46 protein-coding genes and 1 pseudogene are annotated in these 48,954 nt (G+C 55.8%); 30 read left to right on the top strand and 17 right to left on the bottom strand.

Annotated elements, in window-relative coordinates; all coding sequences use genetic code 11:
- On the top strand, positions 1–1,497 hold a 1,497-nt coding region (gene tnpC, locus HNR62_RS13980), incomplete at its 5' end, for an IS66 family transposase (RefSeq protein ID WP_204796692.1).
- 19 nt (positions 1,498–1,516) lie between these two features.
- On the opposite strand, the gene HNR62_RS16475 is transcribed toward tnpC, so the two are convergent.
- A complete protein-coding gene (locus HNR62_RS16475) occupies positions 1,517–1,840 on the bottom strand; it encodes a transposase (RefSeq protein ID WP_204796691.1) in 324 nt (107 codons plus the stop codon).
- Positions 1,801–2,325 (bottom strand): helix-turn-helix domain-containing protein, encoded by a 525-nt coding sequence (locus tag HNR62_RS13970; protein ID WP_204796690.1) that lies wholly within the window; start codon positions 2,323–2,325, stop codon positions 1,801–1,803. Before HNR62_RS13970 ends, HNR62_RS16475 begins: the two co-directional genes overlap by 40 nt.
- A gap of 436 nt (positions 2,326–2,761) precedes the next feature.
- On the opposite strand from HNR62_RS13970, the gene HNR62_RS13965 reads away from it, so the two are divergent.
- Both HNR62_RS13965 and oxyR read left to right on the top strand, forming a co-directional pair.
- Complete coding sequence (locus HNR62_RS13965) at positions 2,762–3,490, top strand: glutathione peroxidase (RefSeq protein WP_204796689.1); 729 nt, start codon at positions 2,762–2,764, stop codon at positions 3,488–3,490.
- 360 nt (positions 3,491–3,850) lie between these two features.
- The gene (oxyR, locus tag HNR62_RS13960; protein WP_204796688.1) at positions 3,851–4,744 is read left to right on the top strand and encodes a DNA-binding transcriptional regulator OxyR; all 894 of its coding nucleotides are present in this window, start codon (positions 3,851–3,853) and stop codon (positions 4,742–4,744) included.
- 26 nt (positions 4,745–4,770) lie between these two features.
- On the opposite strand, the gene HNR62_RS13955 is transcribed toward oxyR, so the two are convergent.
- Complete coding sequence (locus HNR62_RS13955) at positions 4,771–7,149, bottom strand: penicillin-binding protein 1A (protein ID WP_204796687.1); 2,379 nt, start codon at positions 7,147–7,149, stop codon at positions 4,771–4,773.
- 201 nt (positions 7,150–7,350) lie between these two features.
- Between HNR62_RS13955 and pilM the strand changes: the two genes are divergently transcribed.
- The 9 genes from pilM to HNR62_RS13910 all read left to right on the top strand — a co-directional run bounded on the left by pilM (position 7,351) and on the right by HNR62_RS13910 (position 16,220).
- Positions 7,351–8,373 (top strand): type IV pilus assembly protein PilM, encoded by a 1,023-nt coding sequence (pilM, locus tag HNR62_RS13950; protein ID WP_239552818.1) that lies wholly within the window; start codon positions 7,351–7,353, stop codon positions 8,371–8,373.
- Positions 8,361–8,921, top strand: a complete 561-nt coding sequence (locus HNR62_RS13945; RefSeq protein WP_204796685.1) for a PilN domain-containing protein — start codon at positions 8,361–8,363, stop codon at positions 8,919–8,921. The genes pilM and HNR62_RS13945 overlap by 13 nt, the downstream gene beginning before the upstream one ends.
- Positions 8,918–9,508, top strand: coding sequence for a type IV pilus inner membrane component PilO (locus HNR62_RS13940; protein WP_204796684.1), 591 nt, complete (start codon positions 8,918–8,920; stop codon positions 9,506–9,508). The genes HNR62_RS13945 and HNR62_RS13940 overlap by 4 nt, the downstream gene beginning before the upstream one ends.
- Positions 9,505–10,020 carry a pilus assembly protein PilP gene (locus tag HNR62_RS13935; protein ID WP_204796683.1) on the top strand — a complete coding sequence of 172 codons (516 nt, stop codon included), beginning with the start codon at positions 9,505–9,507 and terminating at the stop codon, positions 10,018–10,020. The genes HNR62_RS13940 and HNR62_RS13935 overlap by 4 nt, the downstream gene beginning before the upstream one ends.
- Before the next feature lie 23 nt (positions 10,021–10,043).
- Positions 10,044–12,074 carry a type IV pilus secretin PilQ gene (locus HNR62_RS13930; RefSeq protein WP_204796682.1) on the top strand — a complete coding sequence of 677 codons (2,031 nt, stop codon included), beginning with the start codon at positions 10,044–10,046 and terminating at the stop codon, positions 12,072–12,074.
- Between the two features lie 259 nt (positions 12,075–12,333).
- Entirely contained in the window at positions 12,334–12,852 is a 519-nt protein-coding gene (gene aroK, locus HNR62_RS13925; RefSeq protein WP_204796681.1) for a shikimate kinase AroK, read from the top strand.
- A gap of 14 nt (positions 12,853–12,866) precedes the next feature.
- Positions 12,867–13,949 (top strand): 3-dehydroquinate synthase, encoded by a 1,083-nt coding sequence (gene aroB, locus HNR62_RS13920; RefSeq protein WP_204796680.1) that lies wholly within the window; start codon positions 12,867–12,869, stop codon positions 13,947–13,949.
- Positions 13,946–15,328, top strand: coding sequence for an AAA family ATPase (locus HNR62_RS13915; protein ID WP_204796679.1), 1,383 nt, complete (start codon positions 13,946–13,948; stop codon positions 15,326–15,328). Before aroB ends, HNR62_RS13915 begins: the two co-directional genes overlap by 4 nt.
- Before the next feature lie 61 nt (positions 15,329–15,389).
- On the top strand, positions 15,390–16,220 hold the full coding sequence (locus HNR62_RS13910; protein WP_204796678.1) for a Dam family site-specific DNA-(adenine-N6)-methyltransferase: 831 nt from the start codon (positions 15,390–15,392) through the stop codon (positions 16,218–16,220).
- Between the two features lie 48 nt (positions 16,221–16,268).
- Here HNR62_RS13910 and HNR62_RS13905 read toward each other — a convergent pair whose 3' ends face one another.
- Positions 16,269–16,448, bottom strand: a complete 180-nt coding sequence (locus tag HNR62_RS13905; protein ID WP_204796677.1) for a DUF2970 domain-containing protein — start codon at positions 16,446–16,448, stop codon at positions 16,269–16,271.
- Between the two features lie 203 nt (positions 16,449–16,651).
- Between HNR62_RS13905 and rpe the strand changes: the two genes are divergently transcribed.
- From rpe to HNR62_RS13880, 5 genes are all read left to right on the top strand, one after another.
- Positions 16,652–17,326, top strand: a complete 675-nt coding sequence (gene rpe, locus HNR62_RS13900; RefSeq protein WP_204796676.1) for a ribulose-phosphate 3-epimerase — start codon at positions 16,652–16,654, stop codon at positions 17,324–17,326.
- Positions 17,319–18,014 carry a phosphoglycolate phosphatase gene (locus tag HNR62_RS13895; RefSeq protein ID WP_204796675.1) on the top strand — a complete coding sequence of 232 codons (696 nt, stop codon included), beginning with the start codon at positions 17,319–17,321 and terminating at the stop codon, positions 18,012–18,014. The genes rpe and HNR62_RS13895 overlap by 8 nt, the downstream gene beginning before the upstream one ends.
- Positions 18,007–19,014: a tryptophan--tRNA ligase gene (trpS, locus tag HNR62_RS13890; RefSeq protein ID WP_204796674.1), complete on the top strand. Its 1,008-nt coding sequence runs from the start codon at positions 18,007–18,009 to the stop codon at positions 19,012–19,014. The genes HNR62_RS13895 and trpS overlap by 8 nt, the downstream gene beginning before the upstream one ends.
- A gap of 119 nt (positions 19,015–19,133) precedes the next feature.
- Positions 19,134–19,346, top strand: a complete 213-nt coding sequence (locus HNR62_RS13885) for a hypothetical protein (protein WP_204796673.1) — start codon at positions 19,134–19,136, stop codon at positions 19,344–19,346.
- Between the two features lie 216 nt (positions 19,347–19,562).
- A complete protein-coding gene (locus HNR62_RS13880) occupies positions 19,563–20,054 on the top strand; it encodes a DUF6515 family protein (RefSeq protein ID WP_204796672.1) in 492 nt (163 codons plus the stop codon).
- Positions 20,055–20,072: 18 nt separating this feature from the next.
- Here HNR62_RS13880 and HNR62_RS13875 read toward each other — a convergent pair whose 3' ends face one another.
- From HNR62_RS13875 to HNR62_RS13855, 5 genes are all read right to left on the bottom strand, one after another.
- Complete coding sequence (locus HNR62_RS13875; RefSeq protein ID WP_204796671.1) at positions 20,073–22,055, bottom strand: acetoacetate--CoA ligase; 1,983 nt, start codon at positions 22,053–22,055, stop codon at positions 20,073–20,075.
- Between the two features lie 121 nt (positions 22,056–22,176).
- The gene (maiA, locus tag HNR62_RS13870) at positions 22,177–22,812 is read right to left on the bottom strand and encodes a maleylacetoacetate isomerase (RefSeq protein WP_204796670.1); all 636 of its coding nucleotides are present in this window, start codon (positions 22,810–22,812) and stop codon (positions 22,177–22,179) included.
- Positions 22,799–23,785: a fumarylacetoacetate hydrolase family protein gene (locus tag HNR62_RS13865; RefSeq protein WP_204796696.1), complete on the bottom strand. Its 987-nt coding sequence runs from the start codon at positions 23,783–23,785 to the stop codon at positions 22,799–22,801. Before HNR62_RS13865 ends, maiA begins: the two co-directional genes overlap by 14 nt.
- 37 nt (positions 23,786–23,822) lie before the next feature.
- Positions 23,823–24,953, bottom strand: coding sequence for a homogentisate 1,2-dioxygenase (locus tag HNR62_RS13860; protein ID WP_204796669.1), 1,131 nt, complete (start codon positions 24,951–24,953; stop codon positions 23,823–23,825).
- A gap of 143 nt (positions 24,954–25,096) precedes the next feature.
- On the bottom strand, positions 25,097–25,666 hold the full coding sequence (locus tag HNR62_RS13855; RefSeq protein ID WP_204796668.1) for a DUF2939 domain-containing protein: 570 nt from the start codon (positions 25,664–25,666) through the stop codon (positions 25,097–25,099).
- 172 nt (positions 25,667–25,838) lie between these two features.
- Here HNR62_RS13855 and HNR62_RS13850 point away from each other — a divergent pair, with 172 nt between their 5' ends.
- The 4 genes from HNR62_RS13850 (at position 25,839) to bfr (HNR62_RS13835) (ending at position 28,831) form a co-directional block, all read left to right on the top strand.
- A complete protein-coding gene (locus HNR62_RS13850; protein WP_204796667.1) occupies positions 25,839–26,234 on the top strand; it encodes a SpoIIAA family protein in 396 nt (131 codons plus the stop codon).
- Positions 26,235–26,415: 181 nt separating this feature from the next.
- Positions 26,416–27,615, top strand: coding sequence for a CehA/McbA family metallohydrolase domain-containing protein (locus tag HNR62_RS13845; protein ID WP_204796666.1), 1,200 nt, complete (start codon positions 26,416–26,418; stop codon positions 27,613–27,615).
- Between the two features lie 271 nt (positions 27,616–27,886).
- On the top strand, positions 27,887–28,351 hold the full coding sequence (gene bfr / locus HNR62_RS13840) for a bacterioferritin (RefSeq protein ID WP_204796665.1): 465 nt from the start codon (positions 27,887–27,889) through the stop codon (positions 28,349–28,351).
- Between the two features lie 12 nt (positions 28,352–28,363).
- Positions 28,364–28,831, top strand: coding sequence for a bacterioferritin (gene bfr, locus HNR62_RS13835; RefSeq protein ID WP_204796664.1), 468 nt, complete (start codon positions 28,364–28,366; stop codon positions 28,829–28,831).
- A 182-nt stretch (positions 28,832–29,013) separates the two neighbouring features.
- Here the strand turns inward: bfr (HNR62_RS13835) and HNR62_RS13830 are convergent, their stop codons facing one another.
- The 3 genes and pseudogenes from HNR62_RS13830 to HNR62_RS13820 form a co-directional block, all read right to left on the bottom strand.
- The gene (locus HNR62_RS13830; protein ID WP_204796663.1) at positions 29,014–30,477 is read right to left on the bottom strand and encodes a helicase HerA-like domain-containing protein; all 1,464 of its coding nucleotides are present in this window, start codon (positions 30,475–30,477) and stop codon (positions 29,014–29,016) included.
- Positions 30,478–30,578: 101 nt separating this feature from the next.
- Positions 30,579–32,072: a sodium/proline symporter PutP gene (putP, locus tag HNR62_RS13825; protein ID WP_239552816.1), complete on the bottom strand. Its 1,494-nt coding sequence runs from the start codon at positions 32,070–32,072 to the stop codon at positions 30,579–30,581.
- Between the two features lie 202 nt (positions 32,073–32,274).
- A pseudogene (locus tag HNR62_RS13820) lies at positions 32,275–33,129 on the bottom strand (ISAs1 family transposase); the annotation flags it as partial.
- Between the two features lie 474 nt (positions 33,130–33,603).
- Here HNR62_RS13820 and HNR62_RS13815 point away from each other — a divergent pair.
- The gene (locus HNR62_RS13815) at positions 33,604–34,104 is read left to right on the top strand and encodes a putative pterin-binding protein (RefSeq protein ID WP_239552815.1); all 501 of its coding nucleotides are present in this window, start codon (positions 33,604–33,606) and stop codon (positions 34,102–34,104) included.
- Positions 34,101–36,035: a GGDEF and EAL domain-containing protein gene (locus tag HNR62_RS13810; protein ID WP_204796661.1), complete on the top strand. Its 1,935-nt coding sequence runs from the start codon at positions 34,101–34,103 to the stop codon at positions 36,033–36,035. The genes HNR62_RS13815 and HNR62_RS13810 overlap by 4 nt, the downstream gene beginning before the upstream one ends.
- 21 nt (positions 36,036–36,056) lie before the next feature.
- On the opposite strand, the gene HNR62_RS13805 is transcribed toward HNR62_RS13810, so the two are convergent.
- Positions 36,057–36,365 carry a hypothetical protein gene (locus HNR62_RS13805; RefSeq protein WP_204796660.1) on the bottom strand — a complete coding sequence of 103 codons (309 nt, stop codon included), beginning with the start codon at positions 36,363–36,365 and terminating at the stop codon, positions 36,057–36,059.
- 14 nt (positions 36,366–36,379) lie between these two features.
- Positions 36,380–37,405 (bottom strand): EF-P beta-lysylation protein EpmB, encoded by a 1,026-nt coding sequence (epmB, locus tag HNR62_RS13800; protein WP_239552814.1) that lies wholly within the window; start codon positions 37,403–37,405, stop codon positions 36,380–36,382.
- A 42-nt stretch (positions 37,406–37,447) separates the two neighbouring features.
- Here epmB and efp point away from each other — a divergent pair, with 42 nt between their 5' ends.
- A complete protein-coding gene (gene efp, locus HNR62_RS13795; RefSeq protein WP_204796658.1) occupies positions 37,448–38,014 on the top strand; it encodes an elongation factor P in 567 nt (188 codons plus the stop codon).
- 129 nt (positions 38,015–38,143) lie between these two features.
- Here efp and HNR62_RS13790 read toward each other — a convergent pair whose 3' ends face one another.
- Positions 38,144–39,187, bottom strand: coding sequence for a GMP reductase (locus tag HNR62_RS13790; RefSeq protein ID WP_204796657.1), 1,044 nt, complete (start codon positions 39,185–39,187; stop codon positions 38,144–38,146).
- Between the two features lie 246 nt (positions 39,188–39,433).
- Between HNR62_RS13790 and HNR62_RS13785 the strand changes: the two genes are divergently transcribed.
- The 3 genes from HNR62_RS13785 (at position 39,434) to HNR62_RS13775 (ending at position 42,582) form a co-directional block, all read left to right on the top strand.
- Positions 39,434–39,832, top strand: a complete 399-nt coding sequence (locus tag HNR62_RS13785; protein WP_239552813.1) for a VOC family protein — start codon at positions 39,434–39,436, stop codon at positions 39,830–39,832.
- A 270-nt stretch (positions 39,833–40,102) separates the two neighbouring features.
- Positions 40,103–41,077 carry an elongation factor P--(R)-beta-lysine ligase gene (epmA, locus tag HNR62_RS13780; protein WP_204796656.1) on the top strand — a complete coding sequence of 325 codons (975 nt, stop codon included), beginning with the start codon at positions 40,103–40,105 and terminating at the stop codon, positions 41,075–41,077.
- Between the two features lie 290 nt (positions 41,078–41,367).
- Positions 41,368–42,582, top strand: a complete 1,215-nt coding sequence (locus HNR62_RS13775) for a tyrosine-type recombinase/integrase (RefSeq protein ID WP_204796655.1) — start codon at positions 41,368–41,370, stop codon at positions 42,580–42,582.
- Between the two features lie 89 nt (positions 42,583–42,671).
- Here the strand turns inward: HNR62_RS13775 and HNR62_RS13770 are convergent, their stop codons facing one another.
- Entirely contained in the window at positions 42,672–43,478 is an 807-nt protein-coding gene (locus HNR62_RS13770; protein WP_204796654.1) for a hypothetical protein, read from the bottom strand.
- A 207-nt stretch (positions 43,479–43,685) separates the two neighbouring features.
- Between HNR62_RS13770 and HNR62_RS13765 the strand changes: the two genes are divergently transcribed.
- The 3 genes from HNR62_RS13765 to HNR62_RS13755 all read left to right on the top strand — a co-directional run bounded on the left by HNR62_RS13765 (position 43,686) and on the right by HNR62_RS13755 (position 47,896).
- Positions 43,686–45,959 carry a helix-turn-helix domain-containing protein gene (locus HNR62_RS13765; protein WP_204796653.1) on the top strand — a complete coding sequence of 758 codons (2,274 nt, stop codon included), beginning with the start codon at positions 43,686–43,688 and terminating at the stop codon, positions 45,957–45,959.
- Between the two features lie 67 nt (positions 45,960–46,026).
- Positions 46,027–47,070, top strand: a complete 1,044-nt coding sequence (locus tag HNR62_RS13760; protein WP_204796652.1) for a dynamin family protein — start codon at positions 46,027–46,029, stop codon at positions 47,068–47,070.
- A gap of 37 nt (positions 47,071–47,107) precedes the next feature.
- Positions 47,108–47,896 carry a hypothetical protein gene (locus HNR62_RS13755; RefSeq protein ID WP_204796651.1) on the top strand — a complete coding sequence of 263 codons (789 nt, stop codon included), beginning with the start codon at positions 47,108–47,110 and terminating at the stop codon, positions 47,894–47,896.
- Between the two features lie 99 nt (positions 47,897–47,995).
- Here HNR62_RS13755 and HNR62_RS16405 read toward each other — a convergent pair whose 3' ends face one another.
- Positions 47,996–48,850 (bottom strand): restriction endonuclease, encoded by an 855-nt coding sequence (locus tag HNR62_RS16405; protein WP_204796650.1) that lies wholly within the window; start codon positions 48,848–48,850, stop codon positions 47,996–47,998.
- Positions 48,851–48,954: the final 104 nt, after the last annotated feature.

Raw genomic sequence — 48,954 nt, 5'->3', positions numbered from 1 at the left:
GAGCTCCCTGACGATATCACCCAACTGAAGCAGATGCTGATGCAGTTACAGCAGCAACATCAGGCACAGGCGGAAGAAATCAGCGAACTCAAGGCGCAGCTTGAGCATGCCCTGGCGCAGCTCAAACTCGGTCGCGCCAAGCGGTTTGGCCGCCAGAGTGAAAAAACGCCTCGGGGGACCTTCAATGAGGCCGAGCAGCAGTCCCAGCTCCCACCGGCGACGAAAAGCAGCCAGAAAACAGGCCGCAAGCCGCTGCCGGCCGGGCTGGAGCGCGAAGAACGGGTCTATACCCTCGACGAGCCCTCTTGCCGCTGCTGCGGCGATACCATGCAGATCTGCGGCAGTGAAGACAGCGAACAGCTGAAGATAGTGCCGGCCAGGATCAGCGTGATCAAACACCGCCGTACCAAGTATGCCTGTCGTCATTGTGAACAGACAGCCACCAGCACTCAGCTCATTACAGCGCCCAAACCGGCGCAGCCCATCCCCCGCAGCATCGCCAGTCCGGAGGCGTTGGCAGCCGTGGTCACCGCCAAGTACTGCGATGCACTGCCACTCTACCGGCAGTGCGATATCCTGGCGCGGATCGGCCTGGAGATAAGCCGCAGCACCCTGGCCAACTGGTGCATCAAGGCGGGGGAGTTGTTGCAGCCGCTGCTGGAGCAGATGCGCCGCGAGCTGCTGAGCCAGGCGGTCGTGTGCGCCGATGAAACCCGAGTACAGGTGCTAAGCGAACCTGAGCGCGAAGCGGAGACACAATCCTATATGTGGGTGTACCGCAGCGGTGAGTTCCACCCACAACCGGTGGTGCTGTATGACTATCAACCGGGGCGTGGGCAGCAGTATCCGCAGACCTTCCTCGAGGGCTATCGCGGTTATCTGTTGTGCGATGGCTATGGGGTCTATGGCACACTCAAGGAAGTGACGCTGTCTGGCTGCTGGGCGCATGCCCGGCGCAAGTTCAGCGATGCCCTCAAGGCGCAGCCGAAAAAAACCGGCAAGGCCACCGTCGCCCTCGGCTATATCCAGAAGCTCTATGCCATTGAACGTTCAGCTAAGGGGCTGCCGCCGGATACGCGGCGGGAAATACGTCGGCAACAGGCGGGGCCACTGCTGGACACCTTCAAGGCTTGGCTCACGGAGAGTGCGGACACGCTGTTGCCGAAGAGCTATATCGGTGAGGCGGTCAACTATACCCTCAAACAATGGGACAAGCTGAGCCGCTATCTGGAAGATGGCGAACTGAGTATCGACAACAACGTGACCGAGCGGGACATCCGACCGTTTACCACCGGTCGCAAGAATTGGTTGTTCTCCCAATCGGTCGGCGGCGCCCATGCCAGCGCGGCGCTGTACAGTATCGTGATGACCTGCCGGGCCAACGATATTAACCCGTACTTCTACTTCCAGCGGCTGTTTACCGAGCTACCGCAGCGGCCCCCCGGCGCCGATCTGACTGATCTGCTGCCATGGAACGTCGCGCTGGATGCCGAGTAGGCACCGGTTTACCGGTTAATTAGCCGCTTACGATGGAGGCATTGTCTACGACCACGATAGTCAATTTATCCTGGCAGGAAGATTGTGCCAACTTATCTAAAAAGGGTACAACGTGCTGCCGTTTCACTGAGTGTTCAAAAAGCTCAAAGTGCAGCTTGCCGGTAGCGTAGTTCAGTGCCCCCATCACATTCACACGCTTACGGCTTACACTGGCATCAGCCAAATGAGTGACACCAAGTGGTGCCCAAGCTCGCTGTACATTCGGTACACAGGAGAAGCCACTTTCATCGCAGTAAAGAAGCTCTATTTTGTCTGCTCTGGCCTTCCCTCGGAGTCTTGCCAAGCGGCCTTTGGCGTCCTGGAAGGCTGTTTCGTCTCTTTTTTTTCGAGACTGAGCCGGGTTCGTTTGAAAGATAGCTTTCTGGTTCTTAGTCCAACAGAAAGGCGATCCAAACTAAATGAAGGGGCATCGGGATATTGCTCGCGAACACGAGCAGCTATCCTGGCCAACGTCAGTGGCTCGGAGCGGGCAATATCTGCGGCCACATCCAACATTTCAGCAGTCAACTTGGGCGGTCGGCCGCCTTTATGCCCAGTCAAAATGCCGACCAACCCCTTAGTTCTCCAGCCTTTTGTCCAGTTATAGATCGGTTGATCGCTTATCCGAAACATCTGGGTAATTTGGACAACAGTAGCGCCATCATTCAGCGCGAGCGGGAGTGCGAGAGCTCTTCGTCTGAAATCTGGGAAAGGATGATGTTTTGACATCTCCTTCAGAGTGATAGCTTCTTCGGTTGTTAGTGGTTGTCCTAACAAGTTTCGCTTCATACCTAGGCCCACAAAATGGCATCGATAATGACAGTATAGATCCACATAAGTTATACGGCATTACTTAAGCAACACCCTATAACTGATATGGATTCTGGCGCTGGCTTGCCTTTCTCGTCACCCTCGCGAAGGCGGGGGGCCAGTGCCTTTGCAGGCAACCAGCAGCCTGACCGTTCTGCGCCACAAGTCCTGGATTCCCGCCTTCGCGGGAATGACGACAGAGCCATAGCTGTTATGCAGCATTACTTACCAGCGTCAGCATAACGGCCATGGGTAATCTGAACGGGAACTGTGGTGAAACGCAGCTCCCGTTTTCAGTGGTCAACATTAATAGCCTTTGGCTATCAATTCCTGTGATTTTAACTATTTCAACAATATAGCGATTCTTGGCATACTGAGTCCACTCAAGCGAAACGCACCGAATAAGGAGCACCCTATGTTGACTGATAAAACCGGCCAGGCCGTTCCCCAGGTTAGCTTCAGAACCCGTCAGGGCGAGCAATGGGTCGATGTGACCACCGACGAACTCTTCAAGGGCAAGACGGTGGTGGTGTTCTCGCTGCCCGGCGCCTTTACCCCGACCTGTTCTTCCACCCACCTGCCGCGTTACAACGAGCTGGCGCCGGTGTTGTTTGAAAACGGGGTGGACGACATCATCTGTATCAGCGTCAACGATACCTTCGTGATGAACGCCTGGCTCAAGGATCAGGAAGCGGAGCACATCCGGGTCATCCCCGATGGCAACGGCGACTTTACCGATGGCATGGGCATGCTGGTGGACAAGCAGGATCTGGGCTTCGGCAAGCGCTCCTGGCGTTATTCCATGCTGGTAAAGGACGGCGTGATAGAGCAGATGTTTATCGAGCCGAACAAGCCGGGCGACCCCTTCGAGGTGTCCGACGCCGATACCATGCTGGCTCACATCAACCCGCAGGCGGCCAAGCCGGCAGCCATTACCCTGTTCAGCAAGCCGGGCTGCTCTTTCTGTGCCCGCGCCAAGCAGATGCTGCTGGAGCAGGGCATGCGCTACGAAGAAGTGATATTGGGTCAGGATGCCACCAGCATTACCCTGAAGGCGGTGTCCGGCCGGACCTCGGTGCCACAGATCTTCATCGATGGCCGTCATATCGGCGGTAGCGATGAGCTGGCCGAATATCTGGCATAGCGGAATGCCAAGTAGTACTGGACAAGTAAGTAATGCAGCATAACAGGTGTGGTTCTGTCGTCATTCCCGCGAAGGCGGGAATCCAGGGCCTGTGGCGCAGATTTGTCAGCCTGCGCTTCTCCTGTAAAGACACTGGACCCCCGCCTTCGCGAGGGTGACGAGTAAGAAAAGCTAGCCCCAGTATCCACATAAGTTATGAGATATTACTTAGTGCAGGGACAAACAGTGCAGAAAAAAGGGGCGAAAGCCCCTTTTTTCGTTCTGTGATGCAGCGCCTGTACTGCCCTGAACACGACTTTTCATTTACGGTTAAATCGGTGATGATGACCGTAGAAGCGGCATGAAAACAACGGGGAAGACGTGAATCTAAGGGATCTGGAATACCTGGTGGCACTGGCCGAAGAGCGCCACTTTCGCAAGGCGGCGGAAAAATGCTTCGTCAGTCAGCCCACCCTGAGTGGCCAGCTGCGCAAGCTGGAAGACGAGTTGGGGGTGGTGCTGATGGAGCGCACTTCCCGCAAGGTGCTGTTTACCCCGGCGGGAGACGCCATTACCGCTCAGGCCCGGCGGGTATTGGCGGAAACCAAGGAGCTGCGCGATATTGCCCGTACCTTCACCGAGCCGATGTCGGGCGAGCTGCACATCGGCCTGATCCCGACGGTCGGCCCTTACCTGCTGCCCCATATCATACCGGTACTGAAACGGCACTTTCCCGAGCTGCACATCTATCTGTACGAAGCCCAGACCCACACCTTGCTCAAGCAGCTGGCCGACGGCGATCTGGACTGCCTGATCCTGGCCCAGCTCGAGAGCATGGATAACTTCGGCTCCTTGCCCTTGTATGACGAGCCAATGAGGCTGGCGTTGCCGAGCGAGCATGCCTGGGCCGGCCGTGAACAGATAGCACTGAGCGAGCTGCAGGGAGAAAAATTGCTGATGCTGGAAGACGGCCATTGCCTGCGGGATCAGGCCATGGGCTTCTGTTTCGCCGCCGGCATCGGTGAAGACAACCATTTTCAGGCCACCAGCCTCGAAACCCTGCGCAACATGGTGGCGGCAGGATCGGGGCTGACCCTGATACCGCAACTGGCCATCGGCCTGCACAATGGCAATTTGGGGGTGAGTTACATACCGGTGACGGATCCGGAACCCAGCCGCACCATCGCCCTGCTGTATCGCATTCACTCGGTGCGGCGCCCCTGTTTCAACGAAATGGCCAAGGTCATCAGCCAGCTGATCAAGGGGCTGCTGTAATCTCTAGCTGATCACAGGCCGGAGGCTCAGAACAGCTCGTCGGTAATGCTGGTGCCGCCAAACTGCTGCCGGCTTTCCGGCCGACCGTAGCGTCTGGGCTCTGTGCCTTCTATAAAGTACTCGGTCATGCCCTCGCCATGGCTGAGCAAACCGCTGCCGGTGTCTATGGTGGCGGTGACCAGATGTTCCGGCACCGGCCGAGCCTGTTCCGGGTAGTCCTTCAGCGCCACCTTCATGTAACTCACCCAGATGGGCAGGGCGGTGCTGCCGCCAAACTCGCCACCGGCGGTTTGATCCGCGCCCAGGTTGGGGTTGTGTGCGGTGCGACCCAGTGGTCGGCCGAAATCGTCGAAACCGACCCAGGCAGTGGCCACCCTGTCGGGGGTAAAGCCGGAAAACCAGGCGTCGCGAGAGTCGTTGGTGGTACCTGTCTTGCCGGCGATGTCCTGTCGCTGCAAGGCCCGTCCGGCACGCCAGCCGGTGCCGTTCCAGCGTCGACCGTTGCTGGTTCCGCCCAGAATGGCCGAGTTCAGCGCCTGGCTGACCAGGAAGGCATTTTCTGCGCTGATCACCGGCACGCGGCGGGGCTTGGCCTCATACAGCAGGGTTCCCTGTGCATCCTCGATACGTTGCACCACGAAGGGAGTCACCCGGGCGCCTCCGTTGGCCAGGGCCGCATAGCCGGTGGCCATCTGCAGCGGTGTGGCGGAAGGAGAGCCCAGCGCCAGGCTTTCTGTCGCCGAAATGTTGGCGGTGTCGAAGCCGAAGGCATTCAGCCGTTGCATGGCCACCGGAATACCGGTATCTCGCAGCAGGCGAATGGACACCACATTCTTGGAGCGGGCCAGCGCTTCCCGTATCCGTATCGGGCCATCATAGACGTTGGGCGAGTTGCGGGGTTTCCAGGCATTGCCGCTACCGGCATCCCAGTGGTTGATGGGCGCATCGTTGATCAGGCTGGCCAGGGTGAAGCCGCTATCCAGCGCCGCCGAATAGATAAAGGGCTTGATATTGGATCCCATCTGACGCTCGGCCTGCTGGGCCCGGTTGAACTTGTTGAGGGTGAAGTTGAAGCCGCCTACCAGTGCCGTTACCGCGCCGCTGGACGGCTCCAGCGCCACCAGGGCACCATTGACCTCCGGTAGCTGGGCCAGCATCCAGTGTTCTCCCTGAGGGCGAACCCAGATTTGATCGCCGGGGCTCAGGGCCTCTTTGGCCTGCCGCAGGGCATGGCCCTGGCGCTTGTCGGAGAGGTAACGACGTGCCCACTTGATGCCATCCCACCCGAGCTGTACCTCGCCCCTGTTCTTGATGATCAGGGTGGCGCTACGCTCGGCCACGGCGGTGACCACGGCAGGCTCCAGCGGCCAGTAGCTCGGTTGCTGCTCAAGATGCTGTTCAATCTGTTCCCGGTCCCAGGGGCTGTTCTGCCACAGGCTGGCCGTCGGGCCGCGATAACCATGACGCAGATCGTAAGCCAGCAACCCCTCGACCAGGGCGGTATTGGCGGCGTTCTGTTCGTCCGACTGCACCGTGGTATAAACGCTCAGTCCACGGGTATAGGCTTCCTTGCCGAACATCGACAGGGCAAACTGGTGCGCCATTTCTGCCAGATAGGGGGCAGTGAGGGTGATTTCGGCACCGTGATAGCGGGCCGCCACCGGCGCTGCCATCGCTTCATCGTATTGAGTGCGGGTGATCTTTCCGGTGTCCAGCATGCGGCCCAGTACGATGGCCCTGCGTTCGGCGGCGCGACGCGGGTTGCTGATGGGATTAAAGATGGAAGGTCCCTTGGGCAGACCGGCGATCATCGCCATTTCCGCCAGCGTCAGATCGCCGACTTCCTTGCCGTAATACACCTGGGCGGCGGCACCGACACCATGAGAACGGTGCCCGAGCGGAATTTTATTGAGGTAGAGCTCGAGGATTTCGTCTTTGTCGAGCAGCGATTCGATATGCAGGGCGATGAAAATTTCCTTGATCTTGCGGATCACGGTTTTTTCCCGAGTGAGAAAGAAGTTTCTCGCCACCTGTTGGGTAATGGTGCTGGCGCCCTGGCGTTTTTCGCCGGTGCTCAGCCAGACAAATGCCGCCCGGCTGATACCGATGGGATCGATACCGGGATGCTCATAAAAACGGTCGTCTTCGGTGGCCAGAAAGGCGTCTATCAGTAGCGGCGGCATCTGCGCCACGGTAAGGGGATAGCGGCGCTGTTCACCGTATTGGGAGATGAGTTCGCCATCCTGACTGAAGATGCGCATCGGCGTTTCCAGGCGTATGTCCTTGAGTGCAGACACGTCCGGCAGCTCGGGTTTGATCTGTTGATAGAGTCCGAAGACGGCGACTATGCCACTCAGCGCGAGAAAAAGACCGAATAAAAACAGGCGATTGAGCCATTTGAGCATGAAGATAACACCCGATAAATCATTTTTTAACCAAACAGTGAGCAAGTATATCCTGCGTTGGTGGTGTTATTCGAGCGCTTTGTTTTTATACTGCGATAACCTTAGCGATTTGCTTGAGTCTGTATATTATTGTCAAAACCAATCATAACAAATACATGGATGACTATGTTGAACCTGAATAGACGGAAGGATTTACAGGGGATGATTGGAATCGACTTCGGGATGAGCAGCATCAAGGCCCTGGTTCTGAAAGGAACACCGGGCGATTATCAACTCGAAGCCATGGCCAGTGTCCCCACGCCCAAGGGCAGTATTGTCGATCATCAGTTGCAGGATGTGGATAAGGTGGTAATGGCGCTCAAGCTATTGCGGCGCCAGCTGAACAGCAGTTGTAGCATAGTGGCGACCGCAGTGACCGGCAGCAGCGTGACCACCAAGACGATCCTGGTACCGCGCAGTTTGTCGCCCGAGGAGCTGGAAACCCAGATATTGCTCGAAGCGGAACAGCATATTCCCTTTCCGCTCGACGAAATCAGCCTGGATTACGAAAGCCTGGGCATCAATGCAAACCATCCGGATCGGGACAATATCCTGTTGAGTGCCGCCCGTACCGAAAGCATCAATACCCGCGTCAGTGCCCTGGAACTGGCGGGCTGGGAGACCCGGGTGATGGATATTGGTGTCCATGCCCTGGCCCGGGGAGTCAATGCCTGTCTGGCGGCGGAAAAGACCGAGGCCAGACTGCTGGCGGTGGTGGATATTGGTGCCGAATGCCTCACTTTTGTGGTGATGGAGGAGGGAGAGGTCATCTACAGCCGGTTGCAGAACTTCGGCGGTGCTCAGTTGAGTCGTGAACTGGCCAGGCTGAGTGATATGCCGGCAGAGCGGGTGGAACAGGCCAAGGTAGAGAATACCTTTCCCGTCGAACTCCGGGAGGATATAGAGCAGTTGCATATCAATGCCTTGTTGCAGCATATTCGCCGTAATATCCAGCTGTTTTGCAGCAGCTCCGGTAACAAGGCCCCCCCGGCCTTGTTTCTGAGTGGCGGTGGCAGTCAGTTACCGGATCTGGCGCAGATTCTGCAACAGGAGCTGAGTCTGCCGGTGCTGCAGCCGGATTTTGATCGCCTGTTCAACGGTGTGACGACGCATTCCCCCGATGCGGCGGCCTTTACCACGGCGCTGGGGCTGGCCCTGAGGAGTGTTACCCCATGTCCAATATAAACCTGTTACCCTGGCGCGAAAGCGAGCGTGCCGCCCAGAAAAAACAATTCATGATGATATTGTCGGTTGCCTCAATCATAACGGTGTCGGTGATGCTGGTGGCGAATATGTGGATTAATCAGCAAACAGCCCAACAGCAGCAGCGGAACCGGTTTTTGCAGAGCGAAACGGCCAAGCTCGATGTGATACTGGGAGAGATGCGCGATATCAGGGATAAACGTCTCGAGCTGCTGGAACGAGTGGCTCTGATCGACGGCTTTCAGCAGCGGCGTAACGTGTCGGTGAGGTTGTTCAATCAGCTGCCCGAGCTGGTACCGCCCGGGGTTTATCTGAGCTCGCTCAATGTGGTTGACAACCGCATCGATATTGTCGGTAAAACCGAAGCCTACCCCCGGGTAGCCAACATGATCCGACAGGTCGAGCGTCGTGACTGGCTGTATGAACCCCGTATCAGCTCCATTTTTTCCAGTGATATGCAGCCTATCGCCCTGAGTCAGTTTTCCATGCAGCTCAAGGTGCGAGAGCACACACAGGGAGAGATCCAATGAACTGGCAACAGTTGAATGAGCTGGAACTGGACTTCGATAATATCGGGCAGTGGCCGCGGTCCGGCAAGGCCATTGTGGTTGCCCTGGTGTGTGCGCTCCTGGCCGGTGCCATCGGTTATTTTCTGATTACAGACAGTCTCGCCAGGCTGGACACCAGCAAGGCACAGGAAGTGCAACTGAAAGCCATCTTCGAGGAAAAGGCGCAACTGGCAGGCGGGTTGCCCGGCTCCAAGCTGCAACTGGCGGAGCAGCAGGCGGAGTTGAATGCCCAGTTGCGCAAATTACCCAACACGCTGGAAATCGCCGGCCTGCTCGACGATATCAGTTTTATGGCAGCCGACAATGGCTTGCGTCTGGAGCGTATCAACTGGGAAGCGGAAAAGCCGAGCGAATTTTACACCGAGTTGCCCATGCGTATTATCGTCAGCGGCGATTACCATCAGCTCGGGCACTTTGTGGCCGATGTGGCGGCCTTGCCTCGCATCGTGATCATCGACAGTTTCAGCCTGTCCCGGGCCGGCGCCGATCAACTGAGCATGTCGATGCTGGCCAAGACCTACAAATATAACGAGCAGGAGGAAAAATGAGAGTTTTCTGCCTGTTGACGGGGGTGCTGTTGTTGACGGCGTGTATCGATGACCAGGATCTTGGTCACTATGTGGCCGAAGTGAAAGCGCGTCCTGCCACACCACCGGAACCACAACCCAAGAGCAAGGAATTTGTACCGGATACCTATCAGCCGGGCTCGGAGCGTAGCCCCTTCGGACATCCACAGCCGGAAAATAGCAAGAAGTCGGAGGCTTCTGCGGCAAATTGCGAGCTGCCGAACCATGATCGGCCGCCGGAGGAGCTTGAACGTTATTCGCTCGATAATCTGTCACTGCGGGGCACCCTGGGTGACCAGCGGGGTCTGTCGGCGCTGATCCGTACTCAGGACGGGGTGACACATCGTGTGACGATGGGGCAGCGCATGGGGCTGAATCTCGGTGAAGTGGTGGGCATTACACCTGACGAGTTAATTCTTAAAGAATATATTCTCGACGGCAGAGGCTGTTGGGAAAACCGGGAAACCCGGCTGCTGTTATCCGAAACCAAATAAAAACAATAAGAATGGAGTGCGCTATGACAAGAAAAATGGTGATAAAGCTGATGTGCGGCCTGGCACTCGGCATGGCTCCGCTTGGCCAGCTACTGGCTGCCGTCAGCCTGGAAAGCCTCAGGGTCAATCCTCTGGCGGGAGAGCAGCTGATGCTGGAGCTGGAATTTGACGCCCCTCCGTCGCTGGTGACCGATGTGGTTCGTCAGAACCCGGATCGGCTGGTGCTGCAGATACCGGATGGCTTCTCCGCATTGCAGGAAAACCTGATCCCCATAGAAAGACAGGGGGTCAGTACTGTGGATGTGCGTCGGGTCGGCACCCATCTGGAAGTGGCCTTGATAATGGAGTCCATGCAGGCATACCGGTTGCAGCGCGAGGGCAATCGCCTGTCACTGCTGCTGGGAAAGGGCGTCAGCGGCGTGGATGGCAAGGGTTCCGTATTGCCGCCGGGGGCTATCAATGCCGTCACCGGCATCGACTTTCGCCGTGGTCGCGATGGTCAGGGCCAGGTGCTGGTGCAACTGGACAAGCCCAGTGCCGCGGTCGATATGCAGGTCAAGGGTAACCGGCTGATCGCCAGGTTTCACAATACCCATATCGACGATGCCCTGCTGCAGGTGCTGGATGTCAACGATTTTGGCACCCTGGTCAACCGTATCCGCAGCCGTCGCGAGGGGGGCGATGTGCTGCTGACGGTCGATACCAGCGGGACTTTCGATTATCGCTACGATCAGGCGGCGCGCCTGTTTGTGCTGGAGCTGGCCAAACCGGTGGCAGCAAAGGCGGCCTCGGCGAGTAAGGCGAGCAAGCAGTACACCGGCAAGCCCATCTCGATGAACTTCCAGGATATTCCGGTGCGCACAGTGCTGCAGCTGATTGCGGATTTCAACAACTTCAACCTGGTCACCACCGACTCGGTCCAGGGCAACCTGACCCTGCGCCTCGATGGCGTCCCCTGGGAGCAGGCATTGGACACCATATTGCAGGTGCGGGGGCTGGACAAGCGGCTGGATGGCAATATTCTGCTGGTGGCGCCGGCGGCGGAGCTGGCGCAACAAGAGCAGCAGCAACTGGAAAATCGTCAGGCCAAGGAAGTGCTGGCCCCTCTGGTCACCGAGATGTTGCAGGTGAATTATGCCAAGGCGGTGGATGTGGTGGCGCTGCTGACCAATGAAAGTACCGGCCTGCTGACCGAGCGGGGCGCCATAGCGGTGGATGGCAGAACCAACATGCTGGTCATCAAGGACACCCGGCAAAGCATCGATAACATCAGGCGTATGCTGTCCCTGCTCGATATTCCCATCAAGCAGGTGGTGATTGAAGCGCGCATGGTGACCATAGACGACGGCTTCGAAGAAGCCTTCGGGGTGCGCTGGGGCTACAGCAACGACAGCAGCAGCGGCCGCAACCAGCAATCGGTAAGCGGCACCCTGGAGGGCATTCGTGCCGGGGTTGATGACAATTCGCTGAACGTTAATCTGCCGGCGGCGGGGGCGGCGGGTAACATCGCCTTTCAGGTGGCCAAGCTCAGCGGTGGTCGTATCCTGGATCTGGAGCTGTCGGCGCTGGAGCGGGAAAACCGGGCCGAGATTATCGCCAGCCCCAGGGTGACCACCTCCAATCAGAAGCCGGCGTTGATCGAACAGGGGACCCAGGTGCCGTTTTCTTCCGCCAGTGATGGCGGTACCGAAGTGGAATTTCAGGATGCGGTGCTCAGCCTCAAGGTCACGCCGCAGATCACCCCCGATAACCGGGTGGTGCTGGATTTGACCATCACTCAGGACTCCATCGGCGAGCGTATCCCTCAGGCTACCGGCGGGGAGGCAGTGGCGATCAATACCCAGTCGATTACCACCCAGGTGCTGGTTAACGACGGCGAAACCCTGGTGCTGGGGGGAATCTTTCAACAGAATATCCTGCGTAGTGTCACCAAGGTGCCCTTGCTGGGGGACATCCCCGTGGTGGGCCGGCTGTTTAAAACCACGAGCGACAGCAATAAGAAACGCGAGTTGATTATCTTTGTCACCCCCCGTATTGTGCACGACAGTATTTGAACTCCAGAATGGCTTTGCCCCGGTCTTAAGGGGGAAAGCCGTCATCAAACAGACCAGAAACGGGAAGATGGGCGCGAGCGCAACATGGCAAGATGCGGTCTCGTACCGGGCTTCTTTGGCCCCATGGCGGGTGTTACCCTTGCCAGCGACCGGCGCAGTTGCGATAATCCGGCGTCCAATTTCAGAAAGTTAAGGTTAGGTTCATCGTCGACCCTGCGGTGTTCGTGGGGCGCATTCGTTTGTGAGAATTTCGTGTAACATGGCTGAGAAACGCAATATCTTCCTTGTAGGGCCTATGGGTGCGGGCAAGAGCACCATTGGTAAATACCTGGCGCAGCAACTGCATATGGAGTTTTATGACTCCGATCATGAGATTGAGCGTCGAACCGGTGCCGATATCAGCTGGGTGTTTGATGTAGAAGGCGAAGAAGGCTTCCGCCAACGCGAAGAAAAGGTGATCAATGATCTGAGCGAGCTGCAGGGCATAGTGCTGGCCACCGGCGGTGGTTCCATCAAGAGCAAAGAGAGCCGTAACCGGCTGTCGGCCCGCGGCATCGTCGTGTATCTGGAAACGCCGGTAGATAAGCAGTTGGCCCGGGTGCAGAAAGACAAGCGTCGTCCGCTGCTGCAAACCGAAGAGCCGCCCCAGGAAGTGCTGGAACGCCTGGCTGCCGAGCGTAACGCCTTGTATCTGGAAATTGCCGATTATGTGGTGCGCACCGACGAACAGGGCGCCAAGCTGGTAGCGAATCAGATAGCCGAACTGATCGGCCTGTAACGGACAGGAGTTCCATGGAAAGGTTAACCGTCAATCTGGGTGAGCGCAGCTACCCCATTATTATTGCCGAAGGGAGTCTGTCACAGGGCTCACTGTTGCGGGACATGGTCAAGGGCAACAAGGTACTGGTTGTCACCAATGACGTGGTTGCGCCCCTGTACCTCGATACCCTGCTGGCGGCGCTGGCGCCGCTGCAGGTCGAATCCCTGGTGCTGCCCGATGGCGAGCAGTTCAAGACCCTGGACACCTTCAATCAGGTGATGGGGTCGCTGCTGGCCGGCAACCACGGTCGGGATACTACCCTGATTGCCCTCGGTGGTGGCGTGATTGGTGATCTGACCGGATTTTCGGCTGCCTGTTACCAGCGTGGCGTCCCCTTTATTCAGGTGCCGACCACCCTGCTGGCGCAGGTTGACTCTTCCGTTGGCGGCAAAACCGCGGTCAACCACCCGCTGGGCAAGAACATGATAGGTGCCTTCTATCAACCTCGGCTGGTGTTGATCGATACCCTCTGCCTGCAAACGCTGCCGGAGCGGGAGTTTGCTGCCGGTCTGGCCGAGGTGATCAAGTACGGCATCATCTGGGACGCCGATTTCTTCGACTGGCTGGAGCAGAACCTGCAGCGACTGCAACGGCTCGAGGCCGATGCGCTGGGCTATGCCATTCGTCGTTGTTGTGAAATCAAGGCGGAAATGGTCGCCTGTGACGAACGGGAACACGGAGTACGGGCCCTGCTCAACCTGGGCCACACCTTCGGCCACGCCATCGAAGCGGAAATGGGCTACGGCAACTGGCTGCATGGCGAGGCGGTGGCCGCCGGTACCCTGCAGGCCTGTCATACCGCTCGTCTGCGCGGCGAAATGAGTGCGACCGAGGTATCTCGGGTGGAAGCCCTGTTGATCAAGGCGCACCTGCCGGTGCTGGGGCCTGCCGAGATGACACTCGAGCAGTATCTGCCGCATATGCTGCGCGACAAGAAAGTACTGGCCGGCAAGATGCGGCTGGTGTTGCCGGTGGGCATTGGCCGGGCCCAGGTGGTAGACGATGTCACCGAGCAGCAGCTGGCGCAGGTGGTGATGTCGGAAAGGAAGCCGTGACCGAGGCGGTTAATCTTCCCTTTTCCTCTCAGCAGCAGCTGCTGGCGCGGCTGCTGCACCTTTCCCGCCTCGATACCGATTTTATTCTGCTCACCGGCCCTCAGGGCGCCGGCAAGTCTTATCTGGCCGACAGGCTGACCGAAGAAACAACCTTGATGTTGCCCACGCAGCTCGATGCGAAAGCGCTCGACAGTCATGCCCGTTTTCGCGATGCATTGCTTGGCAGCTGGTTTCCGGGAACCGTGTTCGATGCCGATGACTTGCTGCCCGATACGATGGCCAGGCTGCTGCCGGCCAGTCTGCACAAGCGATTGCTGGTGGTGGACAATGCCGAATGGCTGACCGATATTCTGCTGCAGGAGCTGGTGCAGCTGTATCTGGTGTTACCTGCTTCGGTCAGGCCCTTCATGGTGTTGCTGGGCTCGGCTGACTGGGCAAGCCAGGTACGTCGGCAGCTCGATGATGTGATGAAACCAAAGGTAGTGGAAGTAGAAGTACTGCCGTTGACGGAGGCGGACAAGGAGGATTTATGGCAAGCTCTGGGATATCAGTCCCCCCCCGCCACATCGCATGATATTCAGTATCCCGGTGATGTGATTGATACCATGGAGCCGCAGATGAAAACACAAGATTATCGTCAGTTGCTGGAGCAGAAATCGGTCAAAATCCTGCTCACCGCCCTGATAGTGGTGGTGCTGTTGATTATTATCGTCCGCCTGCTGGGTGGAGCCGAGACGACGGCGCCCAGGCTGGTTCAGCCCTTCGAGCAGGAAAACGAGTTGGCGTTGCCGCCGCCGGTCACGGCTCCGACGCCCGGTGCCGAGGTGCCAGCGGCATCGGGCGATGGACTGGTACGGGAGTGGCCGGTTGAGTCCTTGCCCGAGACGCCGGCCATCAATACCCGCGTCGCCGAGACTCCGGACGACAGCGACAAGGAGCGGGTGGTGATCGAAGACAGGGTAGTCAGCCAGTTGATGCAGCGCAAGGCGGCCCCCGAGCCCTCGGCAACACCGGCAACACCGGCAACACCGGCTACTCCGGCTACTCCGGCTACTCCGGCAATGCGGGAACCAGCTACCAGCGAGGGGCTGAGTCCGCTGTCGGCGCTGATGCAGAAGCCGGCCGGACGCTATACCCTGCAACTGATGGCCGGGCGGGACCGGGGTGCGCTGGAGAAACTGGCGTTCCGTCATACCCTGACGCCGGCCTGGGTTTATCCACGCAGTATCAAGGGGCAACCCTGGTTTGTACTGGTGTTTGGCGATTTCGACTCGCCTCAGCAGGCGCGACGCGCCATCGGGGTGCTGTCAACCGAGCTGCAGGCGGCCAAACCCTGGCCCAAACCCTTCGCTCAGGTGCAAAAAGAAGTCAAACCATAGTCATGAGGGTGGCTTGCGGTTACAATGCGCGCCCCTCACCGGTTAGGCTTTGATGACGACAATGACTAAAACTCGGGCATTCCTGAAATGGGCCGGCGGTAAATACGGCCTGGTAGACAGCATCAACCGCCGTCTGCCCGAAGGTCGGGTGCTGGTGGAACCCTTTGTGGGCGCGGGTTCGGTATTTCTGAATTCCGAGTTTGAAGCCTATGTGCTGGCTGACATCAATGCGGATTTAATCCACCTTTATCAGTTGCTCAAGACCCGACCTGATGCCTTCATCCGCGATGCCGCTGCGCTGTTTACCGCCGCCAATAACGATAAAACCGCTTACTACGACTTTCGTGTCGAGTTTAACCAGGAACGGGATCGCTACCGGCGTGCGCTCTTGTTCCTGTATCTGAACCGACATGGTTATAACGGCCTCTGCCGTTACAACAAGAAGGGGGGGTTCAACGTACCGTTCGGCGCCTACAAGAAGCCTTATTTTCCCGAGCGGGAGCTGTGGTTTTTTGCCGAAAAAGCCCAGAAAGCGACCTTCGTCTGCCAGAGTTACACCGAGGTGTTTGCCCAGGCCAGTGCAGATCAGGTGTTTTACTGCGACCCGCCTTATGCGCCCTTGTCGCCCACCGCCAGCTTTACCACCTATGCCGCCAACGGCTTTACGCTGGATGATCAGGCTATTCTGGCGCGACTGGCACGGGAAACCGCGGCTCGTGGCGTGCCGGTGCTGATCAGCAACCATGACATTCCGCTGACCCGTGAACTGTATCGAGATGCCAACCTGGATGTGGTGGCGGTCAAGCGCACCATCAGCCGTCATGCGCACAATCGCAAGAAAGTGGACGAACTGCTGGCCCTGTTCAGCCCCGGCTCTGTTTGTGAGGAGTGAAGAATAAGGGATGAGGAGGACATCGCCTCACTTCTTACGCTTTGCCCCTCACGCTTTAAGCACCAGCCGTACCACCAACAGCAGGAACACCACCAGCCCGACAATGGCCAGCGTCCCCAGGCCCAGATAGGGCCAGGGACTGCCGCTGAACTGCTGTTGCCGATTCTTCTGTGACTGCACGCCAAACAGTGCCGCCGCCACCGCCTGTAGCCTGTGTTTCCAGCTCATTATGCCCCCAGAGTGTCCAATTTAATTCAACCAAGCACCAGATCCGGCGTTGCCGGATTTCGCAGCTGAAGCAGCGACTACAGAGTGACGACCTATGTAGATACTGCTTTCGCTGTGCAATATGGCGAAGCCATATCTCAACTTAGCGCTTGGCGCCGATCTGGGGTAGAATTGGACGATTTTTTGCGCTCAAGGGAACTTTGATGACCGACTACCTGATTGCCCCCTCTATTCTTTCCGCCGACTTTGCCCGCCTGGGTGACGACGTGGCCCAGGTGCTGCAAGCGGGCGCCGATGTGGTGCACTTCGATGTGATGGACAACCATTATGTGCCCAATCTGACCATAGGCCCCATGGTCTGCAAGGCGTTGCGCGACTACGGCATTCAGGCGCCCATCGATGTTCACCTGATGGTCAAGCCGGTAGACAGCCTGGTGCCGCAGTTTGCCGAGGCCGGTGCTTCCATCATTACCTTTCATCCCGAGGCGTCCGAGCATATCGACCGCACCCTGGGATTGATACGGGAGCAGGGCTGTCAGGCCGGCCTGGTGTTCAACCCGGCCACCCCGCTCAGCTACCTGGATTACGTGATGGACAAGGTGGATGTGATCCTGCTGATGTCGGTCAACCCCGGTTTTGGTGGTCAGTCCTTTATCGACGGTACCCTCGACAAGCTGCGTCAGGCCCGTCGTCGCATCGATGAAAGCGGTCGCAACATCCGGCTGGAAATAGACGGTGGCGTCAAGGTCGACAATATTCGCGCCATCGCCGAGGCCGGTGCCGACATGTTTGTGGCCGGCTCCGCCATCTTCAGTCAGCCCGATTACAAGGCGGTCATCGACCGGATGCGTAGCGAACTGGCCAGCGTTCGTGGATAAGTTCGAACTGATCCAGTTCGATCTGGATGGCACCCTGATCGACAGCGTGCCCCAACTCGCCCTGGCGGTAAACCGTATGCTGGAGCAATTGGGCCATGCGTCGGCGGAAGAGCTGGCGGTACGTCATTGGGTGGGTAACGGCGCCGACATGCTGGTGCGGCGGGCCCTCATGGCGGCGCTCGGGTGCGAACCGAATGCCACACAGCAGCAAGAGGCGAGAATGGCGTTCGACGTCGCCTATGACGGGGTGGCTGAGCACGAACTGGTGTTTTATCCCGGCGTGCTGGATACCCTGCAGCACCTGTATCGGTCAGGCAAGACACTGGCTATCGTCACCAACAAGCCTTACCGCTTTGTGCCCGCCATACTGGCGGCGGCGGGCGTGAGCGACTACTTCTCGCTCGTGCTGGGCGGTGACAGCCTGGCGCAGAAAAAGCCCGATCCGGCCCCGCTGTTGCACGTGTGTCGCGAACTGAATATCGAGCCGGCGCGCTCCTTGATGATCGGTGATTCCGAAAACGATGTGCTGGCGGCCAAGGCGGCCGGCATGGCGGTGGTGGGTCTGACCTATGGCTACAACTACGGCCGGGATATTGCCGAAAGCCAGCCCGACTGGGTGATGAGCGATATTCGCGGGCTGCTCGACCTGTTGCTACAAAATGAACACAGAAAGGATAATCATGGCTAAACCAATTGTTTTCAGCGGCGCCCAACCTTCCGGGCAGCTGACCATAGGCAACTACATGGGTGCTTTGCGCCAGTGGGTGAAGATGCAGCAGGACTATGACTGTCTGTATTGCATCGTGGACATGCACGCCATTACCGTACGCCAGGACCCACAAGCGCTGCGTGCCGCCTGCCTGGATGCCGCCGCCCTTTATCTGGCCATCGGCCTGGATCCGGAGCAGAGCACCATTTTCATTCAGTCGCATGTGCCCGAGCATGCGGAGCTTTCCTGGATTCTGAACTGCTATACCCAGTTCGGCGAACTGTCGCGCATGACCCAGTTCAAGGACAAATCCAGCCGCTATGCCGAAAACATCAACGCCGGTCTGTTCACCTATCCGGCGCTGATGGCGGCGGACATACTGCTGTACCAGACCAGCCAGGTGCCGGTAGGTAACGATCAGAAGCAGCATCTGGAGCTGACCCGGGACGTGGCCTACCGTTTCAATCAGCTCTACGGTGAGGTGTTCACCGTGCCCGAGCCTTTTATTCCTGCAGATGGCGCCCGCATCATGAGTCTGCAGGAGCCGACCAAAAAAATGTCCAAGTCAGACGACAACGTCAATAACTTCATCGGACTGCTGGAAGATCCCAAGGTCATCGCCAAGAAGCTCAAGCGGGCGGTCACCGACTCGCAGGATCCGCCCACCGTGCGTTTCGATGTGGAAAACAAGCCTGGTGTCTCCAACCTGCTGACCTTGATGGCCGGTGCCAGCGGTCGCTCCATTCCCGAGCTGGAGCAGCACTTTGAAGGCAAGATGTACGGCCACCTCAAGACCGAGACCGCCGAGGCGGTACTGGCCATGCTGGAGCCGATTCAGCGTCGCTTCCATGAGCTGCGGGAAGACGAAGGCGAGCTGTGCAACATCCTGACGCTGGGTGCCGACAAGGCTCGGGTAAAGGCTGTACAGACCCTGGAAAAGGTATATGATGTGATTGGCTTTGTACCCAGAAGCCGCTAATACTTAAAGGAGCCGACAAGGCTCCTTTTTCGATTGTTTCGCAGCGATTGTTTCGCAGATTTGTTTCACCGATTAATGATTTCACCGACTCGATAACTTCACTGGATTACCTCTCATCTATGATAGAAGAAAACACCCTTGATCGGGAATTGACCGACAAGCTGTACTGGCTGCGTAAATTTCGCATGGCCAAGAATGAAAGGACACTGGAATTAATGGTATCGAAAGCCATTGATGATTATCACACTCACTCTGCCGTGGTCGCCGCCATCTATCTGGCCGAATGTCAGCGTGAACGTGAAATGCTGCAGGGACGTTTTCTCGATCAATAACAGCGGTTTGAGTCAGGCAGGGCGATAGCTTCTGCCAACGCTTGATACCGGCTGACCTTCCACAGAGACAGGCTGACTTCAACGTCTGGCCGGGTTGTCGTTATCTCCGGATCTGAACCATAATCAAGGTATCTCCACACTCATCGGTTATCCCATACCGGGTTATCCCATACCGGGTTATCCCACACCGATAGTTGTTAAGAGGAGGAGAGTCCCATGATTCCGCAACTTTTCAAACGCCAATGTCGTCGCTGGCTGTTGCCTCTGATCGGGGCACTGACCCTTGGTCTGATGGCACCTCAGGTGCTGGCAGACAGAGAGGGGCGCGGTGATGGCCGAGGATATAAGCAGGGCTACGACCGGCATCAGAATCAGTACTATGGCAAGCACTACGGCAAGCACTTCAAGCACCGTAAACACGCTCGGCATCACAGGCATCATCGTCACTATCGGTACGCCCCGCGCAGGGCAAGGGTGGTGGAGCAGTATTATTATCAGCCGCCCCGTCACTATTATCGTGAGCAGCATTCTTCGCGAGCACATATCTCGGTGACCCTGCCTCTGGGTACCCTAGTGCATGGCCTGCCCGGTGGTTATGTCAGCTTCAGCCTGGGTGGCGACCCTTACTACTATCACGGCGGTAATTACTACCGTCCCTATCAGCGTGGCTATCGGGTGATTGCCCCGCCGTCCGGGCACAGGTGGTAAGGCTCCGGTCTGTGCTCATCATACGTTGAGTTCGGGCAGATCGCGAAACAGCGCCAGTGCCTCCGGATTGGCCAGAGCGCTTATGTTCTTCACCGGCTTGCCTTCCACCACATTGCGCACTGCCAGTTCGACCGTCTTGCCCGAGCGGGTTCTGGGAATATCGGCCACCGCCAGTATCTTGTCCGGCACATGGCGAGGGCTGCACTGGCTGCGAATGCGTCGGCCAATGGCCGCTTTCAGGGAACTGTCCAGCGTTTCACCTTCGGCCAGCTTGACGAACAGCAGCACCCGTTCATCATTGCGCCAGTGCTGACCAACGACCACCGCATCCACTATTTGTTCGAAGCGACTGATCTGACGATAGATTTCGGCGGTGCCGATGCGTACCCCACCCGGGTTGAGCACCGTATCCGAACGGCCGTAGAACACAATGCCGCCGTGTACCGTCAACGCCACTCTGTCACCGTGATGCCAGCAGCCCGGATAGGTCTGCCAGTAGGCGGCGTCATAGCGGCTGCCGTCGTGGTCGTTCCAGAACCCAACTGGCCGATTGGGAAAACCGTTGCAACAGACCAGTTCGCCCTGCTGCTCCAGCAATGGATGGCCCTGTTCGTCGAACACCTGTACATCCAGCCCCAGCCCGATGCCCTGACATTCGCCACGATAGACCGGGCTGATGGGGTTGCCGAGCACGAAGCAGCCGCAGATGTCGGTACCGCCGGCGATGGACGCCAGTTGCAGGTTGGACTTGATGCGCCGGTAAACGAAGTCGAACTGCTCGGGCGCCAGGGCCGAACCGGTGGAGCACAGGGTGCGCAGGGCCCCCAGATAATGGTGGTCGCGTGGATGAATCCGCTGCTTTTCCATGGCTTCCAGGTATTTGGCGGAGGTACCGAACAGGGTGATGCTTTCCTGTTCGGCCCAGTCCCACAGCACACTGCCATCGGGAAAGAAGGGCGACCCTTCATAGAGCAGCAGGGTAGCGCCACCGGCCAGTGCCGAGACCAGCCAGTTCCACATCATCCAGCCGCAGGTGGTGAAATAGAACACCCGGTCTCCGGGGCGAATGTCGCAATGCAGCCGGTGTTCTTTCAGATGGTTGAGCAAGGTGCCGCCCGCCGAATGGATGATGCACTTGGGCTGGCCGGTGGTACCCGAGGAGTAAAGTATATAGAGGGGCGCATTGAAGGGCATGGGGGTGAAGTGCAGCGGCTGCCCGGCGTGGCGAGCCAATAATTCCGGCCAGTGCTGAACTTCGTCGTTCGGGGTGAGCCTGTCGTTCGGGGTGAGCCTGTGCTGGCCGATATAGGGGATCTGCACCCAGAGCGCTATGCTGTCGATGGCTGCGACTATGGTTCTGGCCCTGGCACTGGAGTCATGCAGCTTGCCGTTATAGCGGTAGCCATCGGCGCTGAACAGCACCTTTGGTCGGGTCTGACCGAAACGTTCTATCACGCTGTCGGCACCGAAGTCGGGGGAGGTGGAGGTCCAGATTGCCCCCAGCGCTGCTGTAGCCAGCATGGCCACTACCGTTTCCGGCAGATTGGGCAGGTAACCGGCCACCACATCACCGGGCTTGACGCCGAAGCGCTCCAGGCCGACACGAATGGCCGCCACCTGCTCGGTCAGCTCGGCCCAGCTCAGGCGCCGCTGGTGCTGGCCCTCTGCCTGAAACAGCAGCGCGTCTTTATCCGGGTGTGTCGTGGCATGGCGCAACAGATTTTCGGCAAAGTTAAGTTGCGCTTCGGGAAACCAGACCGCTTCCCGGGCGCTGGCGGCGTTCAGCACCGGCTGCTCCCCCTTTTCACCCACTACCTCGGCGAAATCCCACACCAGATCCCAGAAATCGGCACTGTCCTGTACCGACCAGGCATGCAGACCTTGATAATCGGTCAGCTCAAGGTCATAACGGCGGTTTGCCTGTTGCATGAACTCATACAGCTGGCTGCGCTTTATCCGGGAGGGAGAGGGGCGCCATAACAGGGTGTTTTGTTCGTGCATAACCATCTCCTTGTCGCTGCCGAGATAACTGCTGCCGAGATAACTACAGCATAACAAGACCGTGACGGTTTGTGCGAGAGAGCGGGAACCGATAGCTGAGCGGGGCCGTGTGGCCCCACTTTTATTGCTGATCCGGGTGAGCCCGCTGAAATGCCTCCAGACGGTTGCAGGCCCGATCGATGGCCACGAGCCTGGGGTAGGGGTTCATGTCCAGCTTGAACCGATGGGCATTATAGAGCTGGGGTATCAGGCAGATATCCGCAAGACCGGGGGTGTCACCGCAGCAGAACGGCGTGTCGCTGGCGCTCAGCTGCTGTTCCAGCGGCGCCAGTCCCTGCTTCAGCCAGTGGTGATACCAGGCGGTTTTCTGTGCCTCACTGATGCCGAGTTCACCGGTCAGGTACTTGAGTACCCGCAGGTTGTTGAGCGGGTGCATGTCGCAGGCCACCTGCAACGCCAGCGCCCGGACCCGGGCCCGTTCAAGGGGAGTGGCCGGCAGCAGAGCCGGCTCCGGGTAGCATTCGTCCAGGTACTCGATAATGGCCAGCGACTGACCTATGATGCCTTTGCCGCTTCCTTGATCATCAATAGCCAGGCTGGGCACCAGGCCGGTGGGGTTCAGCGCCCGGTAACTGTCTCCCTGATGGATGCCGTCCAGCAGGGAGATGGGGATGGCCTCATAGACCACCCCTTTCAGATTGAGCGCGATGCGAACCCGGTAGGCCGCACTGGATCGCACATAATCATAGAGCTTCATGTTTCACGACCCGCTGATCGATGGCTCCGAAGATGGACTGGCCCTGCGCGTCCAGCATCTCGATACGTACCCGATCACCAAACTGCATGAAAGGCGTCCTGGCGGCGCCCTGCTCGATGATCTCCAGCATGCGCCGCTCGGCCAGACAGCAGGAGCCGGTGCTGCGATCCACGTTCGAGACGGTGCCCGAGCCGATAATGGAGCCGGCAGACAAGGCCCGGTTGAAGCTGACATGGGCCAGCAATCGGGCGAAATTGAAGGTCATGTCGGTGCCCGCATCCGGCTCGCCGAACAGTTCACCGTTCAGATGTACCCGCAGACGGTGATGCACCCTGGTGTCCTGCCAGGCATCGCCCAGTTCATCAGGGGTGATGGCCACCGGCGAGAAGGAGGAAGCCGGCTTTGACTGAAAAAAGCCGAAGCCCTTGCCCAGCTCACCCGGGATCAGGTTGCGCAGCGAGACATCGTTGACCAGCATCAGCAGCTTGATATGGGAGCCGGCCTGTTCGGCGCCGGTACCCATGGGCACGTCGTCGGTGACCACCGCGATTTCGCCCTCGAAGTCGATACCCCAGGCTTCGTCGGCCAGGCGAATGTCGTCACGGGGGCCGATAAAGCCATCGGACATGCCCTGGTACATCAGCGGGTCGGTCCAGAAGCTGGCCGGCATCTCGGCGTTGCGGGCCTTGCGCACCAGCTCCACATGGTTGACATAGGCGCTGCCGTCGGCCCACTGGTAGGCGCGAGGCAGGGGCGAGGCGCAGGCGGCCGGGTCGAAGGCGAAGCTGTCGGCGCAGGCGCCGTCGTTCAGCTGCTGGTACAGGGCCTGCAACTTGGGCTCGGCATCGACCCAGTTGTCCAGTGCTGCCTGCATAGTGGCGGCGATATCGGTGGCCTTGACCGCCCGGCCCAGATCCCGGGAGACCACCAGTAGTTGGCCGTCACGGCCTTGTTTCAGAGAAGCCAGTTTCACCATCGCCTCCTTGATGTATCCAGTGCGCTTTATCGCGTTATGGTTTTGCCTGCCAGGAATTCACATAGTCGATGTTTTCCACCCCGTCCGGCAGCTCTGCGACTTCCAGCGCCCGCCGTGAGTCGATCATCACCGCCACCTCATCGGTTTCGGTGCGGGTGTGCTTGGCACCGGTGGCAAAGGCCTTGGGATGGGGCCCATGGGTAAAGCCGCAGGGGTGCAGGGTGATCATGCCCGCTTCTATGTTGTCACGGCTGAAGAAGTTGCCCTGATGATAGAAGATGACTTCATCGTAATCGTCGTTGTTGTGGTAGAAGGGCACCTTGAGCGCACCGGGATCGGACTCGATAGGTCGGGGCACGAAGGTACAGATCACGAAGTCGTTGGTGACGAAGGTGGTGTGCGCCGAGGGCGGCAGATGATAGCGGTGGCTCATCAGCGGGCGAATATCACGCCAGTTGAGCTTTAACACCGTCAGATCGCCGGTCCAGCCCTGGGCGTCCAGCGGATTGAAGGGGAAGCTGATACGGTTTATCTGCTTCCGCGCCTTGAGCAGCACTTGCCAGTCGCCGGGCTGCTCGCTCTGGGCCTTGAAGGCGTCGTCCAGGCGAGGGTATTCGAGGATGGCCGGATCGAACACCGCGTGCCGGCCAACCAGGCCCCGCTTGGCGTTCATATAAGAGCCGTCGGTGGCTTCAATCATCAGTATGGTGACCGGCTCATCCAGCTCGAGTCGCCAGCTGGTGGCTCGGGGCAGAATAATATAGTCGCCCTCCCGGAAGGACATATGGCCGTAATCGCAATAGAGATGACCGCTGCCCTGGTGGATAAACAGACACTCGTCGCCGTCGCCGTTACGCACCAGATGATTCATCGACTTGTCGCTCTGCCAGATGCGTACCAGCAGGCTGGCGTTGTACAGCAGCGGCGTGGCATCCCAAGGGCTGGGTCCGAGTGACGGAAGCTTGTTGGTGTCGAAGGCGCGAGGGCGCAGCGGGCCTTCCCAGGCGCTCCAGCCGGTGGGCGGGTGACGATGATACATGTGGGTGGCGGGGCCAAAAAAACCTTCCTTGCCGATTTCCCGCTCGAAGGTACCCTCCGGCATGTCACAGTGAGCCTGACGTGAGGTGTTTCCCTCACGGATGGGAAACTGGAACCAGTGACGCATGGCATGATTCTCCCTGGATCAACATGGAGCCAGCGAAGCCCTGACCGGGCTCGCCATTCATATCATCAGTCTGGCATCAATCCACCGGCTTTGCCCGGAGCTTCACTCAGCATTGGCTCCCGTCGTATTCAGCCCTGCGTCGGTTAATTCAGCGGCAGCAGGATGGCGGTCAGCTTCCACTCAAGGCCGCGTCGGCTCAGCACGAACTCGGCCTCTCTGCCCTCATCGTCGGTCACAGTGACCACGAAACGATGCAGCGACCGGTAACCCATGCGGGCGTCCGAGAACAGTTTTTTACGCTCGGCCTGGGGCTTGCCGGCGTCGGAGCCGTTACCGTCGGTATTGGAGGGCGGGGGCGGGCCGCTTTCGGGAATGCCCGGCGCCGGCGTTTCTCCCCGCATCAGCCGCTCTATACCGGCCGGGGTCATGTAGGCATCCAGCAGGCTGTCCACCATGATGTTGGCCAGGCCGGCACCGAGGGCGGCGAAGGAATTTTGTTGGGTGTCTGCGCCCAGCTCGCGCAACACCCGGCTGTTCAGCTGTTGCTTCAGGCTCTGGCGTACGGCGTCGAATTCCACCTGTTCGGCCAGTGCCACGCTGTCGCGTCGGTCGACGGCGTTGCTGATCCGGTAGGCGGTTAACCAGGGGGCGGCCACGACGTAGCCGACAGCGCACAGGATCAGCAACAGCAGCATATATTGTATTTTGCGCACGAGCGTTACATTCCAGAAGACTAAGATTTGCGTCAAGGCTGCCTGCAACGGGATGGTCAGGCAAGTTGAAATCGACGAGTAGCCATTTTTAGTTCCTTTTTAGCGACAACCCAAGGCGCAAGTGGCGGTAGCGACCATAATTATGGCCATGAGGCACACATAAGGGAGCACCATGATGTTGGAAGCACACGGCATGTCCGTCGAGATGAACAAGCAGGATAACCATATCCTGTGGCTCACCATCAAGATTTATGGCGATATCGCCTACGACGATTTCAGGGAGATGGAACAACAGCTCGAACAGGCTCTGGAAGACATGGACAACCCCAGAATAAAGGCCCTGGTCGACATGATTGACTTCAATAGCTGGGAGGCAAAAGCCCTGTGGGAAGACATTCAGTTTACCCGCAAGCATGGCGATGAATTCAGCAAGCTGGCGATAGTGGGGATCGATCTCAAGGAAAAGCTGATGGCCATGGTGGTGGACTGGTTTCTGCTCGGCAGTCAGGTGCAGTATTTCGAGCATCTGCAGGATGCCAGAGCCTGGCTGGAGCAGGACGAGCCTTGAGCGACCCCGTTCGTCGCGATGCCAGGCAAACCGTTTCATGGCCTGTGCAGGGCACATCGGCGTTAACGGGAATGAGCGCCGCTTCACGGCCGTGGCTTCTTTTTTGCGGAGCTTGAGTTCTGGCAAGGAGCTGTCAGAATTCCGGCTTCATCGTTGTTCCTTCATTCAGGGTTTCTGCAAGATGCGCTTTTATCAAATCGGCCTGCCGCTGCTGGCCGCCATGGTTCTGACCGCCTGTTCATCCCACACCGCAAAAAATGCCCCACCTGCCGGTATTGAGGTGGTGCAGGGCCCGACCCAAATAGCCGGTGGTGATGCCCGCGGTGCCGATGCTATGACCATTCGTACCCCGCATTTTACCTTTGCCATCGCCCGGGGTGGCATCGTGGATCTGGCCCTGGTGGAAAACGGCGCCTTTGGCGCCGATCTGGTCGAGTCGGTTGATTTTGTGCCCGGCGAGGGGGAGCTGGCCGTTGAAAAGCTGGAGGTGGTCAAGCATACCTCCGAGCAGCTGGTCATTGAGCTGACACGACAATGGAACGGACATCGTCTGTTGAGCCGTTACGAAGTGGACAAGGATTACCCCGGCATCAAGCTCAGCACCAAAATGCTCGATCCGGTCAAGGAAACCCTGTTTGCCGGATATCGATTGCAGCGTAACGAGCCGGTTAACCCGGACTTGCCCGGTTATAACGACATGACGCGCATGGTGCAGAGTCACTGGACCGCGGCCCAGCTGCAGAACAGTTTGAACGAATTGTATGAAACCGATGATCTGCGTCGCTCTTATGCTGCGGGTCAGCAGGGCGATTTTACCGCCTGGCTCAGTGCCGGCTCGCTCGGTAACCTGCTGTCTGACAAGGAAATGTATACCACTTCCAGCCCTCAGGCCGAATTGGGGTTATTTGAGCTGAAGCCGGTGACCGGTAACTTCGAGTCTTATCTGTCGGTGATGCGCCAGCGTTGGAACCGGGGCGAGCGGGTTTACCTGAACGTCGGCCCCCGGTTGAAAGATGCGCGCCGTAACAGCGGCAAGCTCTATGCCTATACCCCCAAGGGCCGTATTACCGCCGACTTCGCCAGTGCCGCCGCCCGCGGTCACAGCTTCGTCAGCTTTGGTCCCGAGGTTTATCCCATCACCACCAACTTCGGTGGCGAGGCGACGCCTTACAGCGAAACCCAGGTTGAATTCCGCTCCGGTGTGGGGCTGGCCAGGGCCGAGGTCTGGCTGGACGGCAAACAGGTCGCCGGCTGGAAAATCAACGGTGCCAAGTGGTTCAGAACCGGAGTACCGGTACCGCCCAAACGCACCTGGATGCAGTGGGTCGTGGAAGACAAGCAGGGCAACCGGGCCTACTCCAACCCCATCTGGATCAAGTAAAGCTCTGCTTCAAGGGCTTCCCACGCCGGGAAGCCCTTTTCGATTGCCCGTTGCGCCGCATCGACAGTTGGGCAGCCGGCATAAGGCGCCGACCGGATATGCGACTATTCTGTAGTAATCATCGGCACTATGGGTGAGCCTGGCTATAAATCGGATTTGTTTTTATTAACACTACGTTATCCAAATAAAATCAATAGCTTAGTTTATTGTGGTGTTTGTAAAGCAGCTCACTTGAGGCTATGATCGACGCATTATTCAGAGGGGGACAGATATGAAAGGCGACAAGAAAGTCATTGAGTACCTGAATCAGATGCTGAGCATAGAGCTCACCTCCATCAACCAGTATTTTCTGCATGCCCGCATGTTCAAGAACTGGGGCCTGCATCAGCTGGACGAACGCGAATACAAGAAGTCCATCAAGGACATGAAGCAGGCCGACCAGCTGATAGAACGTATCCTGTTTCTCGAAGGGCTGCCCAACCTGCAACACCTCAACCGTCTGCGTATCGGTGAAAACACCGAAGAAATGCTGCAATGTGACAAGCAGCAGGTGGAAGAACAGTTACAGGTGCTGAAAGAGGCCATCGCCTATTGCGAGTCGGTGCAGGAATACGTTTCCCGCGAGCTGCTCTGCGAACTCGAAGAATACGAAGAAGCCCATCTCGACTGGGTAGACACCCAGCTCGATCTGATCGCCAAGGTCGGGCTCGAAAACTACCAACAGTCGCAAATGTAAGGGGAGCCGAACATGAAAGGTAATGCAAAGGTAATAGCGGCGCTGAACGAGCTGCTGGCCGGTGAACTGAGCGCCATGGATCAGTATTTTATTCACTCTCGCATGTATGACGACTGGGGCTTCAAGAAGCTGTTCGAGCGCATCGATCACGAGTTTGAAGATGAAAAGGGCCATGCATCCAAGCTGATTGAGCGCATCCTGTTCCTGGGGGGCACCCCGGACATGGTGAGCCGGGTCCCCCTGAACATCGGCAAGGACGTGCCGGCCATGCTGCAGAGCGACTTGAACCTGGAATACAAGGTGATCGAGGATCTGCGCAATGTCATGGCCCTGTGCGAACAGGTGCAAGACTACCAAAGCCGTGACATGCTGCAGGTATTGCTGGAAGACACCGAAAACGACCACACCCACTGGCTGGAGCAACAGCTGGGCCTGATCAACCGTATCGGTCTGCCCAACTACCTGCAATCGCAGATGTAAAAACCCGGTACCCAGCGAAAGCAAACCAAATCCAGAGCCGCAAATCTTTTGCGGCTTTTTTCTGCCTGGCGGCCAGTTGAAATCGTCCGCCATCCTGACGAAGGTCAGGATCTTGATTCATATTTCAGCTCGGCGCTTGGTGCTCGGTGCTATGTTTTCTTTTCTGGATGCATCCTGAGCCGTCAACGTCCGCCCAGCAGCGAGCCGAGCAGGCCGCGAACCAGACGCCGGCCCAGCTGACTGCCGATGCTGCGCAGGGTGCTTTTGGCCACGCTTTCCAGCAGTGAATCCCGTTGACTGCCACGCTTGGGCACAGGGGAGGAGGTGGCTTCTGCTGGCGCCGATGTGGTGGCCGCAGGTGCGGGCACTCGGCGGGCGAGCATCTCGAAGGCCGAGTCTCTGTCCAGCAGTGACGCATAGCGGCCGGCCAGGGGCGAAGCCTGCTGGCGTGTGGCTCTTTCTGCCGCGCTCAGCGGTCCTATACGGGATTCGGGAGGACAGATAAGGGTGATCTCCACCCGGGTGGGGCTGCCTTGTTCATCCAGCACCGACACCAGTGCTTCGCCCACGCCCAGTTGGGTGATGGCGGCCTGGGTGTCGAAGGCGGGGTTGGTGTGAAAGGTGCGGGCGGCGGCCCTGACCGCCTGTTCATCACGGGGGGTAAAGGCCCGCAGGGCATGTTGCACCCGGTTACCGAGCTGCCCCAGCACGCTGTCGGGAATATCCAGCGGGCTCTGGCTGATAAAATAGATACCGACCCCCCTGGAGCGGATCAGCCGCACCAGTTGCTCGATTTTTTCCAGCAAGGCGGTAGGGGCAGAGTCGAACAGCAGGTGGGCCTCATCGAAGAAGAACACCAGCACAGGTTGTTCCGGATCCCCGACTTCCGGCAGGGTTTCGAACAGTTCGCTCAGCAGCCAGAGCAGAAAGGTGGAATACAGCCTGGGCGTCTGCATCAGCCGGGTGGCGTCGAGAATACTGACCACGCCCTGGCCGGAAAAATCCTTCAGCATCAAATCGTGCAGACTGAGCGCCGGCTCCCCGAAGAAGCGCTCGGCCCCTTCCTGCTCCAGCACCATCAGCCGCCGTTGAATGGCACCGAGACTGTTACCGGGCAGGCTGCCGTATTGCTTGCTCAGGGTTTTGCTGTTGTCGGACACCCAGATCAGCAGGGCGCGAAGATCCTTGAGATCGAGCAGCAGCAGACCCTGATCGTCGGCGATGCGAAAACAGCCATAGAGAATACCGGTCTGGGTGTCGTTAAGCTCCATGATGTTGGCCAGCAGCAGCGGACCCAGCTCCGAGATGGTGGTGCGCACCGGATGACCTTGCTCCCCGAACAGATCCCAGAACAGGGTGGGAACCGCCCGCGGCCGATAGTCTGTCAGCCCGAGTTGCTCCAGCCGCTGGGCGACCTTGCCACCTGGGGTGGCGGGCGCCGCCAGACCGGACAGGTCGCCCTTGATATCGGCCATGAATACAGGGGTGCCGGCACGGGAAAAACCTTCGGCCAGACGCTGCAGGGTGACGGTTTTACCGGTACCGGTGGCACCGGCAATCAGTCCGTGGCGGGTGGCCATGGGCAGGGAAAGCGTTATTGGCTGGCGTTGGTGATTGCTGCCGAGATAAAGAAAGGGTGGGGTCATGGCATCGGCTCTTGTGTGGTACGAATAGACACAAGCTTAGCCGACACGCTTGAAAAAGATCGGTGTTAAAAAAGCCCGGGGAGTGCCGGGCTGATATGGGGCTAGTCCAGGGTATCCAGGCTCTTGCGATAATGATCGAAGGTCTGGGTGACCGATGGCTTGGGGCCGCCGGTCATCTTGCTGACCAGCACGATGGCGATGGAGGCGAAGATGAAGCCGGGGACGATTTCATAGAGATCGAAGAGGCCGCCGGAAAGCTGTTTCCAGATAACCACGGTCATGCCGCCCACCAGCACCCCGGCCAGGGCGCCGTTGCGGTTCATGTTGCGCCAGTACAGGCTGAACAGCAGAGCGGGGCCAAAGGCGGCACCGAATCCGGCCCAGGCGTAGGACACCAGACCCAGTACCGTGCTGTCCGGGTTCATTGCCAGCATCAGCGCCACCAGCGACAGGGCGACTACCGCAAAACGGCCGATGTTGACCAGCGTTTTGGCGGCGGTGTGGGGGAACATCTGCTTGTAAAAATCTTCGGCCAGCGCCGAAGAGGACACCAGCAACTGGGAGTCGGCAGTACTCATGATGGCGGCGAGGATGGCGGCCAGCAGGATACCGGCAATCACCGGGTGGAACACGGCGTTGACCAGCACCATGAAGATGGTTTCCGCATCGGCCAGCTCGCCACCCATGTTTTTCTGTACATAGAGCAGGCCCACCATGCCGACCATCAGGGCGCCGGCCATGGACAGGAAGCTCCAGGTCACGGCGATGCGGCGGGCGGTGGTGATGTCTTTGTTGCTGCGGGTGGCATTGAAGCGGGCCAGAATATGAGGTTGGCCGAAATAACCCAGCCCCCAGGCGGCCAGTGAAATAATGGCGATGGCGGACAGGGGCTCGCCATCTATGTTGCTCCACAGGGTCAGCAGCTCGGGGTCCAGGGCATGCAACTCGGACTGAAACTGGCCGAAGCTCCCTTCCATCGCGGCGAACGGCACTATCATCAGGGCGGCGGCCATCAGCAGGCCCTGCACCAGATCGGTCCAGGATACGGCCAGGAAACCGCCGAACAGGGTGTAGGACACGATGCAGAGGGTGCCCACCACCACGGCAATCTGGTAATCCAGGCCGAACACGGTCTCGAACAGCTTGCCGCCGGCCACCAGGCCGGAGCTGGTATAGAACAGGAAGAACAGCAATATGACCAGGGCGGAGATGATTTGCAGCAGCTTGGATTTGTCTTCGAAACGGCGCGACAGGTATTCGGGGATGGTGATGGCGTTATCCACTTCCAGGGTGTAGGTGCGCAGGCGCTTGGCACAGAACAGCCAGTTGGCCCAGGTGCCCAGCAGCAGACCGCCGGCCAGCCAGACGGATTCGAGCCCGGCGGCATAGGCAAAACCGGGCAGGCCCAGCAGCAACCAGCCACTCATGTCCGAGGCGCCGGCGGAAATGGCCGCCGGCCAGGGACCCAGAGAGCGACCACCGAGGAAGTAGTCGGCCGAGTTGGAGGTACGCTTGTAGGCGTAGTAGCCGATGGCCATCATGCCGATCAAATACACGAGAAAGGTGCCGGTAATGGCATAGTTCGATTCAATCATTCCCTGTTCCTCCAGAATGGATTCCCGTTGCTGTGAAGGCTGCACACAAGGCGTGGCTGCACTTGCGCAATACATGGTTAAATTTTTGTTGCTTCACAAGGATAGTAGGGGGAACCGGGGCAGGGCGAGAGCACGTATGTTTACTTTTCACCCAATGACGCCATTCCGGCAATGATCACCTGCTCCAGATAGGCGCTGTGTCCAACTCCGCCGCGCTGATGTAGTAACGGTACTCCAGAGAAGATTTGCCTGATTTATCTTGGCGCTAACCGATGGCGACGCCCAGGGTCTTGATGCCCGTCCACTCGGGAAAATCGTCAAGCAGTGCATCAGCTGGCAGTACATGGTACTCCCGGGCTTCGATGCGGCCATGTCCCTGCTCGATGGTGACATTGTCCGGGTTGGTCCCTGCACTGTGTACCGGGCGAAGCTCACGCTGTACAGCCCGCTGCAGCCGCTCCTGGTTATCTTTTACCGCGAGCAGGTAATCTCCACCTTGGTTGATAATGGCTTCCGCTATCCTGGTCTGGCAACCCATGGCATCAATGGAAACCAGGCAGCCATTGATATCCAGCAAGCTTAACAGCGCGGGGATTGCCTTGATTTCATTGGATTTTTCCTCTGTTTTCAGCTGACCCATGACCACCTTGTTATCGACCGCAAAGGCGCTGACCATGTGGATGGCTGAGCGCCTGTCCTCACGGTTATATGAGCCCCGTAAGGTCTTGCCATCAATGGCAATGAGCTTACTGCCGGTACGTTCATTGACCGACTGTGCCCAGTGAATAAAGCACTGTTGGAACTCGGCCGGGTCAAGGGCAGAGATGATACGGGCGATGGTGTCATGTACCGGCAGGCCATTGGGAAACAAGCCTTTATCCTGAAACCAGTCGAGGTGCGCCTCACCAAAATCCTCGATGTCCTCCCACCCTTCGGCACTGGCGATGATCGCACAGACTGTCAGGAACAGAATATCGAACAACGGGTAAGTGATTTTGGCCGTCTGGCGGGGATCTTTCAGTACACCAAAGGACTCGGAAAAAGCATCAAGGCTCATGGTCGGGCTCCCAAAAGGGAGTATAAGATCACAAGTCGATCAGCAGGTCAAATTACCCGACATTGGTTATAAAACGTTTGTGATCTTACCCTGCGTTGCGAGCGCTGTTCCGATCCTGATTGAGGTAAAGTCGCTGGTCCCTGTATTAGCAGGGGCTTATGAAGGCTTGAGCCGTATGCGGGGAAACTCGCACGTACGGTTCTTAGGGGGCGGCGGTGCAGTAATGCACTGCTGCTACCCGACATTTGAATCACATCTATACTTCCTGTTCGCTGAACAGACCATAATTCAAAAACCGGGCCTCTGTGCCCGGTTTTTTAATTTTATATGCTGAAAATATCGTAATGAACAGTGTTATTACTCAATTACACTTCAGTCTGACTCAATGATTTAGGTATGATGGTATTCACTTGAAGCATTATGTTATTCCTTCGAAGGGGATATCCGGCCTGTCGGTGTTAAGGAGAAGCGGTAATGAAACTGATGGGCAGAATACTGATGTTGCTGCTGTGGTCCTGGCAAGCCCAGGCGACGGAGCCGGTAGTGCTGACCCTGTTCGGGGATATCCGACTCGATGAGCGGCAATTTGAGCGGCTGGACTTCACTCTGAGCGAATTGCAGGCCATGCCCCAGTCCGATATCACCACTGTCCATCCCTGGGTAAACAGGCCGCATCACTACCGAGGGGTGGATCTGAACCGGCTGATGGCACGACTGTTCGGCCATCGCCGCGTGGCTACCCTGTATCTGGAGTCCCTGAACGGCTTCAGTGTGGCCGTCGACTGGCCACAGGTCAGCCCCTTTGCACCCATTCTCGCCTGGCAGGACGATGGGAAGGTGATAAGTCGTCGCAATAAAGGCCCCTTGTGGCTGATGCTGCCCTATGATGCTGTGCCCAGGGTGCGGCAGGCCGACTTCTTGCATTTTATGGCCTGGCAGCTCCGGGTGATCCGGGTACTATCGGAGCCTGAATGAGACATTTGTTACCTTTATCGCTTCGCGCGGCCGGCCTGTGTAGCCGTGTACACCCCTTCAAGTTTGTTATCGGTGGCCTCTTGCTGCTGGGCATGATCATACTTGGCAGTGCTGCAACTCATACCCTGATGAATATTCGTCAGCACAATACCCTGCTCGAACAACGAACCTACGAGGTGCCCTGGTCGTTTATGCAACTGCGGCAGGAGATGGGGCGTTTTCTGGATGCGGTGCGACTGTTGCATGCCGGGGCCATCGGTCAGGATGAACTGGCACTGCGTTACGATATTCTCTGGAGCCGGATCCCGATACTGCTGAACAGCCCGCTCAGGGATAGCCTCGGTGATCGGCCCGACCTATGGCTGTTGGTCGGGCAGATTGATACTCGGGTGCGGGGGGTGGAGCAGCAAGTGGCCGACCTGCAACCCGGCTCACCGGATTATCGTTTTATACTGGCCGAGCTGACCCCCTACCTGGAGCCGTTATCGCGTACCGTGACCGCCAGCATGCATGACAATGTGCGATTTTATGCGCAGTATGATCAGGCTTACCGCCAGTTGGGCAAGCGGCTTTCTATCCAGATAGTCAGCCTCTTCATTACCTTCGCGTTGCTGCTGCTGCTGTTGTTGCGGGAGCTGCGGCGTTACTGGATTCAGCAACTGCGGGATCCGCTGACCGGACTACCCAATCGTTTCGCCTTGCAACGAGGCACAGCGCCGATGATCGAACAGAAAACGCCCTTCAGTGTGACGGTGCTGGAATTGAAAGATTTACCCGAATACCATCACCGTTTCGGGTTTGAGGTGGCGGACCGCCTGCTGCAGGCATTCAGCCGGCATCTGCAGCAGAGCCTGCAAGCTCACGAGTTTATTGCACTGCCCTGGCAGGAAAAAGTGGTGGTGGTGGGCCGGGGCGTGGTGTCGCTGGAGGAGGTGCGGGCACAGCTGTCCCGTTTTCGTCAGGCGCTGGCCGACAAGATCTCCATCGATGCCCACGATTTTTACATGACGCCCATCATGGGCGTGGTGCTTTATCCGGCAGATGCGGACAATCTGGTGGATCTGCTGGCCCGGGGGGAGCTGGCACTGGCATTGTGCCGGCGGGAGCGGCTGCCTTATGTCTTTTTCGATCCTTCCCTGCTGAAGGAGATGTCGCGTCGCCATCAGCTGGCACGGGATCTGCCGGCGGCGCTGGACAGTAGCAACCTGAGTCTGCAATTACAGCCTCTGATCGAATGGCCCTCTGGTCTCTGTCGTGGGCTGCAAGCGCTGTGGAGCTGGCATCATCCGGGCTTCGGGATCATTTCGACGACGGAGCTGATTCGGGTCACCGAACAATACCAATTGTCGGAACGGTTGTTTATGTGGCTGCTGCAGCAGATCTGTCGGCAGCTGCCCGGATGGCAAGAACCGGGCGCTTCCTCGTTGTTTGTCAGCCTGCAGGTGCCACCGGCGCTGTTTCGGCCCGGGCTGGAGCAAGTCATCCTGCCGGTGTTACGACAGCACGGGCTCTCGACCGACGCGCTGGTGCTGGATATCGATGAAGACATGGTGACGCAGGATAGCCGTGAGACGCTGGCCGTGATGGCAGGGCTCCGGGCGGCAGGCATTCGCATGGCCTTGACCGAGTTCGGCAGCGGTTGCTCGGCCTGGGGAACCCTGTCGCAGCTACCCATAAGCTGGCTGAAGCTGGATGCCACCTTCTGCAGCGGTATTGAACGTGAGGGAGAGCCTCGCCGCCGGCTGAAGACCCTGTTTGCTCTGGCCCGGGTACTGCAGCAACCGCTGATTTGCTGCGGCGTCCAGCATGCGGCGGAGCTTGAGGTGCTGGAAGAGATGGGCCAGCCGTTGCTGGTGCAGGGGGACGCGGTCGGCGAGGTCTTGTCGGCGGAGGAAGTGGGCAGCTGGCTCAGGCACCGCCAGCCTCGGTAGCCGGCGGCGCGGCCTCGATGATCAGGACAGGCGGACGAACTGGCTGAGGGTTTCGGCCAGCAGCTGGATTTTGTGCACCATGCGTGACAACAAATCCTGATATTCCTCATCGGTGGCCGTTTGCAGCAGTTCCAGCTCTTCCGCCAGTTCGGCCACATAAGGCATGAAATGATCCGCGTGGGTGATGAACTGGCTGTCTTCCCGCAGCACGGCGCTGAATTTGGCCTGGCCGCGGGTGCGCAGCTCGGCCAGTTTCTTGTCCGCATCAATTGCCTGGTGATACAGCTCTTTCAGGGTGTCGTTCAGTTTTGCGGTAACGGAATCGTGCATATCTGTTCCTTTTGTTAATGTCGGTTCGGTTCAAGACCCAGATCGATGGGCGTCTTGCTGTGTTCGCCGCCGATTTCGCGGACCAGCCTGGGGACCAGAAAGCCGGGCAGCCGAGCCAGCATGGCGGCCAGCAGGGCGGTGGCTTCATTATCATCCACCGCAAAGTGGGCGGCGCCCGCGACCTTGTCCAGCTGATGCAGATAATAGGGCAGCACCCCGGCTTCGAACAACCGCTCCGACAGCTGGCACAGGGCCTCGGTGTTATCATTCACCCCGGCCAGCAGCACACTCTGGTTGAGCAGGGTAATACCGGCCTGGCGCCAGGGAGCAAGCCGGGCTGCCAGCTCGTCGTCGATTTCATTGGCATGGTTGATATGCAACACCATCACCGCCTGCAGACGACTGTCGCTTAGTCGTTGCTGCAACGCTGCGGTCAATCGGGTCGGAATCACCACCGGCAGCCGGCTATGGATGCGCAGTCGTTTCAGATGAGGTATGGCTTCCAGGCCGGTGATCAGGCGGTCGAGATGTTCGTCCCTGGCCATCAGGGGATCGCCGCCGGAGAGGATCACTTCGTTGATCTCGGCATGGGCGGCGATATAGTCCAGCGCCTCATGCCAGCCTTCCCGACCCGGGCTGTTGTCCGCATAGGGAAAGTGACGACGAAAGCAGTAGCGGCAGTTCACCGCACAGCCGCCGCGCACCACCAGCAGTACCCGGGATTCATACTTGTGCAACAGGCCGGGCAGGGCGCTGTGGTGCTCGTCGAGCGGGTCGGTGACAAAGCCGGGCACCTGCTCGAATTCTTCCCCCAAGGGCAGCACCTGACGCAGCAGCGGATCCCGGGCGTCACCCGGACGCATCTTGTCGGCAAAGGGGCGGGGCACCCGCATCGGAAACAGCCGCCGGGCCCGAAAGCCCGACTGCCAGGGGGCAGCGTCAATCTGCAGGTAGTGCAACAGCTGTTCGGGAGAGGTAAAGGCGCGGGCAAGTTCTTTTTGCCAGTTATTATGTAAATCGCCCCCATTTAGGGGTATCATTGCCGGCATTTTCTGCAACTCTGTCAAACTCACGAGGGTAAAATGGCCTCTTATAGTACCAATGATTTCCGTGCCGGCCTAAAGATTATGCTGGATGGCGAGCCCTGTGCCATTGTCGAAAACGAATTCGTCAAGCCCGGTAAGGGCCAGGCGTTCAGCCGCGTGAAGATCCGCCGTCTGCTCAACGGCAAGATGCTGGAAAAAACCTTCAAGTCCGGTGAAACGGTGGAAGCCGCCGACGTGGTGGACATGGAACTGGCCTACCTGTACAACGACGGCGAGTTCTATCACTTCATGAACAACGAGACCTTCGAGCAGCTGGCCGCCGACGAGAAAGCCGTTTCCGATGCCAAACTCTGGCTGAAAGAGCAGGACGTGTGCACCCTGACCCTGTGGAACGGTGCCGCGATTTCCGTCACCCCGCCCAACTTCGTCGAACTGGAAGTGGTGGAAACCGATCCGGGCCTGAAAGGTGACACCGCCGGTACCGGCGGCAAGCCCGCTACCCTGAGCACCGGCGCCGTAGTACGGGTGCCGCTGTTCATCCAGATTGGTGAAGTGCTGAAGGTGGATACTCGCTCCGGTGAATACGTTTCCCGCGTGAAGTAAGCCTGACGCTTTGCTCAATAAAAAACGGCGCCTTTTGGCGCCGTTTTTTATTGAGCAAAGCGGTGAGGAGTGAAGCGTAAGGAGTGAGGGGAAAACATGTTTAACCCTTCACTCCTCACTCCTCACGACTTACTCCTTGCCGTAAACGTTGTTTTCCTGCTCCCGCACCCGGATGAAGGTGGTGCGCTTGGTCAGCTCCTTCAGATACTGGGCACCCACATAGGTACAGGTTGAACGCACGCCGCCCAGAATGTCCTGAATGGTGTCTTCCACCGGGCCGCGATAGGCCAGCTCGACGGTTTTGCCTTCTGCGGCTCTGTACCTGGCTACGCCGCCGGCGTGTTTTTCCATGGCGCTGGAAGAGCTCATGCCATAGAACGTCATGAAGGTCTTGCCATCGCGCTCGACCAGCTCGCCGCCGCATTCTTCGTGCGCCGCCAGCATACCGCCCAGCATCACGAAGTCGGCACCGCCACCGAAGGCCTTGGCCACATCGCCGGGGCAGGTGCAGCCGCCATCGCCGATGATCTGGCCACCCAGACCGTGAGCCGCATCGGCGCATTCGATAATGGCCGACAGCTGCGGGTAGCCGACGCCGGTTTTAACCCGGGTGGTGCAGACGGAACCCGGGCCTATGCCGACCTTGATGATATCGGCACCGGACAGGATCAACTCTTCCACCATTTCGCCGGTCACCACATTACCGGCGATGATGGTGTGGCGGGGCCACTGTTTGCGCGCCTTGCCGACAAAGGCAGTGAAGTGTTCGCTGTAACCGTTGGCCACATCGATACAGATAAAGGCGAGCTGATCCGACAACGTCAGTATCTGCTGCAGTTTCTCGAAGTCTTTTTCGGAGGTGCCGCTGGAGACGATGACGTGCTGCAGCACATCCGGACTTGCTTGCTGAACAAATGCCTGCCACTCGGCCACGGAGTAATGCTTGTGTACCGCGGTCAGCATCTGATGCCGGGCCAGAGCGCGTGCCATGGCGAAGGTGGCCACGGTATCCATGTTGGCGGCAATAACCGGCACGCCAGACCAGCGACGACCCGAATGTTTGAAAACGAATTCGCGGCCAAGCTCTACCTGAGAACGGCTGTTGAGCGTAGAGCGCTTGGGTCGAAACAGCACATCACTAAAGCCCAGTTTCAAGTCTTCTTCGATACGCATGGTATTACCTCGATAAGTGACAGGCACAAAAAAACCGGGGGTTTCTTAGGCCCCCGGTTTTCAGCATTCTATGCCGCTGAAAACTTTTTGCAACAATCCTGACTCATTGTTCAATAATTATGTCGGATGAATCAGGTCCGGCCTGACCCTGAAGAGAAGCCATGAAGACCGCCGAAACGGAAGGGTGCTGTTATTTTGTACGATCTTGCGTCATGCTGTTAGCATCCTGGCAGGGAGGGTTTCGTTATGTTCAAGATACTGGGGCTGGATCATCTGGTACTGAGGGTGAGGCAGCCGGCGCGGATGCTGGATTTTTACTGTCGTATTCTTGGTTGCAGTCTGGAGCGGGAAAAAAGTGACATCGGCCTCTATCAGCTGCGGGCCGGAGAGCAGCTTATCGATCTGGTCGATATTCGTGGCCCGCTGGGAGGGGACGGTGAAGCCCCCGATCGGTGCAAGGCCAACATGGATCACTTCTGCCTGAGAATCGAACCTTTCGATGTGGACTCTCTCTGTACCTATCTCGCGCTGAACGGGGTGATCATCGATACGCCGGTCATGCGTTACGGTGCGGAGGGGGAAGGCCTTTCGGTTTATCTGTTCGATCCGGAAGGGAATCAGATAGAGCTGAAAGGCGCCCGCTAAGCTGGCAAGCGCCTGCATTAAGTAATACCGCATAACAGGAGTGGTTCAGTCGTCATTCCCACGAAGGTGGGAATCCAGGGCCTGTAGCGCAGAATTTTCAGACTGCGGTTCACCTGTAAAGACACTGGACCCCCGCCTTCGCGAGGGTGACGACAAAGGCAAACCAATCCTTGCATCCACACCTGTTACGCAAGATTACTTATAAGCTGGCAAGCGCCCACATTAAGAGTAAAATCCGCTTATTTGGGCGCCATTTACATGACCTCGCACATGACTTCGATTGCCTGGCCACCCACGGCCACCCTTGCGTTTCTACAACAACGAGCCCGACTGCTGGCGCGGATCCGCGGCTTCTTTGCCGAGCGTGGCGTGCTGGAAGTCGACACCCCGACCCTGGCCAGTGCCGGCGTGACCGACGTTCACCTGGATAACTTCGAAACCCGTTTCGTCGGCCCCGGCATGGCCCGGGGACTGGCGCTTTACCTGCAAACCTCGCCGGAATTTCACATGAAGCGGCTGCTGGCGGCGGGCAGCGGCGCCATCTACCAGATCTGCAAGGCCTACCGTAATGAAGAGTCCGGGCGGCTGCATAACCCGGAATTTACCATGCTGGAATGGTATAGACCCGGCTTCGATCACCACCAGTTGATGGATGAAATGGCCGATGTGCTGCAGACGGTGCTGGGGGGCGGTGCCCCCACGCGGCTCAGCTACCAGCAGGCGTTTATCGATACCCTGGGTGTGTGTCCGCTGACCGGCTCCCTGGAGCAGTTACGAGCCGCCGGCCTGGGCCTGGGGGCCGACGATCTGGTGGCTCGTGAAGAACACAGAGATACCCTGTTGCAGCTGTTGTTTGCACTGGGGGTCGAGCCCCGTATCGGCCAGACAGTGCCTTGTTTCGTCTATCACTTTCCCGCCAGTCAGGCGGCACTCGCCCGGATCAGCCCGCAAGACGCCCGGGTAGCGGAGCGGTTCGAGGTTTACTTCAAAGGCATAGAACTGGCCAACGGCTTTCATGAGCTCAGTGATGCGGCTGAGCAGCGCCGCCGGTTCGAGCAGGATAACCGGGAACGGATACAACGGGGCTTGCCGACCCGCCCGGTGGATGACTATCTGCTGGCGGCACTGGAGGCCGGGCTGCCGGACTGCGCCGGGGTGGCGCTGGGCATAGATCGGCTCGTTATGCTGGCGCTCGGCGCCGACCGTCTGGAGCAGGTGATCGCCTTTCCGGTTAACCGCGCCTGAGCGTTCAGCGCCTTAGCCCCACCTGGTTCAGGTTCGTCGCCGATGCGGGTATCATAGGGGTATCCGGACGCTGCTCAGCCACTACCAACCACATCAAACGGATAGTTCAAACATGCTGCTGATGATCGATAATCGACATTCAGGTCCGGCGGGGTCCATTAAGGTCTTTTGATAAAACCTTAAAGCCTAAATTATCAGTGTTTTAGCTCCATTTCAGGCTTTTTTCGTCTATTGCCATCCATGAAAATTGCGGGTATCGTTGCGGGTATCTAAATCAGGATACCCGCATTATGCCGCTGACAGATGCCAAAGTTCGCAACACCAAGCCCGCCGACAAGCCGCAGAAGCTGGCCGATGGTCAGGGCCTCTACCTGGAGGTTCGGCCTTCGGGAGCAAAGCTGTGGCGGTACCGTTATCGCATTGCTGGCAAGGAGAATGTCTTTGCCATTGGCGAGTATCCAACCATTAGCCTGGCTGGCGCTCGTACCGAACATGACAAGGCGAGAGCCCTGGTCAAAGAAGGGATCCATCCATCGCACCAGCGGCAAGCCGAGCGCCTGATAAACAGAACAGCCAATGCCAGTACCTTTGAATCGCTGGCGCGGGAGTGGATAGACAAGAAATCTTCCGGCTGGACGCCCTACTACCAGCGCCAGGTTGAACGCTTTATGGCTGCAGATGTGTTTCCTCATATCGGAAAGCTTCCCATTCGCAACGTATCGGCAGCTCACCTGCTGGAAATTATTCGGCGTGTAGAGGAGCGGGGAGCGGAAACCGTGGCATTGCTGATCCGGCAGTGGTCGTCCGCTATCTTTCGCTATGCCGTTGCCACCCTGCGTGCCGACCACGATCCTGCTGCCGCCCTGAAAGGCGCGATTCACCGTCCCAAGGTGGAGCACCGCAAACCCCTTACTCGAGAGCAGATTATTCAGTTCATCAAGGCACTGGACGAGTATGGTGGCTACAGAACCACTGTGATTGCCTTGCGGCTGATGCTGCTGACCTTTGTGCGCACGGTAGAGCTGCGCAAAGCCGAATGGCACGAGTTTGATTTGGAACGGGCCGAGTGGCGGATCCCGGAAGAAAAAATGAAGATGCGCCAGCCTCACATAGTGCCACTTTCCCGGCAGGCGGTTGAGCTGCTACGAGAGCTGCATACCTTCACTGGTGGCCGTGCTTTGCTGTTTCCTAACCTGCGTAACCCGGATACCTATATGACGGCAACCACGTTGAACCGAGCCCTGGAGCGTATGGGGTTCAGCGGCAAGGGCAGCATTGGCTTCTCGGCTCATGGCTTTCGGGCCACAGCCTCCACCTTGCTGAACGAAATGGGCTACCGCTCCGATTTAATAGAGCGCCAGCTGGCGCATGCCGAAAGAGACAAGGTAAGAGCCAGCTACAACCAGGCCCAGTATCTGGATGAGCGTAAAGTCATGATGCAGGAATGGGCGGATCTGATAGATGGATTGGCATCCAGTGAGCCACTGGGTGAAAAGAAGCAGTAATTTACTATCGTGAAAATAGTGGTAAATGAATGGGAGCGAAGGTCGCTCCCATTTTTAGATACAGAGAAACTGCCAAACTGTCTCAATTCTTAACTTTGTTGCTTTACCAACCGATAGGTGGCGTTGTCCCAAGTCCAGGTTTCATCAGCCTTTCCCGGAACCTCCATCACAATTTTTCCACCTTCCACTTTTGTTTCAATCATGTCACTGCAGGTGCCAAACGTTGGCGTGAGCAGGGGCTGGCCATGATGATGAGACACAAGCAGCATGTGCATGGCCGGGAAGCCGGTGCCGCCGGTCAGTAACTGGATAACAGAGATTTTGTTATCACTGGTGGTGTACTCCTTCACCACATGAGCACGGTAGTAATCGGTGACAGTAAAAATAGGCTCTTCATTCAGAAAAATATGAGTGACACCTTCGTCGTTGGTGTTCAGGCTGACCTTGAGAGCGGGTAAAGTAGCGGCTTGCTCAAAGTAGGTATGGCCATTGCTGTAGGTAACAGAGGCACCATCAAACCGCACTTTCTCTCCCACCTTATCAATCAGATAGTCATAGACTTCATCGCTGTCTGCCAAGTCGATGGTGTCTCCATTATCGGTTTCCAGCCAGAAGTCCATTGAGGCGTATTTTACCGTGCCTTCTGCAGTGCCCGGGATCTTGGACTCAATCGTCAAGTCAGCCATGGCTGGCGCGCTAAGCAAGGTAAAGGCGGGAAACTCAGCGCAGAAATTTGTTTTTTCATGTTCTCTAGATAAAAGCTCCAATAATAAGTATTCAGCTTGTGAGAATGGGGGGTGTAAGGTTGTTCTCATCCAGAAGCGCTGGCGCTGAGAGAGCAGCGGACATTGAATTTGTTTGATTGGATTGAATAATGTACTGGTTAAGGCGGCCACTTTGTATTCATGTTTGTTTCATTTAATGCAGTATATGCTAACGAACTGGTTGACACTTCATCACTACCTGCTAGGTAGAGTGCTGTGTGTGTTAAGGGTAATAAAAACAGTGTATTACGTTATTTTAGACAAATTTGTCTAAGTTCTTTGCATGATTTTGACTTTGGTGTTAGTGTTAAATGGTTAGTAATTAGATCAAATAAAATTATGAAAGAAAGTGAAATTTCTGAAAAGCTTAGCTTATATCTTGTACAGCTGAGAAAGCTCGCAGGTCTATCTCAAGAAGATGTTGCAGTTCGCTCCGATGCATTTGGTATGAGAGGCGTTCTCGATCAAAGAACAATATCTAGAATTGAGAAGCAACCCCTTAAAGCTTCGGCAATAAATATTGCTGCCTATTTAACGGCGGTAGGTTCTGAACCTAGCGAATACTTTATATTTCTTGATGGTTTAACTAATAAGTTGGGAAGGGCATCTATGGATGTGGTTAATAAAAAAACACGTCATGCTATCTCAAGCATGATAGAGAAATCTGTAGTTAATGTGATTGGTGCTAAAGAAGCTTTACTTTCACACACTCATTCATACCTGAATGATTTTTTATTAGAGGATAAGTTAGATAATGGTATTTATGCTCTCAAAAATTTAGATCGAAAACCTGTTATTGGTTTCTTTGGTCACTTTGATGCAGGCAAGTCCACGCTAATAAATACGATTATAGATGAAAAGCTACTACCAGCTAAATATCAGCCAGCTACATGTGTTGTTAATCTTCTGATGCATGAAGATGATAGGCCAAACTTAATTAATGGGCAAGTGGCATTGTTTTCAAAAGGCTTTATGCCTCATATGATCCATGATGAAAGTATGGTTAAAACCTATCTAATTGAACAAGGCGATACAAGTGTTCTAGATAGGCTTGGTATCCACAATTACGATGAAGACCTATCAAGTGATGCATATGTAGCCGTTGTTTTTTCAACAGCTGAAATACTTGAGCGTGCATGGTTGTTAGATACTCCAGGTAATCTAAATGATGAGGATTCAGGAGATAGTGAGAAAGCTCTTGGTGGAGTTGAGCTTGCCGATGGTATTGTTTTTCTTTCTAAAACTACAGGGTTTATGTCTGATGTTGAACTATATTTTGGCGCGCAAATCATTAGACAAAGACCACCACTTGATAAACTTAAACCACTAGAGCATATATTGTTCGTTCAGTCACACTGTCACTCTGAAATTCCTTATGACGAGGTTTTAAAAGTGGGGGATATTGCATTCAAAAGATGCAAAAAGCAGTTTGATGATTTAGTGTTTGAATCATGGAAGAACGATGGTAAATTAATTACATGCCCAGGTCAAAATGAACTTTCGAATAGAACGTTACCGTTCTGGAGAGAAAATGAAAAATATCGTAATGAATTAGTAGATGAAGTAGATAGAATGGTAGATTACCTGACCAGTAATCATGTGGAAATAGTGAAAGATAACATTGAAAGAATAAATAAAAGCTTGAATGTTATGCTTGGTCAAGTGATTCATGAGCTAGAGAATAAAAAAGACTCTGTGGAAAATAGGGTGAATGATATTTTAGCTCAAGAACAAGAGTTTAGAAAAGAGTCTGATATATTAAAAAAAGAATTCTCCGAGCTGATCTCTTCATGTAGAGCAAGGGAAGTTCATGATTTAGCTACACTAAGGAATTTTTACGATAGTAAGACAAGTGTTGAAAGTTTGACAAAACTTATAGAAAGTTCTTTTGATAATCAAAAAACAGCTCAAAATGAAATAGGTAACTATATTGGCCAACTACTTACTACCGAAATAGAAAATACTTTGAAAGGTAGCGGTAAAGCATTCTCTTTTGATCTTGATAGTTTGCTTGTACGTTGGCAAAAAAGCACCCCAAACATTTGTAAAGAAAGTGATTGTATATCCAGTGTTGGTAACTTGGAGCTTGATATTTCAGGTTTCGACTCGAGAGCTGCATTCATTGGAGGATTATCAGGTATTAGTAGCCTGGGTGCAATGTCGCTTTATGTATCAACTATCGCTAGTAACCTAGGGGCCTATATACTGGTCGGAAAAGCTGCAGGAGTTCTTACTAGCTTGGGCTTGGCTAGCAGTGTTACTTCTGTAACCAGCTTTGTAGCTGCTATTGGTGGACCTATCACTATAGGCATTGCAATAGCTGCAGCTATTGGATATATGTTTTATCGTTTGGCTGGAGGCTCTTGGCAGAAAGGGTTGGCTAAGAAAGTTTGTGAAGCATTTGAAAAAGATAGTGTTTGGGAAAAAGTAGAAAATCCAGTTAAAGATTTCTGGGTAAGCACTGAACATGCAACTAAGTCTGGCCTATCTGAACTAATATCGGAAACTGAGTGTTTTATTGAAAGCCTTAAGGAAGATGCAAGTAAAGAATACAATGTTAATGAATTGTCAAACTGTATAAAAACTTTATCAAAAGTTAAAAGTTTCTTTTGATCTACTAACTAGGTTAGCGCATTGTGTGCGCTAACCTTAATGTTTATAATTGCGCGGGTCCTTATGCATGAATGCTAATAATGAAAAAATAAAAAATGCAATTATTAAAATCTCCAAAGTTAGAGGAATATTAAATAAATTAAACTTTGATGACGGTAGTGTAAGAGATGTGATTGAAAAGGTTGATCTCTCGTTTGATTTTATCAAATGTTTTGATAGAAAGCCTGTTATCGGTTTTTTTGGTCAGTTTGATGCTGGTAAATCAACCTTAGTTAACTCTCTTACTAATGACGGTATTCTACCCACCAATTATCAGCCTGCAACATGTGTGATTAACATTCTGATGCATGAGGATGATAGACCTGAACATATAAATTCCAAAGTTGCGATATTTAGGCAGGGATTTAAGCCATATATGATTTCGGAAAAAGCGCTTTGTAAGAAATATCTAGTGGAGGATGGTGGTGAAAGTACACTTAAAAAGCTTGGTGCACATAGCTATAACGAATCAAGCCTAAGTGGTGCACACGTAGCAGTAATATTTTCTAATGCTGAAATCCTGAAAAGCACATGGTTGCTTGATACACCAGGCACAATGAATGAATTTAATTCAGATGATGGTGAAAAAGCATTGAGCGCGTTGGCTCTTGTTGATGGAATAATATTCCTGTCAAGAGTAAGTGGCTTTATGTCAGATAGTGAAATATATTACCTCTCTGAGTTGTTAAAGCAGCGCCCACCATTGAATTTTAAAAGACCCTTAGAGCATGTTTTTATTGTGCAATCACATTGCCATTCAGAAATTAGTTTAGAACAAATAGAAGATATAAAAAGAATTGCATGTTTAAGAGCTCAAAAAAGATTGGAGAAGTTGGTTTTTATTGATTGGATGAACAAAAATCATATAAAAGAAATACCTAGCTCTAAATGCATGGCAGAGAGAGTTTTTCCTTTTTGGAGAGAAAGTGATGAGCTATGTTTGAATGTTAGAAATAAGATTGGTGATATGTCTTACTTTTTTAGTGATAAGCACAGTGACTTAATCTCGGCTGGGATTTTAAATATAGAAAATAAGCTGGCTGATACGCTTAGAGGCGCTATGAAGTCATAAGTTATTTGTTTTTAATAAATGTTAGAGTGAGGGTGGTGTGAATAAAGATATTTTGAGTTTATTGGATGGTCTTGATGTTTCATCTAATGAAATGAGGTTTTTTATAGAAGGTATCTCTGGGAGTTGGGATAGGTATTATAAGGACATGCAAGCTAGAAATATAAAGTTAAATGAGGAGAATAATAATAAAGTTCTTGAGCAAGCACTGAAAACTATTTTTGAAGAACAAGCTGAAGAACCTGAGTTAGAGGAACTGGAGGCAATAAATATACATGACTTTGTTCTAGAGTATTGTAGAAAAGAGATGCTTTCATTTCGTCAGATATTTGCATCTATTAAAGATGAACTTGCTGACGGAATAAAATTTGTTGTATTGCCAAGTGAGTTGTCAGATAGCAAAGCAAAGAAAAAATTTGATAATGCGGTAAGTGCATACGCTCATAAACCGAGCGGCAGAAGTTATGACTTGCATGACTATGTGCCTAACTTTGAAGTTCATCGCTTCAACTTACTTGTACAGTTTGACACAACAGTATTTGGAAGCGGTAAGACAGGAATTTGTTTTACCGATTCTTTTTTAGTATATAAAGGTATAGGAGTATTGCCTCATGACTTATATTATTACTCAAAGGTTGAATCCATGGACATAGATCCTGATGATCATGAGCTGTCTATAACTGGGTTATCTTGCACAGGTGAGAATAGAGAATATTTCAAATATAATTGTTACAAGATAACTCCAAAACTGATGAAGGTTGTTGATTGTGTAAATAAATTCATTAATCAACCATCACTAAAATTAATAAAACATCTAACCAGTCAATAATTAACCATTTTGGTTTGTTATAGGTCTTGATACTCCTGGCCACTCTGTTCGTGGCCAGGACGAATAATATTAATCAGATAGATAAAAGCCTGTTTCGCGTTAACTCACAGCCTTACCACCCACCACATCCATCAGTTCGCTGTAGCTGGTGACCACGTCGTACTTCACGTTTTCGCCCGGGCTCTGGCCACTGATCTTGTCGAAGAAGCGGCGGGCACAGTCGATTTTGCGCTCTTCTATGCCGCGCAGCTCCAGGGTAGACAGGCTGCCCTTGGTCTCGGCGATAAAGTACACATGCTTGACGCTGCCTTCCTTGAAGGCGATGGCCCAGTCCGGGTTGTAGTCGCCCACCGGCGTGGGAATAAGAAAGCCACGGGGCAGCTTGGCATACACCACTACGTCAGTGCTGGTATCCAGTTCGGCCACGAAGTCACGCTCTATCTTGGAATCGGTGATCACGTAGTCGTAGATATGATTTTTCAATTGGCTGCCGGCCAGTGAAAAAACTTGCCGGCTTTGGGCTGCGGTGAAAATGTCGGTATCGTAACGGTCGTCTGTTTCATCGTAAGAGAGCTTTTCGATGATAACCGAAGCCTTCTGCTCCTTGATAAGACGTGTGGCTTCCGCCAGAAAGTGCTCCGGGTTCTGCTTGAACTGGCCAAACACTGCTGGCTGTATCTTGCCCAGAATAGCGGCAATGGTTCTGCGAGTCAGGTTGGTATCGGTGGCGAGCTTGCCTACCAGGTCGTATTTAACGCCAGAGTAAGCGCTGGCACTGTGATATTCGTTCTCTGTGTCGGCTACTTTGAACCCCTGGCCTGACTTGAGTTGATCGTCGGTCAGGTTCTCCTTCTGAATACCCGTCTGAATGATGTATTGCAGGGGAGTGACCTTCAGCTCCTTGTCGAGCACGCGAATGCAGTTGGCAATCAGCTCGTTGGAGTCGAAGTCCACCTTGTAAACGTAAGCGGCTAATTAACCCCATCTTCCCGCGCTAACGTCGTTGCGGCACGCTACTCCTCTCAACAAGAGGAATGGCAATGACCCCACAGCAAAAA

Origin of the sequence: Oceanisphaera litoralis (assembly GCF_016907015.1) — a bacterium.
GTDB lineage: Bacteria > Pseudomonadota > Gammaproteobacteria > Enterobacterales > Aeromonadaceae > Oceanimonas > Oceanimonas litoralis.
The sequence above is the reverse complement of the archived record's forward strand: the minus strand, read 5'-3'. Positions and strand labels throughout refer to the sequence as shown.

Excerpts from the sequence above, each read along its gene's own strand:
- epmB (WP_239552814.1), bottom strand. The coding sequence starts at position 37,405 with ATGATACCCCTAAATGGGGGCGATTTACATAATAACTGGCAAAAAGAA.
- HNR62_RS13845 (WP_204796666.1), top strand. The coding sequence starts at position 26,416 with ATGCGCTTTTATCAAATCGGCCTGCCGCTGCTGGCCGCCATGGTTCTG.
- HNR62_RS13805 (WP_204796660.1), bottom strand. The coding sequence starts at position 36,365 with ATGCACGATTCCGTTACCGCAAAACTGAACGACACCCTGAAAGAGCTG.
- HNR62_RS13830 (WP_204796663.1), bottom strand. The coding sequence starts at position 30,477 with ATGACCCCACCCTTTCTTTATCTCGGCAGCAATCACCAACGCCAGCCA.
- HNR62_RS13850 (WP_204796667.1), top strand. The coding sequence starts at position 25,839 with ATGATGTTGGAAGCACACGGCATGTCCGTCGAGATGAACAAGCAGGAT.
- HNR62_RS13965 (WP_204796689.1), top strand. The coding sequence starts at position 2,762 with ATGTTGACTGATAAAACCGGCCAGGCCGTTCCCCAGGTTAGCTTCAGA.
- HNR62_RS13945 (WP_204796685.1), top strand. The coding sequence starts at position 8,361 with ATGTCCAATATAAACCTGTTACCCTGGCGCGAAAGCGAGCGTGCCGCC.
- HNR62_RS13760 (WP_204796652.1), top strand. The coding sequence starts at position 46,027 with ATGAATGCTAATAATGAAAAAATAAAAAATGCAATTATTAAAATCTCC.
- aroB (WP_204796680.1), top strand. The coding sequence starts at position 12,867 with ATGGAAAGGTTAACCGTCAATCTGGGTGAGCGCAGCTACCCCATTATT.
- HNR62_RS13815 (WP_239552815.1), top strand. The coding sequence starts at position 33,604 with ATGAAACTGATGGGCAGAATACTGATGTTGCTGCTGTGGTCCTGGCAA.
- HNR62_RS13910 (WP_204796678.1), top strand. The coding sequence starts at position 15,390 with ATGACTAAAACTCGGGCATTCCTGAAATGGGCCGGCGGTAAATACGGC.
- trpS (WP_204796674.1), top strand. The coding sequence starts at position 18,007 with ATGGCTAAACCAATTGTTTTCAGCGGCGCCCAACCTTCCGGGCAGCTG.
- HNR62_RS13940 (WP_204796684.1), top strand. The coding sequence starts at position 8,918 with ATGAACTGGCAACAGTTGAATGAGCTGGAACTGGACTTCGATAATATC.
- HNR62_RS13810 (WP_204796661.1), top strand. The coding sequence starts at position 34,101 with ATGAGACATTTGTTACCTTTATCGCTTCGCGCGGCCGGCCTGTGTAGC.
- HNR62_RS13875 (WP_204796671.1), bottom strand. The coding sequence starts at position 22,055 with ATGCACGAACAAAACACCCTGTTATGGCGCCCCTCTCCCTCCCGGATA.
- HNR62_RS13885 (WP_204796673.1), top strand. The coding sequence starts at position 19,134 with ATGATAGAAGAAAACACCCTTGATCGGGAATTGACCGACAAGCTGTAC.
- epmA (WP_204796656.1), top strand. The coding sequence starts at position 40,103 with ATGACTTCGATTGCCTGGCCACCCACGGCCACCCTTGCGTTTCTACAA.
- HNR62_RS13955 (WP_204796687.1), bottom strand. The coding sequence starts at position 7,149 with ATGCTCAAATGGCTCAATCGCCTGTTTTTATTCGGTCTTTTTCTCGCG.
- maiA (WP_204796670.1), bottom strand. The coding sequence starts at position 22,812 with ATGAAGCTCTATGATTATGTGCGATCCAGTGCGGCCTACCGGGTTCGC.
- HNR62_RS13880 (WP_204796672.1), top strand. The coding sequence starts at position 19,563 with ATGATTCCGCAACTTTTCAAACGCCAATGTCGTCGCTGGCTGTTGCCT.
- HNR62_RS13775 (WP_204796655.1), top strand. The coding sequence starts at position 41,368 with ATGCCGCTGACAGATGCCAAAGTTCGCAACACCAAGCCCGCCGACAAG.
- pilM (WP_239552818.1), top strand. The coding sequence starts at position 7,351 with ATGATTGGAATCGACTTCGGGATGAGCAGCATCAAGGCCCTGGTTCTG.
- bfr (WP_204796665.1), top strand. The coding sequence starts at position 27,887 with ATGAAAGGCGACAAGAAAGTCATTGAGTACCTGAATCAGATGCTGAGC.
- HNR62_RS13765 (WP_204796653.1), top strand. The coding sequence starts at position 43,686 with ATGAAAGAAAGTGAAATTTCTGAAAAGCTTAGCTTATATCTTGTACAG.
- efp (WP_204796658.1), top strand. The coding sequence starts at position 37,448 with ATGGCCTCTTATAGTACCAATGATTTCCGTGCCGGCCTAAAGATTATG.
- HNR62_RS13785 (WP_239552813.1), top strand. The coding sequence starts at position 39,434 with ATGTTCAAGATACTGGGGCTGGATCATCTGGTACTGAGGGTGAGGCAG.
- aroK (WP_204796681.1), top strand. The coding sequence starts at position 12,334 with ATGGCTGAGAAACGCAATATCTTCCTTGTAGGGCCTATGGGTGCGGGC.
- HNR62_RS13930 (WP_204796682.1), top strand. The coding sequence starts at position 10,044 with ATGACAAGAAAAATGGTGATAAAGCTGATGTGCGGCCTGGCACTCGGC.
- rpe (WP_204796676.1), top strand. The coding sequence starts at position 16,652 with ATGACCGACTACCTGATTGCCCCCTCTATTCTTTCCGCCGACTTTGCC.
- HNR62_RS13790 (WP_204796657.1), bottom strand. The coding sequence starts at position 39,187 with ATGCGTATCGAAGAAGACTTGAAACTGGGCTTTAGTGATGTGCTGTTT.
- HNR62_RS13905 (WP_204796677.1), bottom strand. The coding sequence starts at position 16,448 with ATGAGCTGGAAACACAGGCTACAGGCGGTGGCGGCGGCACTGTTTGGC.
- bfr (WP_204796664.1), top strand. The coding sequence starts at position 28,364 with ATGAAAGGTAATGCAAAGGTAATAGCGGCGCTGAACGAGCTGCTGGCC.
- HNR62_RS13860 (WP_204796669.1), bottom strand. The coding sequence starts at position 24,953 with ATGCGTCACTGGTTCCAGTTTCCCATCCGTGAGGGAAACACCTCACGT.
- HNR62_RS13970 (WP_204796690.1), bottom strand. The coding sequence starts at position 2,325 with ATGAAGCGAAACTTGTTAGGACAACCACTAACAACCGAAGAAGCTATC.
- putP (WP_239552816.1), bottom strand. The coding sequence starts at position 32,072 with ATGATTGAATCGAACTATGCCATTACCGGCACCTTTCTCGTGTATTTG.
- HNR62_RS13935 (WP_204796683.1), top strand. The coding sequence starts at position 9,505 with ATGAGAGTTTTCTGCCTGTTGACGGGGGTGCTGTTGTTGACGGCGTGT.